The organism is Marinobacter sp. H13 (assembly GCF_059072335.1).
The window spans coordinates 459866-516939 of record NZ_JCACRU010000001.1 but is presented as its reverse complement, the minus strand read 5'-3'; the positions used below and the strand labels follow the sequence as shown (position 1 = coordinate 516939).

49 protein-coding genes and 2 tRNA genes (2 of these 51 running past the window's edge) are annotated in these 57074 nt (G+C 57.6%); 30 read left to right on the top strand and 21 right to left on the bottom strand.

Features of this window, described 5'->3' with window-relative positions; genetic code table 11:
- Positions 1 to 406, bottom strand: partial view of an AAA family ATPase gene (locus AC5JQH_RS02410; RefSeq protein ID WP_014577587.1) — the 5' portion only. 557 nt of this gene lie to the left of the window's left edge; 406 of the gene's 963 nt are visible here — the first part of the coding sequence; it begins with the start codon at positions 404 to 406; its stop codon lies beyond the left edge, outside the window.
- A gap of 163 nt (positions 407 to 569) precedes the next feature.
- Here AC5JQH_RS02410 and AC5JQH_RS02405 point away from each other — a divergent pair, with 163 nt between their 5' ends.
- From AC5JQH_RS02405 to AC5JQH_RS02385, 5 genes are all read left to right on the top strand, one after another.
- Complete coding sequence (locus AC5JQH_RS02405) at positions 570 to 5456, top strand: NAD-glutamate dehydrogenase (protein ID WP_493805242.1); 4887 nt, start codon at positions 570 to 572, stop codon at positions 5454 to 5456.
- 65 nt (positions 5457 to 5521) lie between these two features.
- Complete coding sequence (can, locus tag AC5JQH_RS02400) at positions 5522 to 6205, top strand: carbonate dehydratase (RefSeq protein WP_008173125.1); 684 nt, start codon at positions 5522 to 5524, stop codon at positions 6203 to 6205.
- Between the two features lie 120 nt (positions 6206 to 6325).
- Complete coding sequence (locus tag AC5JQH_RS02395) at positions 6326 to 6499, top strand: hypothetical protein (RefSeq protein WP_008173126.1); 174 nt, start codon at positions 6326 to 6328, stop codon at positions 6497 to 6499.
- A 124-nt stretch (positions 6500 to 6623) separates the two neighbouring features.
- A complete protein-coding gene (locus AC5JQH_RS02390; protein ID WP_008173127.1) occupies positions 6624 to 7670 on the top strand; it encodes a methyltransferase in 1047 nt (348 codons plus the stop codon).
- 165 nt (positions 7671 to 7835) lie between these two features.
- Positions 7836 to 8984 carry a class I SAM-dependent methyltransferase gene (locus AC5JQH_RS02385; RefSeq protein ID WP_273072126.1) on the top strand — a complete coding sequence of 383 codons (1149 nt, stop codon included), beginning with the start codon at positions 7836 to 7838 and terminating at the stop codon, positions 8982 to 8984.
- A 13-nt stretch (positions 8985 to 8997) separates the two neighbouring features.
- Here AC5JQH_RS02385 and AC5JQH_RS02380 read toward each other — a convergent pair whose 3' ends face one another.
- Positions 8998 to 9618 carry a riboflavin synthase gene (locus tag AC5JQH_RS02380; protein ID WP_008173129.1) on the bottom strand — a complete coding sequence of 207 codons (621 nt, stop codon included), beginning with the start codon at positions 9616 to 9618 and terminating at the stop codon, positions 8998 to 9000.
- A 174-nt stretch (positions 9619 to 9792) separates the two neighbouring features.
- Between AC5JQH_RS02380 and AC5JQH_RS02375 the strand changes: the two genes are divergently transcribed.
- The 5 genes from AC5JQH_RS02375 to AC5JQH_RS02355 all read left to right on the top strand — a co-directional run bounded on the left by AC5JQH_RS02375 (position 9793) and on the right by AC5JQH_RS02355 (position 14008).
- Positions 9793 to 10686: a hypothetical protein gene (locus AC5JQH_RS02375; protein WP_273017784.1), complete on the top strand. Its 894-nt coding sequence runs from the start codon at positions 9793 to 9795 to the stop codon at positions 10684 to 10686.
- Positions 10687 to 10746: 60 nt separating this feature from the next.
- On the top strand, positions 10747 to 11424 hold the full coding sequence (locus tag AC5JQH_RS02370; RefSeq protein WP_273017752.1) for a TetR/AcrR family transcriptional regulator: 678 nt from the start codon (positions 10747 to 10749) through the stop codon (positions 11422 to 11424).
- 86 nt (positions 11425 to 11510) lie between these two features.
- Positions 11511 to 11975, top strand: coding sequence for a L,D-transpeptidase family protein (locus tag AC5JQH_RS02365; RefSeq protein ID WP_405421017.1), 465 nt, complete (start codon positions 11511 to 11513; stop codon positions 11973 to 11975).
- Positions 11976 to 11999: 24 nt separating this feature from the next.
- Positions 12000 to 13223 carry a mechanosensitive ion channel family protein gene (locus AC5JQH_RS02360; RefSeq protein WP_273017754.1) on the top strand — a complete coding sequence of 408 codons (1224 nt, stop codon included), beginning with the start codon at positions 12000 to 12002 and terminating at the stop codon, positions 13221 to 13223.
- Entirely contained in the window at positions 13220 to 14008 is a 789-nt protein-coding gene (locus tag AC5JQH_RS02355; protein ID WP_493805241.1) for an S-methyl-5'-thioinosine phosphorylase, read from the top strand. The genes AC5JQH_RS02360 and AC5JQH_RS02355 overlap by 4 nt, the downstream gene beginning before the upstream one ends.
- Here the strand turns inward: AC5JQH_RS02355 and AC5JQH_RS02350 are convergent.
- On the bottom strand, positions 13983 to 14810 hold the full coding sequence (locus AC5JQH_RS02350) for a CsiV family protein (protein WP_008175078.1): 828 nt from the start codon (positions 14808 to 14810) through the stop codon (positions 13983 to 13985). The genes AC5JQH_RS02355 and AC5JQH_RS02350 overlap by 26 nt on opposite strands.
- Before the next feature lie 29 nt (positions 14811 to 14839).
- Positions 14840 to 18373 carry a transcription-repair coupling factor gene (mfd, locus tag AC5JQH_RS02345; RefSeq protein ID WP_493805240.1) on the bottom strand — a complete coding sequence of 1178 codons (3534 nt, stop codon included), beginning with the start codon at positions 18371 to 18373 and terminating at the stop codon, positions 14840 to 14842.
- A 235-nt stretch (positions 18374 to 18608) separates the two neighbouring features.
- Between mfd and AC5JQH_RS02340 the strand changes: the two genes are divergently transcribed.
- The 10 genes from AC5JQH_RS02340 to sthA all read left to right on the top strand — a co-directional run bounded on the left by AC5JQH_RS02340 (position 18609) and on the right by sthA (position 28998).
- Positions 18609 to 20063 (top strand): glyceraldehyde-3-phosphate dehydrogenase, encoded by a 1455-nt coding sequence (locus AC5JQH_RS02340; protein ID WP_413540232.1) that lies wholly within the window; start codon positions 18609 to 18611, stop codon positions 20061 to 20063.
- 269 nt (positions 20064 to 20332) lie between these two features.
- Positions 20333 to 21679, top strand: coding sequence for a Na(+)-translocating NADH-quinone reductase subunit A (locus tag AC5JQH_RS02335; protein WP_008175071.1), 1347 nt, complete (start codon positions 20333 to 20335; stop codon positions 21677 to 21679).
- Between the two features lie 4 nt (positions 21680 to 21683).
- Positions 21684 to 22892, top strand: a complete 1209-nt coding sequence (locus AC5JQH_RS02330; protein ID WP_008175069.1) for an NADH:ubiquinone reductase (Na(+)-transporting) subunit B — start codon at positions 21684 to 21686, stop codon at positions 22890 to 22892.
- A complete protein-coding gene (locus AC5JQH_RS02325; protein ID WP_053112423.1) occupies positions 22885 to 23688 on the top strand; it encodes a Na(+)-translocating NADH-quinone reductase subunit C in 804 nt (267 codons plus the stop codon). The genes AC5JQH_RS02330 and AC5JQH_RS02325 overlap by 8 nt, the downstream gene beginning before the upstream one ends.
- A 2-nt stretch (positions 23689 to 23690) precedes the next feature.
- Positions 23691 to 24356: an NADH:ubiquinone reductase (Na(+)-transporting) subunit D gene (locus AC5JQH_RS02320; protein WP_008175066.1), complete on the top strand. Its 666-nt coding sequence runs from the start codon at positions 23691 to 23693 to the stop codon at positions 24354 to 24356.
- Positions 24356 to 24964 carry an NADH:ubiquinone reductase (Na(+)-transporting) subunit E gene (gene nqrE, locus AC5JQH_RS02315; protein ID WP_008175064.1) on the top strand — a complete coding sequence of 203 codons (609 nt, stop codon included), beginning with the start codon at positions 24356 to 24358 and terminating at the stop codon, positions 24962 to 24964. Before AC5JQH_RS02320 ends, nqrE begins: the two co-directional genes overlap by 1 nt.
- 37 nt (positions 24965 to 25001) lie before the next feature.
- Positions 25002 to 26228, top strand: a complete 1227-nt coding sequence (gene nqrF / locus AC5JQH_RS02310; protein ID WP_493805239.1) for an NADH:ubiquinone reductase (Na(+)-transporting) subunit F — start codon at positions 25002 to 25004, stop codon at positions 26226 to 26228.
- Positions 26229 to 26237: 9 nt separating this feature from the next.
- Positions 26238 to 27287 carry an FAD:protein FMN transferase gene (locus AC5JQH_RS02305; RefSeq protein WP_008175059.1) on the top strand — a complete coding sequence of 350 codons (1050 nt, stop codon included), beginning with the start codon at positions 26238 to 26240 and terminating at the stop codon, positions 27285 to 27287.
- Between the two features lie 12 nt (positions 27288 to 27299).
- Complete coding sequence (nqrM, locus tag AC5JQH_RS02300) at positions 27300 to 27548, top strand: (Na+)-NQR maturation NqrM (RefSeq protein ID WP_008175057.1); 249 nt, start codon at positions 27300 to 27302, stop codon at positions 27546 to 27548.
- Positions 27549 to 27606: 58 nt separating this feature from the next.
- The gene (gene sthA, locus AC5JQH_RS02295) at positions 27607 to 28998 is read left to right on the top strand and encodes a Si-specific NAD(P)(+) transhydrogenase (protein WP_405420434.1); all 1392 of its coding nucleotides are present in this window, start codon (positions 27607 to 27609) and stop codon (positions 28996 to 28998) included.
- 69 nt (positions 28999 to 29067) lie between these two features.
- Here sthA and AC5JQH_RS02290 read toward each other — a convergent pair whose 3' ends face one another.
- The 6 genes from AC5JQH_RS02290 to AC5JQH_RS02265 all read right to left on the bottom strand — a co-directional run bounded on the left by AC5JQH_RS02290 (position 29068) and on the right by AC5JQH_RS02265 (position 34170).
- Positions 29068 to 29862 (bottom strand): glycerophosphodiester phosphodiesterase, encoded by a 795-nt coding sequence (locus AC5JQH_RS02290; protein WP_405420431.1) that lies wholly within the window; start codon positions 29860 to 29862, stop codon positions 29068 to 29070.
- Positions 29859 to 30986, bottom strand: coding sequence for a 3-deoxy-7-phosphoheptulonate synthase (locus tag AC5JQH_RS02285; protein ID WP_493805238.1), 1128 nt, complete (start codon positions 30984 to 30986; stop codon positions 29859 to 29861). Before AC5JQH_RS02285 ends, AC5JQH_RS02290 begins: the two co-directional genes overlap by 4 nt.
- Before the next feature lie 11 nt (positions 30987 to 30997).
- Positions 30998 to 31447: a tellurite resistance TerB family protein gene (locus tag AC5JQH_RS02280; protein WP_008175048.1), complete on the bottom strand. Its 450-nt coding sequence runs from the start codon at positions 31445 to 31447 to the stop codon at positions 30998 to 31000.
- Between the two features lie 42 nt (positions 31448 to 31489).
- Positions 31490 to 32455: a transaldolase gene (gene tal / locus AC5JQH_RS02275; RefSeq protein WP_008175047.1), complete on the bottom strand. Its 966-nt coding sequence runs from the start codon at positions 32453 to 32455 to the stop codon at positions 31490 to 31492.
- A 127-nt stretch (positions 32456 to 32582) separates the two neighbouring features.
- Positions 32583 to 33617: a tRNA dihydrouridine(20/20a) synthase DusA gene (dusA, locus tag AC5JQH_RS02270; protein WP_008175046.1), complete on the bottom strand. Its 1035-nt coding sequence runs from the start codon at positions 33615 to 33617 to the stop codon at positions 32583 to 32585.
- A 121-nt stretch (positions 33618 to 33738) separates the two neighbouring features.
- A complete protein-coding gene (locus AC5JQH_RS02265) occupies positions 33739 to 34170 on the bottom strand; it encodes a BLUF domain-containing protein (RefSeq protein ID WP_008175045.1) in 432 nt (143 codons plus the stop codon).
- 110 nt (positions 34171 to 34280) lie between these two features.
- On the opposite strand from AC5JQH_RS02265, the gene AC5JQH_RS02260 reads away from it, so the two are divergent.
- Positions 34281 to 35195: an AEC family transporter gene (locus AC5JQH_RS02260; protein WP_008175044.1), complete on the top strand. Its 915-nt coding sequence runs from the start codon at positions 34281 to 34283 to the stop codon at positions 35193 to 35195.
- Here AC5JQH_RS02260 and AC5JQH_RS02255 read toward each other — a convergent pair.
- Positions 35172 to 36170 (bottom strand): zinc ABC transporter substrate-binding protein, encoded by a 999-nt coding sequence (locus tag AC5JQH_RS02255; protein WP_053112417.1) that lies wholly within the window; start codon positions 36168 to 36170, stop codon positions 35172 to 35174. The genes AC5JQH_RS02260 and AC5JQH_RS02255 overlap by 24 nt on opposite strands.
- Positions 36171 to 36357: 187 nt before the next feature.
- On the opposite strand from AC5JQH_RS02255, the gene gltX reads away from it, so the two are divergent.
- From gltX to AC5JQH_RS02240, 3 genes are all read left to right on the top strand, one after another.
- The gene (gene gltX, locus AC5JQH_RS02250; protein ID WP_008175038.1) at positions 36358 to 37842 is read left to right on the top strand and encodes a glutamate--tRNA ligase; all 1485 of its coding nucleotides are present in this window, start codon (positions 36358 to 36360) and stop codon (positions 37840 to 37842) included.
- Between the two features lie 113 nt (positions 37843 to 37955).
- Positions 37956 to 38031: transfer RNA gene (locus tag AC5JQH_RS02245), tRNA-Ala, on the top strand.
- Positions 38032 to 38038: 7 nt separating this feature from the next.
- Positions 38039 to 38114: transfer RNA gene (locus AC5JQH_RS02240), tRNA-Glu, on the top strand.
- Between the two features lie 129 nt (positions 38115 to 38243).
- On the opposite strand, the gene AC5JQH_RS02235 is transcribed toward AC5JQH_RS02240, so the two are convergent.
- Positions 38244 to 39095 carry a 6-carboxytetrahydropterin synthase gene (locus tag AC5JQH_RS02235; protein WP_092029916.1) on the bottom strand — a complete coding sequence of 284 codons (852 nt, stop codon included), beginning with the start codon at positions 39093 to 39095 and terminating at the stop codon, positions 38244 to 38246.
- 73 nt (positions 39096 to 39168) lie between these two features.
- Here AC5JQH_RS02235 and AC5JQH_RS02230 point away from each other — a divergent pair, with 73 nt between their 5' ends.
- Positions 39169 to 39873, top strand: coding sequence for a nucleotidyltransferase family protein (locus AC5JQH_RS02230; protein ID WP_008175034.1), 705 nt, complete (start codon positions 39169 to 39171; stop codon positions 39871 to 39873).
- Here AC5JQH_RS02230 and AC5JQH_RS02225 read toward each other — a convergent pair.
- From AC5JQH_RS02225 to AC5JQH_RS02215, 3 genes are all read right to left on the bottom strand, one after another.
- Positions 39833 to 40927: a response regulator gene (locus AC5JQH_RS02225; RefSeq protein WP_008175032.1), complete on the bottom strand. Its 1095-nt coding sequence runs from the start codon at positions 40925 to 40927 to the stop codon at positions 39833 to 39835. The two genes, AC5JQH_RS02230 and AC5JQH_RS02225, sit on opposite strands and share 41 nt — an antisense overlap.
- A 52-nt stretch (positions 40928 to 40979) precedes the next feature.
- The gene (locus AC5JQH_RS02220; RefSeq protein WP_008175029.1) at positions 40980 to 42293 is read right to left on the bottom strand and encodes an MORN repeat-containing protein; all 1314 of its coding nucleotides are present in this window, start codon (positions 42291 to 42293) and stop codon (positions 40980 to 40982) included.
- Between the two features lie 115 nt (positions 42294 to 42408).
- Positions 42409 to 42870, bottom strand: a complete 462-nt coding sequence (locus AC5JQH_RS02215) for a hypothetical protein (protein ID WP_493805237.1) — start codon at positions 42868 to 42870, stop codon at positions 42409 to 42411.
- A gap of 99 nt (positions 42871 to 42969) precedes the next feature.
- Here AC5JQH_RS02215 and AC5JQH_RS02210 point away from each other — a divergent pair, with 99 nt between their 5' ends.
- Entirely contained in the window at positions 42970 to 45894 is a 2925-nt protein-coding gene (locus tag AC5JQH_RS02210; protein WP_008175025.1) for an insulinase family protein, read from the top strand.
- 101 nt (positions 45895 to 45995) lie between these two features.
- Here AC5JQH_RS02210 and ppsR read toward each other — a convergent pair whose 3' ends face one another.
- Positions 45996 to 46811: a posphoenolpyruvate synthetase regulatory kinase/phosphorylase PpsR gene (ppsR, locus tag AC5JQH_RS02205; RefSeq protein ID WP_008174940.1), complete on the bottom strand. Its 816-nt coding sequence runs from the start codon at positions 46809 to 46811 to the stop codon at positions 45996 to 45998.
- A 215-nt stretch (positions 46812 to 47026) separates the two neighbouring features.
- Here ppsR and ppsA point away from each other — a divergent pair, with 215 nt between their 5' ends.
- Positions 47027 to 49363: a phosphoenolpyruvate synthase gene (gene ppsA / locus AC5JQH_RS02200; protein ID WP_410796000.1), complete on the top strand. Its 2337-nt coding sequence runs from the start codon at positions 47027 to 47029 to the stop codon at positions 49361 to 49363.
- A gap of 30 nt (positions 49364 to 49393) precedes the next feature.
- The gene (gene rraA, locus AC5JQH_RS02195) at positions 49394 to 49873 is read left to right on the top strand and encodes a ribonuclease E activity regulator RraA (protein ID WP_008174943.1); all 480 of its coding nucleotides are present in this window, start codon (positions 49394 to 49396) and stop codon (positions 49871 to 49873) included.
- Positions 49874 to 49924: 51 nt separating this feature from the next.
- Here the strand turns inward: rraA and AC5JQH_RS02190 are convergent, their stop codons facing one another.
- The 3 genes from AC5JQH_RS02190 to AC5JQH_RS02180 all read right to left on the bottom strand — a co-directional run bounded on the left by AC5JQH_RS02190 (position 49925) and on the right by AC5JQH_RS02180 (position 51316).
- Positions 49925 to 50215, bottom strand: a complete 291-nt coding sequence (locus tag AC5JQH_RS02190; RefSeq protein WP_008174945.1) for a PilZ domain-containing protein — start codon at positions 50213 to 50215, stop codon at positions 49925 to 49927.
- Positions 50216 to 50219: 4 nt separating this feature from the next.
- Positions 50220 to 50891 carry a TIGR04211 family SH3 domain-containing protein gene (locus AC5JQH_RS02185; RefSeq protein WP_493805236.1) on the bottom strand — a complete coding sequence of 224 codons (672 nt, stop codon included), beginning with the start codon at positions 50889 to 50891 and terminating at the stop codon, positions 50220 to 50222.
- Positions 50892 to 51016: 125 nt separating this feature from the next.
- Positions 51017 to 51316 (bottom strand): YciI family protein, encoded by a 300-nt coding sequence (locus AC5JQH_RS02180; protein WP_008174948.1) that lies wholly within the window; start codon positions 51314 to 51316, stop codon positions 51017 to 51019.
- 131 nt (positions 51317 to 51447) lie between these two features.
- On the opposite strand from AC5JQH_RS02180, the gene AC5JQH_RS02175 reads away from it, so the two are divergent.
- Positions 51448 to 52326, top strand: a complete 879-nt coding sequence (locus AC5JQH_RS02175; RefSeq protein WP_039882074.1) for a PHP domain-containing protein — start codon at positions 51448 to 51450, stop codon at positions 52324 to 52326.
- On the opposite strand, the gene AC5JQH_RS02170 is transcribed toward AC5JQH_RS02175, so the two are convergent.
- Positions 52323 to 52865: a YecA/YgfB family protein gene (locus AC5JQH_RS02170; protein ID WP_008174953.1), complete on the bottom strand. Its 543-nt coding sequence runs from the start codon at positions 52863 to 52865 to the stop codon at positions 52323 to 52325. The two genes, AC5JQH_RS02175 and AC5JQH_RS02170, sit on opposite strands and share 4 nt — an antisense overlap.
- Before the next feature lie 3 nt (positions 52866 to 52868).
- A complete protein-coding gene (gene rne / locus AC5JQH_RS02165) occupies positions 52869 to 56102 on the bottom strand; it encodes a ribonuclease E (protein ID WP_493791034.1) in 3234 nt (1077 codons plus the stop codon).
- Positions 56103 to 56697: 595 nt separating this feature from the next.
- On the opposite strand from rne, the gene rluC reads away from it, so the two are divergent.
- Positions 56698 to 57074, top strand: the 5' end (the start) of a protein-coding gene (gene rluC / locus AC5JQH_RS02160; RefSeq protein WP_493791033.1) for a 23S rRNA pseudouridine(955/2504/2580) synthase RluC. 682 nt of this gene lie beyond the right edge of the window; the window shows 377 of its 1059 coding nt (coding positions 1-377); it begins with the start codon at positions 56698 to 56700; its stop codon lies beyond the right edge, outside the window.

The following is a 57074-nucleotide window of genomic DNA, read 5'->3' as shown; positions in this document are numbered from 1 at the left end:
GCGGAAACGTGCGCATCCCGACGCTGATCTGGCGTTCACCCATGGCCTCGAGAAGGGCAGACTGCACCTTGGCAGGCGCACGGTTGATTTCATCCGCAAGCACCAGGTTGTGGAAGATGGGGCCGCGCTGGAATTCGAACTGCCCGGTTTCCGGGCGGTAGATTTCACTGCCCGTGACGTCTGAGGGCAGCAGGTCTGGCGTAAACTGGATTCTGTGAAAGTCGCCTTCCAGATGGTCGGCAAGCGCCTTGATGGCCGTGGTTTTTGCCAGCCCCGGGGCGCCTTCTACAAGCAGGTGGCCGTCGGCAAGAAGCGCGATCAGCAGACGATCCACCAGTTTTTCCTGCCCGATTATCCGTTTGGCTAACTGTTCCCGTAACTCACCGAACGTATGCTGTAGCGACATTGGAAATGACTGCTCTCTGTATCTGAGGATTTTCCGGAGAAACCCGTATCGTGCGTAGGTAGTTGCCGAAGTTTTGGCGTCTGGCCGGCAAAAATCAAGGGTTTGACTATGCTTATGTGACGATACGCCGATTACGTTTATTTCACACTAACTGAGGTCGACCATGAATGCGCTGACAGTGGCCAGCAAGGATCAATTCTTTGAACAGTTGGCTGACGCTTTCGCTAAGAAGATTTCCAAAACCGAAGCCAAGAAAATCAGCGAATTTGCCAAGCAGCATTATGCTCATATTCCCCTTGAAGAGCTGGTCAGTCGACGATTTGCGGATACCTATGGCGCCGTTCTGGCCGCCTGGCAGTTTCTGCAGAAACGGTCTGCCGAGGAAACTCCGGTTGCTGTTTTCAACCCCGACCTGGAGAGTGACGGTTGGCAATCGACCCACACCGTTGTTTTTATCCTGCATCCGAACATTCCGTTTCTGATCGATTCCCTGCGCATTGCGATCAACCACCGGGAGATCGGTACCCATTCTATCCAGCACTCGATCCTGCAGGTGAACCGCGACCAGAATGGCAAACTCGAGAAGCTGCACACGTCTAAAAAGAAAGCCTCCGGTTCGGACTACGAGGCGTTCATTGTCCTCGAGATTGATCGGCACAGTAATCCCGAGGATCTCCGTGATCTGGAAGATACCCTGCAGAACGTGCTTCATGAGGTGCGGATCGCTGTCAGCGACTTCCCGGTAGTTACCGAGAAAGTGAACGAGATTCTCGGTGAGCTGGACAACACCACGGCGGGCATTAACGAGGAGCAGAAAGAAGAGGCCAGGGCGTTTCTGGAATGGCTCGCCCGGGACCATTTTACGTTCCTTGGCTACGATGAGTACGACTTTGCCAAGGACAAGAGTGGCATGGTGGTGCGTCGGGTAGAGAATTCCGAACTGGGTATCCTCCGGGTCAATAACGAGCGCCCGGACCGGGTTCGCCTGAACGAACTGCCGCAGCGCACGCGCCACGAGATGACCCGAAGCGATGATATTTTCATCTTCGCCAAATCGGCCCAGCGCTCGCGGGTGCATCGGCCCGCCTACCCGGACTACATCGCAGTCAAGAAATTCAACAGCAAAGGCGAGGTGGTCGGTGAACGGCGGTTCCTGGGCCTTTACACCGCCCGTGTCTATAACGAACGGCCGGACGAGATTCCCCTGCTGCGCCGTAAATTTCAGAGCGTGATGAAACGGTCCGGTTTTCTGCGTGACGACTACGCCGGTAAAGAACTCGAGCAGATCCTGACAGTGTATCCCCGGGACGAACTGTTCCAGATCGAGCAGGACGAGCTGCTCAAGGTGGCCAAAAGTATCCTGTACATCCAGGAGCGTCGCCGGATCGAATTGTTCCTGAGGGAAGACGTTTATGGCCAGTTCGTGACCTGCCTGGCGTTTTTTCCGAGGGACATCTACAACACCGAACTACGGCTGAAAGTCGAGCAGGTGCTGGTTGACCGGTTGGGAGCGGAAGACGTCGAGTTTGTCACCCACTTTTCCGAGTCGGTCCTTGCGCGGGTCCAGTTCACCATTCGGGTACCCCAGGTCGAGAACCGCCAACTGCCCACGGAGGAGATCCGGGAAAAGGTTATCGAGCTTGCCCAGTCCTGGCGTGATGGGTTGTCTGAAGCCCTGAGTGAGGCCTGGGGCGAAGAGCAGGGCAATGAGCTCTATCGCTTGTGGGCGGGCGGTTTTCCGGCCAGCTACACCGATATGTTCTCGCCAAGGCGAGCGGCGATCGATCTGGAGCATATCGCTTCATCGGCGAACAATCATGACCTTGCCATGAGCTTCTACCGGGCTCTGGAAGAAGACGAGAGCACGCTGCATTTCAAGCTTTTCTACCCGGACGAACCGTTGCCGCTTTCCGATGTGATGCCGATCTTCGACAACCTCGGCTTCCGGGTTATCGGCGAACACCCCTTCGAGGTCATCGACCGGCACAACAAAACGGTGTGGATTCACGACTTCACGCTCCAGGCTCACCAGGGGACTGTTGTCGATATTCATCGTATCCGTCCGATCTTTGAGGAGCTGTTCCGCCGGGTGTGGTACGGAGAAGCGGAAAACGACGCCTTCAACCGGATGCTGCTCTCTTCCTACATGAGCTGGCGGGAAATCGCGCTGTTGCGGACCTACGCCCGGTATATGCGCCAGATACGCTTTTCCAACAGTCAGACCTTTATCTCCAACACGCTGGTGAACCACGTTGAACTGACCCGCCTGTTGCTGGAATTTTTCGAAATACGTTTCAATCCGGAGCGTTACCAGAGCCCCGGGAAGAGCCAGGCGGCCCAGCAGAAACTGGAAATCGAATTCAATGCCGGCCTCGAAAATGTGGAGAACCTCAGTGAGGACCGGGTGCTTCGGCTCTACCTGGAATTGATCCAGGCGACCCTGCGTACCAACTACTACCAGCATTGCGAGTCCGGTGGTCCCAAGCCCTACATCAGCGTGAAGTTTGATCCATCCCGGATTCCGGACATGCCATTGCCCATGCCGATGTTCGAGATTTTCGTGTACTCGCCGCGCGTCGAAGGCGTACACCTGCGGGGTGGCAAGGTCGCCCGCGGCGGCTTGCGCTGGTCAGATCGGTTTGAGGATTACCGCACCGAGATTCTGGGGCTGGTCAAGGCCCAGCAGGTCAAGAATGCGGTTATCGTGCCGGTCGGCGCCAAAGGTGGCTTTGTGGCCAAGCGCCTGCCGGATCCGTCGGACAGGGAAGCTTTCCAGGCCGAGGGCATCGAAGCCTATAAGACATTTATCCGGGGGTTGCTGGATATCACCGACAATCTGGTGGATGCCGGCATTGCGCCGCCGGAACGGGTGATCCGTCATGACGACGACGATCATTACCTGGTTGTGGCGGCTGACAAGGGTACGGCAACCTTCTCGGACATCGCCAATGGTCTGGCCGCGGAATACGGTTTCTGGATGGGCGATGCCTTCGCCTCCGGCGGAAGCAATGGTTACGACCACAAGAAAATGGGCATCACGGCCCGGGGTGCCTGGGTCTCTGTAGAGCGGCATTTCCGGGAAATGGGCATCAACCCCGGGCTGGACGAGTTCACCGCCATCGGCATTGGCGACATGGGTGGTGATGTCTTCGGCAATGGCATGTTGTGCTCAGAGAAGACCAAGCTGGTCGCTGCTTTCAACCACGTGCATATCTTTGTCGACCCTTCACCGGATCCGGAGAAGAGCTACAAGGAACGGATGCGTCTGTTCGGACTTCCGCGATCCGCCTGGACCGATTACGACAGCAAGCTGATTTCCAAGGGAGGCGGGGTTTTCAGCCGGAATTCAAAATCTATCCCGGTCAGCCCGGAAATGAAGAAACTGCTGGGTATCAAATCGGATCGGGTGCCACCAAACATGCTGATCTCGCACATCCTCAAGGCCCAGGTCGACCTGCTCTGGGTCGGTGGCATTGGCACCTATGTGAAGGCCGCCAGTGAATCCCACAGTGATGTGGGCGACAAGGCCAACGACGGTCTGCGGATCAACGGTTCGGATCTTCGCTGCAAGGTGGTCGGTGAGGGCGGCAACCTTGGGCTTACCCAGCTCGGTCGCATTGAATTTGCGCTCAAGGGCGGACGCCTGAACACGGACTTTATCGACAACTCCGGCGGTGTGGATTGTTCTGACCACGAGGTCAACATGAAGATCCTGCTCAACCGGGCCGTTGCCATGGGTGATCTCACTAACAAGCAGCGCAACATCATGCTTGAGGAGATGACCGATGACGTCGCGGAGTTGGTGCTCAAGAACAACTACCGGCAGACCCAGGCCATCAGTATTGCCAGCGAGGATGCAGCGACCCGGCTGGAAGAGTATCGCCGGCTGATGAATACCTTTGAGAGCGAGGGCAAGCTCAACCGTGCCCTGGAGTTCCTGCCCGATGACGAGACCCTGTCCGAGCGCAAGCTGGACAAGAAAGGGCTGACCCGGCCGGAACTGTCGGTTCTCATTTCCTATGTGAAGGGCGACCTGAAGCAGACCTTGATCGACAGCACCCTGCCTGACGATCCCCTGCTGGCCGGTGAAATGTACAAGGTGTTTCCCAGGGATCTGACCCAGAAATTCTCGAAGGAGCTGGGAGAGCATCAGCTGCGGCGTGAAATCATCGCGACACAGATTGCCAATGACATGGTCAACCACATGGGGATTACCTTTGTGGAGCGTTTGAACCAGTCTACTGGGGCCGATGCCGCCTCTATTGCTCTGGCCTGGATTATCGCCCGTGACGTGTTCCGCATTGATAACTGGTGGGACAGGATTGAAGCCCTGGATTTCCATGTCTCAGCCCAGCTACAGATGGAGCTGATGCAGGACCTGATGCGCCTGATGCGCCGTTCGGTGCGCTGGCTGTTACGCAACCGTCGGGCGGAGCTGAGCATTCAGCACCACATGGAGCGCTTTGCCGACAGCGTCTGGGCGATTACAGCGGGGCTGCCCGAGTATCTTGGTGATCAGGCGAAAACCACCTGGGAGAAACGGCATCAGGCTCTGGTGGATGCCGGGCTGCCATCAGAGCTGGCGTCCGTGGTTTCGGGTACCGGCCACCTGTACTCGTCTCTGGGTATCATCGAGGCCCACGAAGCCTCTGGCATGCCACTGAAGACGGTGGCCAATCTCTACTATGAGCTGGGTGACCGCCTGGATCTGAACTGGTTCGCGAGCGCCATTGCATCGCTGCAGCCCGGCTCACACTGGCAGGCCCTGGCCCGGGAAAGTTTCCGGGAAGATCTCGACTGGCAGCAGCGGGCGCTAACCACCGGTGTCTTGAAGCTGGCAGACAAGCCGGAAGACGTGCCGGCATGCGTGGAGGCGTGGCTGTCCCGCCATCAGCAGATGATCGACCGCTGGAAATCCATGCTTTCCGAGCTCAAGGGTGTGCGGGAGCCGGAGTACGCCATGTTCTCTGTGGCCCTGCGTGAGTTGCTGGATCTGGCCCAGAGCACCATGCATCAGCCTCATGCGGAGGTGGAAGTGCAGACCAACTGAGTATTGCTTTGGGATGCGTATTCCCGTTCAATCGCCGGACGGGAATCATCAAACGGAGAGGGATAATGGGTCAGCTTGACCATCTTCTGGAAAAAAACCGGGCCTGGGCAGACGGTATCAAGGCCCAGGATCCGCAGTTTTTTACCCGCCTGTCGAATCAGCAGGCACCGGAATACCTGTGGATTGGTTGCGCAGACAGCCGCGTGCCCGCCAACCAGATCGTCGATCTTCTGCCGGGGGAGCTTTTTGTTCACCGGAACGTGGCCAACGTGGTTGTCCACACGGATTTTAACTGTCTGTCGGTACTGCAGTTCGCCATCGAAGTATTGAAGGTCAAACATGTCCTGGTGGTTGGCCACTATGGCTGTGGCGGCGTCAGGGCGGCATTGCTCAATGAAGGATTTGGACTGATCAGCAACTGGCTTCGACACGTTCAGGATGTCCGTGACCGGCATCAGCAAGTACTCGATGCCCTGCCGGGCGTTCAGGATCGGGTCGACCGTCTGTGCGAACTCAACGTGGTTGAGCAGGTGGGGCATGTTTGCCAGAACAGCATTGTTCAGGAAGCCTGGCGGCGGGGTCAGCCGCTCACGGTTCATGGCTTTGTCTACGATGTCTCGGATGGGGTTCTGCGGGATATGGGGTTGTCGGTAGCCTGCGAGGAAGATCGTGAGCGGGTACGGCAGAACAGCATCGATGAGCTGGTTCAGAGGCCGGTACGCTCTGGACGCCAGAAAATCATGCAGTGAAGAATGTAAAATTGCGTCAAAAATTCGTGAAGGGCGTCACTTCCTGACCCTCGGCGTCATCACAGTTGGTCACCTCCTGCTTTGCTAGAGTAGATACTGCAGTAAGCGAGGAGTGTGACCATGAAAGAATTGATGCAAAAAGCCCTGACAGTTCTGAACCAGAGGAAAGATGCCACGGCCAGCGCGGAGTCACGGGGTCGGGGGCGGAAATCGTCTGATGCCGGTCAGGCTGAGGACTGGGGTATGTCACCGGAGGACGCCCTGAGGGTTGGAACGGTTGCCCGTTACAAGTGATTGAAGATTTGATGGTATTTCCTCTCTGAAGGCCCTCCGGTCTCCGTCTTTCAAGGGAGACGCGAGGGCTCATTCCGGTTAGCATATCCCGTCTTTGAACTACCCACTCGGGATAAGCCCATCAATGTCATTGCCCAATTCCCATGAAGTCCTGTTGCGAAACCGCCACCTTGTGCAGGGGAGGCTGGCCCTTTTGGGCGTATCCGCTGGTGAGCTGCTGACGGATTTGCCCGCTGGCGGTATGGCAATGAGTGAGCATGCCGGTGTGTGTGCCTCACTCAGCGGGCGCGACGGCTGGCAGATCTGTTTTGGCTACGACGATCCTGCTCTGGCTGCCGATACCTTTGACACACTCGTGGTTTTTCTTCCCAAGGCCCGGGCGGAGCTTGACCTGCGTCTTGCCCTGGCACGCTGGCTGGCAGCACCCCGCGCTCGACTGGTGCTGGTAGGTGAGAAGAAAGAAGGCATTGCCGGGGCCGTGAAACAACTCAAGGCCGTGGCGCCGCAGGCTACCAAGACCGATAGCGCCCGGCATTGCCAGGTCTGGTGTGCTGAGAATATCGAACCTCTTCCAGAATTCTCGCTTCGGGAGTGGATGACCTGGACCGGGATTGACTGCCAGTCGGTTCACCTGGATGTTGCCGGACTGCCCGGTATTTTCAGTCTTGGTGAGCTGGACGACGGTACCCGCTTGCTGATGGAAACGCTGGACAGGGCGCCTCTGCGGTCTGGCCCGGTTCTGGATTTTGCCTGTGGTGCGGGTGTCCTCGGTGCCTGGCTCCATCGCTGGCAAGAGCGGCAGGACCTTCCCCGGCTGACGATCGACGGGATTGATGTTCAGTCCCAGGCCGTTATCTGTGCAAGGGCCACCTATGAGCGCAATGGCGTTTCCGGGCGGATCATGGCTTCGGACGGCCTTCCGGGCATCGAGGGTTCATGGCCCGTTATTCTCAGTAATCCACCCTTTCACTCTGGTGTCAGAACAGACCTGTCGATGACTGAGCGTTTTCTTCGGGAGGTAGTGCGCCATCTGGCGCCGGGTGGTGAGGTGCGCCTGGTGGCGAACAGTTTTCTGCCCTACGAGCCATTGATGAAGCGCTGTATCGGCCCGGTTGAACGATTGCGGGAGAATCAGCGTTTTACCGTTTATCGCGCTTTTCGACGTTCCTGAACGAAAAAAGCCCCTGGGGTGAGGGGCAAGAGGTTCGCGTCCAGAACAACGGAGCCAACCGGAAAAGGGATGTTCAGCGTGAACACCTTCCACGTTAGGGTTAATTTCTAGAATAAACAGCCTAGAATGGCGCTTTTGTGACAAAAGGCCTCCAGCATGCCCGAAATGACAACCGCCCAACTTGATTTCTCCGGAGGCTCACTGATTCTTGCCCGGCCAGGCACTGGTGATCCGACGCTGAGGGCATGGGATGCGGCGGACGAGCTTCTGCTTGAGGAAGCCATTTGCGCGGCGGCAGCCCTGGGTGAGCCCCGTGTTCTGGTGGTGGATGATCAGTTCGGGGCTCTTTCACTGGGGCTGGCAGCGCTCTCTCCGACCGTGGTGGCCGACAGTGCTGTGTTGCCCGCTGCCCTGGCACATAATGCTTCTTTGAATCCGGAAGTCACGCCACCTGAATCTGTTTTCAGCTGGATTAATGCGCCCGAGGGCCCGTTTGACCTGGTGGTATTGAGAATACCCCGCCAGGCCGACTATCTGGCCTGGTTGCTGCGCTGGCTCAATCGCGTGATGGCGGATTCCGGCGTGTTGCTGGCAGGCGGCATGATCAAGCATCTACCGGCAAGAAGCGTTGATGTGTTCGCCGAAGCTGTACGGACAGAGCAGGTGCTGCCGGCGCGAAAGAAAGCGCGGGTGATTCGATGTAACAGGGGCGCTGCGACTCTCGCGGATTGGTCAGCGACCTGGAAAGGTTACCGATTGGGCGACCGAAAAGGTGATGTGGGCATAGAGGCATTGCCGGCGGTGTTTGCCCGGGAAAAGCTGGATATCGGCACCCGCCTGATGTTGCCACATGTGGTCAACGAGGTGTCGACGGCCAGGGCTGGCGATTCGGTGCTTGATCTGGCCTGCGGTAACGGCGTATTGGGCCTGGCGGCGCTGTCGGAGCGACGGGATCTGCAGTTGGTTTTCAGCGATGTTTCAAGCCAGGCCGTGCTCAGTGCCCGTCGTAATGTTGAAAAAGCCTTTCCGGATGCCAAAGCCGCTTTCTCCCATCGCGATGGTATTGAGTCCGATCCGGGAGCCTTTGATCTGATACTACTGAACCCGCCGTTCCACGAGGGTGGTGTGGTCGGTGATCACATCGCACTTCGGTTATTCGAGCAGGCGTCGCAACACCTGAGGCCGGGCGGTCGCCTGCTCCTGGTAGGAAATCGACACCTTGGCTATCACCGAAGCCTGCGCCGGTACTTTTCGTCAGTGGAGCAGCTGGACGCCAGCCCCAAGTTCGTGGTGTTTCGGGCTGGCAACCGCTGAATAACCTGTCAGATTACAATGTTGGCGCCGGGCGGTCATACCCGAGCCGGGCCAGGGTATCCACGATGGTCTGGGTCTGGCTGTCTATTTCAATATTCACCCGCTGGCCCTCTTCACAGGACCCAAAGGTTGTGGCCCGCAGCGTCTCCGGGATCAGATGGATGTTGAACCGGTTGCCCCGTACCTCGCCAATAGTCAGGCTGGCGCCATTGATGGCGATGTAGCCTTTGGGGAAGATGTAGCGGGCCCATTCCTCGGGCACCTCAAACCATAGCGTGACGTTGTTTTCCGTACGCCGTATTTCGACAATGTTGGCCGCCGTATGTATATGGCCAGAAAGCAGGTGGCCACCAATTTCATCCCCAATGCGGGCGGCGCGCTCGAAATTCACCTGGTCCCCGGTAGTCAGCTCACCCAGCGTGGTAAGTCTCAGGGTTTCCTGCATGGCATCGAAATAGAGCACGCTGTCTTCCTGGCGTGTGACGGTCAGGCAGGTTCCGTTGATTGCCACCGAGGCGCCGATGGAAACGCCATCTGCCTTTTCTGCGGGGAGGCGAATGGCAAAAGTGCTGAGCCCGGGCTCTGCGGTGACGTCTTCAATGGTTGCAATGCCCTGGACAATGCCTGTGAACATAAGCCTGACCTCATTCAATGTGGTATGGGGCGCCTTTCCGGCAGGTGCGCCAAGGATAGCGAGCGGGCTGACTGATGCCAAGGCCCGACTGATGTCGGTATACCGGGGTAAACATTCAAGTATCCTGCATCATGGTCGATACCCTTCATAACCCCTGAATTCGGACAATCTGCCATGGCTGAAAATCAGAGTAAGGCCGCCACCCGGGCAAACAGTCCGGCGCAGGCCCCCGTGCTGCGCCCTGGTCGGGCGGCCGATCCTGTGCCCGTCCCCGTGGCCCCTGGCGACCAGACTCCGGCGACGGTTCCAGCCAATCCGGCGGCGGAATCGGCACCGACCGGTCAGGCGCCAGAGACCAGTTCCGAATCCGAACCATCGGCTGATAGGGGAGAGTCCCGGGACACCGACAGTGGCAAGCCGGAAAGGGTGCTGGCGGAATCCCGCCAGCGCAAGCTCAGGCTGATGCTGCGCCAGTGCGACCGGGTCCTGTTAATGGATTTCGACTTGCTGGCGATGAACGGCTGGCCGGACAACTACACGATGGCCGAGGCGCGCCGGAGTCGGGACCTGTGGCTGTTCAGTGCGTTGATTGCGGCGGCTGTCTTTCTGAGCGGATTAACCGGGTTTGTGCCAGCCTGGATAGCTGGTGGTGGCTTCGGCGCCTTTGTCATCATTCTGTTGTTGGGAGTGCCTGCCGTACGCAGAATCTACACCACCAAACCCTCCTACCTTGATCTGATAATAACTCGCCAGCGGATGCTCCGTGAGGCAAGGCAACACGTCGCCCACCTGGAGGGGTCGGATGGCCTTATCTGGCAATGTGCGCGGATGGCGGATTTTAACCCGGCGCTGAAAAATACCCGGTTCAGTCACCTTCTGAGGTTGTCAGAGAGTCGCAGTCTGTCCCGGCAATTGACCCGCCGAGAGCACGTGCGTCTTTATCTGATTTGTCTGCTGGAAGCAGAGAAGGCGTACAGCCGCGTCCAGAAAGCATTTTTCGAGGGTAACCAGGAAGCCCTTGACCGGGGCTGGGAGGAAGTAGCGGCAGAGCCTGAGCCCAGAACTTGACACAAGTGCACTTCAAACGTATGTTTCAAACAGACGTTTGCTAGAGGCATTGATAACAAAATGGCGCAGTCTGATACCGTTGACCGGATTCTCGATGCAGCCGAAGAGCTGTTCGCCGACCGGGGTTTCTCGGAAACCTCGCTCAGGATGATTACCAGTAAGGCTAAAGTAAATCTGGCCGCTGTCAATTACCACTTTGGCTCAAAGAACGCCCTGATCCATGCCGTATTTGCGCGCTTTCTGACGCCGTTTTCCGCGACACTGGAAAACGCCTTCGACGAGCTCGAAGAGCGGTGTGACGGCAAACCGCCAACGCTGAATCAAACGCTATGGGCACTTACGGAAAGCGCGGTGCGCATGCCCCAGCGTAACGAGAAGGGTATCTCCATCTTCATGCGCCTGCTCGGGCTTGCCTACACCCAGTCCCAGGGGCATTTGCGCAAGTTCCTGGAACAGGAATACAGCGAGCCTTTCAGCCGTTTCATGCGGCTGCTCAAGGAGGCGACCCCGCAGCTATCCTCTGTTGACCGTTACTGGCGCATCCAGTTCATGCTCGGGGCAACGGCGTTCACCATGTCCAGCAGCGATGCCCTGAGGGACATCCTGCAGAACAAGCTGGGTGTGGAAACCACGATCCAAGAAATTGCTGCCCGCCTGGTTCCCTTCCTGGCTGCCGGGATGCAGGCGGAAGACGCCATGCTGATTCCGCCGGTCGGCAGCAAGGTCTCGGTTGCCTGAGTTCCTCTCTCTCGGTTAGGCTTCCCCTCTGAACCTCCGAGGGAGCCTGGCCGGTTTTGACGCATCCCGCATCCGTCCGCATCGACATTGATCTGCCCCTTCAGCGCCTCCGGCTTGAAACCGGAGGCGGTGAGCTTATTGCATCCTATCCGGTTTCCACTGCGCTGAATGGCGCGGGTGAGAGCGATGGCAGTGGCTGTACGCCCCGGGGAGAGCATTATATCCGGGCCTGTATTGGCGCCGGACTTCCGGCCGGAACTGTCTTCCGGGCCCGGCGCCCCACCGGCGAAATCTACAGCGCCGAACTTGCCCGGCGGCACCCTGACCGCGACTGGATCCTGAGTCGGATTCTCTGGTTGTGTGGCCGCGAATGGGGCAAAAACAGGGGGCCGGGTGTCGATACTTTCCGCCGCTTCATATACATTCACGGCACGCCGGACAGCGAGCCTATGGGAATACCGCTGTCCCACGGCTGTGTGCGGATGCGCAATGAAGACATTGTTGATCTTTTTGATCGCGTTGTGCCGGGAACGGTCGTTTCCATTCGATAAACCTTTCGAGACCAGAGGGATCCGATGATCGGGGATGTTATGGCCATGGTGAGTGGCTGGATCGAGAATTTCGGGCTGCTGTCTGAAGCCTGGCGTGTCGGGATTGTCGTATTTGCGCTGGTGTTCGCAACGGCCGCGGTGGCGTACATCGCAAGCCACATTATCGTTGCTATCGAGCGCAAGTTCAGCCAGACCAAAAACCTGTGGGACGATGCCTTGTTGCACGCCGCCCGCAAACCGGTCGTGGCCTTTGTCTGGTTGCAAGGCGTCTACTGGGCTGCAGAAGTGGCTCATCGCTACTCGGAAGCGGAGATCTTCAAGGTCAACGATTCGCTTCTGCAGCTCGGGTTTGTCTTCGTTCTGGTATGGGCGGTCCTGAGGCTGATCAAGGAAGCCGAGGGGATTCTGGTATCGCCGCTGAAAATGAAACAGCCCATGGACTACACCACCGTCAACGCGGTGAGCAAGTTGTCCCGGGCGGTGGTTATCATTACCGCGGTGCTGATTGCGATGCAGTCCATGGGCTACAGCATTTCCGGGGTCCTGGCCTTCGGCGGCGTGGGTGGTATTGCAGTCGGCTTCGCCGCGAAGGACCTGTTGGCCAACTTTTTCGGCGGTTTTATTATCCATCTCGACCGACCGTTCAAGGTTGGGGACTGGGTGCGGTCCCCGGACCGAAACATTGAGGGTACGGTTGAGCACATCGGCTGGCGTCTGACCACCATCCGTACCTTCGACAAACGTCCGCTTTATGTGCCCAATGCTGCGTTTACCACCATCGCAGTGGAAAACCCCTCACGCATGACCAACCGCAGGATCTACGAGACGATTGGCATCCGGTATGCCGATGTCGGGCAGATGGCAACCATCGTCGACGACATCAAGGCCATGCTGCAGCAGCATGAGGACATCGACAGCGATCAGACCCTGATTGTGAACTTCCTGGCGTTCAACGCGTCGTCTCTGGATATCATGGTGTACACCTTCACCAAGACCACCCAGTGGGTGCAGTTCCACGAGGTGAAGCAGGATGTATTGCTGAAAATCAGCGACATTATCGAGGGTTACGGTGCCGAAGTGGCCTTCCCGACCCGAACTCTGCATCTTCCGGACGGCGTCCGGCTATCCGGATCGCAGTCCGCGGGAGCCTCGGACAAGAGCGAGGCGGATTCTTCCGGCAAGAGCGCCGAGACATTGCAGAACCGTCAGACAACCGGAGATTTGGAAGACTCAGGAGATTCAGAATGACGTCACCGGAGAAAATGCACCCTGTTGGCATCATTGGCGGCACCGGCCTCACCACTCTGTCAGGCCTTGAGATTACCGGTGAGAAGCCGGTCAGGACATCCTGGGGCGTTCCATCCGCGGCCCTCGTTGAGGGCCACTTGGGGGATCAGCCGGTCATCTTCCTGTCGCGCCATGGTAACCCCCATCGTATTCCACCCCACCAGGTGAACTATCGGGCCAATTTGCGGGCCCTCTACGAAGCCGGGGTCCGAACGGTGATCGGGGTTAACGCTGTGGGTGGGATTCACCCGGATATGGGGCCTGCCCATGTGGTTATTCCCGATCAGATTATTGACTACACCTGGGGGCGTGCCAGCACCTTTTACGAGGGCGATCTGGACTCGGTAACCCACATTGATTTCACCTGGCCCTACGATGAGAGTGCGCGTCAGATTCTCATTGATGCCGCCGGCGCTGAAAATGTGCCGTTCTCCGGTTTCGGGGTGTACGGGGCAACCCAGGGCCCGAGGCTGGAAACCGCGGCTGAAATCATCCGGATGGAGCGGGACGGCTGCGACCTGGTAGGAATGACCGGTATGCCGGAAGCCGCGCTGGCGGCGGAACTTGGAATGCGTTACGTCTGTCTGGGTTTGGTGGTGAACTGGGCGGCTGGAAAATCCGACCATATCATCACCATGGAAGAAATTGAGGCGGCCATCGAGCAGGGAATGTCCGGGGTCAAGCGGATCCTCGAAGTCTCGATGGCTGGCCTTGGGGTGCTTACTCCGTTGCCTCAATCTTCTTGAAAAACACCAGCACGCCGATCGTGGGGGAATCGAGGAAGTGGATTTCCTCACTGCGCATCCGGCGGGTTTCCCGAATCCAGGTCAACAATTCCAGGGGCGCGGGTTCAGCCAGAACAGGTAGTTGCTGACCGGCTGTTTCTCCGGTTGCTGCTGACATTGGGGCGGAGTCACTTGCTCCGGATGCGTCCGGAGCGGGGGGTGTTTCTTCAGAGAGCTCGGTCGCAGCCTCTACAGGCGGCTCCGATGTCTCTTCTGCCAGTTGCCAGTGGTTCAGATGCACATTGACGTGCAAATAGCGTTGCCGGTCGATGGTGATGTGTCCCTCAACCTCCCGGGTGCGAGCCTCATTCAGCCAGTCACCTGCTTCAACCCGCAAGGGTGTCCCCTCGTAATCTGGTGGAAACGCCTCGTACCAACCGGCAGCCACAAGCACACGGTAACGGCCACTGCGTTCGAGTCTGGCGGCGGCACTGGCAAGATGGAGATCCTTTCGGGGCGCCAATTCCAGTGTGGTTTCCGTGGTGCCATTCTCCAGCGATGACCAGAGAACCTCTTCGGTCTCAAGGGGCGGCTCTACCGAGCGATCAGACATCCGTTCGTTCACAGCTTCCGGCTCTACGATCCGCTCAAGAATGACAAACTCCGCCCGGTAGTAGTCATCCGGAACCGGCGTGCCGGGCTCAAGAGGCAAGGTTGCCCTGTCAAGCTGCTGTGCGGCGCCTGTTAGAGAAAAGCTCAGAAGCAGAGCTGCCAGGATGGCCCGGGTCGGGTATCGGCACCAGCGAATTCCATCAATTTGCAAGGGTCGTACTCCACTTGTTGGTCGGCCGTTCATGAGCCGGACGCGTCATTTTTTGCTGGCTCCAGCTCGCCAAGCATCCGGGAAATGCCGTCGAGTTTACCACCGGTTGTGGCATCCTTCAGCCGAAAACGGAAGCTGTTGGCGCCTTCGAGCCGGTACTGGTCAGGTGCGGATTGCACTTTTTTAACCAGAACCAGCGGATCCACCGGTGTCGAGCTGCCAAACTCGATCCGCGCCCACTCCTTGCCGGCATCGACTTTCACGATGCCCAGGGCTTCTGCACGCAATCGAAGCTCGGTCTGGCGGATCAGGTTTTTGGCCGGATCCGGTAATAATCCGAACCGATCGATCATTTCAACCTGAAGTTCTTTTAATGCTTCCGGGCTGTCCACGCTGGCAATCCGTTTGTAGAGCATCAGGCGGTTATGGACATCCGGCAGATAATCCTCGGGGATCAGAGCCGGGATTCTCAGGTTCATTTCGGTGCCGTGGCTAAGTGGCAGGTCGGCATTCGGGGTTCGGCCCTCGCGAATGGCCTTGACGGCCTCGTCCAGCAGCTGCATGTAAAGGGTGAAGCCGATGCTTTCGATCTGCCCGCTCTGTTCTTCCCCCAATAACTCCCCGGCACCGCGGATTTCCAGGTCGTGAGTGGCCAGCATGAAGCCGGCACCCAGGTCCTGCGCCTCCGAAATCGCATCCAGACGCTTTTTGGCGTCCGCCGTGATGGATTTCGGCGGTGGCGTGAGCAGGTAGGCATAGGCCTGGTGGTGCGAACGGCCGACCCGGCCCCGAAGCTGATGCAGTTGCGCCAGGCCGAACTTGTCTGCCCGCTCGATAATAATGGTGTTGGCGCTGGGAACGTCGATGCCGGTCTCAATGATGGTTGTGCACACCAGCACGTTGAAGCGTTTGTGGTAGAAGTCGGACATGATCTTTTCCAGATCACGCTCTCTCATCTGCCCGTGGGCGACGCCCACCCGCGCTTCCGGAATCAGCGAACGTAGATCCTCTGCCGTCTTCTCGATGGTGGCCACGTCGTTGTGGAGGAAGTAGACCTGACCGCCCCGGAGAATCTCCCGCAGTATGGCTTCCTTGACCATGGCGTTGTCTTTCTGGCGCACAAAAGTTTTCACCGAGAGCCGCCGGGCCGGAGGAGTGGCGATAATCGAGAGATCCCGCAGATGCCCCATGGCCATGTTCAGCGTCCGCGGAATCGGGGTGGCGGTCAGGTTGAGCATGTCCACTTCGGCCCGCAGTGCTTTTAGTCTTTCCTTCTGCTGAACGCCAAAGCGATGCTCTTCGTCGATGATAACCAGGCCAAGATTCTTGAATTTGATGTCGCCCTGTAGCAGTTTGTGGGTGCCGATGACGATGTCGGCCCGGCCGTTCTCCACCGCCTCCAACGCCTTGCTGGTCTGGCCAGCCGTGCGGAACCGGCTGAGCAGCTCGACCTGCACAGGGGTATCCGAGAAACGGTCCCGGAAGGATTCATAATGCTGCTGGGCGAGCAGGGTAGTGGGGACCAGAACCGCCACCTGCTTGCCCGACCAAGTAGCCAGGAACGCCGCGCGCATGGCAACCTCGGTTTTCCCGAAACCGACATCGCCACACACCAGGCGATCCATGGGCTGCTCGCTGGTCATGTCCTCGAACACCGACTGGATAGCAACCTGCTGGTCTGGTGTCTCCTCGAACGGAAAGCCGGCAGCAAAGGCACGATAGGCTTCCTTGGGATCCTCGAAGCTGAAGCCTTTGCGCGCCTCCCGGCGGGCGTACACATCCAGCAGCTCGGCGGCAGTGTCCCGGATCTTCTCAAGGGCTTTCTGTTTCGCTGTGCTCCAGCGGTCCGTCCCGAGTTTGTGCAGCGGCGCGTGTTCGGTGTCATTGCCGGCATAGCGGGAAATCAGGTGCAGGCTGGAGACCGGAACATACAGCTTTGAGCCCCCGGCGTACTCAAGCATCAGGAATTCGCTCGCTTCGCCCTCTACGGTGATGGTCTCCAGGCCCAGGTAACGGCCAACACCGTGGTCGATATGAACCACCGGCGCACCAATCCGCAATTCGGACAGATCCCGGAAGCCGGCATCGTCCGTTTCCGTAGGCTTCTCGCGGCGCCGCCGCTGTAGTACCCGCTCGCCGAACAGGGCGGTCTCGGTGATCAGGGCAACGGAATGCTCGGGCAGAACCAGGCCTTGCTCCATCGGGGCAATGGTGATGGCGACCGAGCTTTCCTTATCGTCGAGAAAAGCCTGCCAGCCGGACAGGGTTTTCAATTCAACACCCTGTTCGCCAAGATTCTCCATCAGCGCCTCGCGCCGACCGGACGATTCGGCGCATATCAGCACGTGGCCGTCGAACTCTCCCAGAAACCGCTTGAGGCGACCGGCAGGGTCTGCGGCCCGACCGTCCATGGCGATATCCGGCAAGGTTGTCGTGGGGCAGTTAACTGATCCCGCGGCATCCTTTGTCTCCGCGGAGACGGTTACCCTCGGGAAGGCCTTCAGTTGTCCGAACAGCTCTTCCTGCTGCAGGAAGAGGAGCTTGGGCGGCAGAATCGGCCGCAGGCGATCGTGACGACGATCTTCGTACCGGTTGCGGGTTTCACTGTCAAAGTGGCTGACCGCATCGTTCAGTCCGTCCGCAGTAAAAACGTGAGTGGCGCCTGGCAGATAGTCAAACAGGGTTGCCGTCTCGTCGAAGAACAGCGGCAGGTAGTACTCAATGCCCGGCGGGGTAATGCCGTGAGTCACGTCCTGGTAGATGGGGGTGTCTTTGTCGGCATCCGGGAACTGCTCGAACCAGCGGCTGCGGAATCCGGAGCGCGCCTCTTTGTGCCAGGGGAATTCAAAGGCGGGCAGCAGTTCGATGCGTTCGATCCGGTCGATTGAGCGCTGAGTCTCGGGGTCGAAAGTCCGGAGCGTTTCGATCTCATCATCGAATAGGTCAATCCGATAGGGCTGGCTGGCGCCCATGGGGAAAATGTCCAGTATGGCGCCCCGGACCGCGTATTCGCCGTGCTCGTAGACGTTCTCGGCATGCCGGTAGCCTGCCGCCTCAAGCTGCATTCGCCAGCTCTTGATATCCAGGGACTGTCCCACTTCCAGAAGCAGGGTGTTGCCCTGGAGGTAATTTACTGGCGGCAGCCTGTGCATCAGCGTGCGTGCAGGAACCACGAGAACCCCATGGCTGGTTGCGGGCAGGCGGTGCAGGGTCCGGATTCGCCGGGAAATAATGTCCTGGTGGGGCGAAAACAGATCGTAGGGCAGGGTTTCCCAGTCGGGCAGCGACAGCAGTTCCAGCCCGTCGTCGCTGACCGCCGGGCCGTCTTCTTCCGGGGGTAGCCCCAGGAAGAAGCGCATGGCCTGCTCAAGCCGGATGGTATCGGCGGTGCTGCGGGTAATGACCAGGGTCAGACCCTTGTGCGCGCGCGCACTTTCGCAGATGGCCAGCGCCTCACTGCTGCCGTGCAGTTGACCCCATGTTCGGTGATCGGCCGGCCGAGACGGAAATTCGGGGGCAATCAGGGGGAGGGGTGACGGGCGTGTGCTGGCACCTTGGCTCATGGGCGGTCAGGTTCTCCTGCTGTGGATGTCCGGGAGCGGTGAGGCGCGTATTCTAACGCTCGCGCCCCTCACTGTCATGGCGCCGGCGCCATGGTCGGCGTTTGCGTTATTAGCCGGCGCGACCTATACGAAGGTCATGGCCCGCCGTATTTGCGGTCGACCGGATTAAATTGGATAATGTGCGCCCCAATTTCCAAGTGCCAATTGCAGAGGTCCAAGCGTGAGTCACGAACAGATCAATCAGCACCTGTCCAACTGGACAGAAAGAGAATCCACCGCGGAAGCCATGATTCCGCTGATCGGCCGCCTCTACCGCAAAAACAATGTGGTTACTTCTGTATACGGCCGCGCCATCATCAACCAGTCGGTTATCGATATCATCCGTGCCCACCGATTTGTGCGCCAGGTTGAAGACAGCGAGCTTTCTGTTCACGACACCCTGCCGATCCTCCAGGCCATGGACAAACTTGAACTCGGTCGTGCCCACGTGGATATCGGCAAGCTGGCGGTCAAGTTCAAAGAGGAAGGCGGCGACCTGACCGAATTCCTGAAGCGTGAAATCGGCCCGGTTGTGGGGCAGTACGCTGCCCAGTCCGAGGAAGATGCCAACAATGACACCAAAGACGTCGTTCTGTACGGTTTTGGCCGGATTGGTCGTCTGCTGGCTCGTATCCTGATCGAGAAGGCCGGGGGTGGCAACAACCTGCGTCTGCGTGCGATTGTGGTTCGCCAGGGCGGTGCGGAAAATGATCTCGAGAAGCGCGCCAGTCTGCTTCGCCGTGATTCCGTGCACGGTCCGTTCGATGGCACCATTACCGTTGATGAGAAGGAATCCGCCCTGATTGCCAACGGCAACTATATCAAGGTTATCTACTCTGATGGGCCGGACAAGGTGGATTACACGGATTACGGCATCAACAACGCCATCGTGATCGACAACACCGGTAAGTGGCGTGATGAAGCCGGTCTTGGCCTGCACCTGAAATCAAAAGGCGTCAGCCGCGTTATCCTGACGGCGCCGGGTAAGGGCGATATCAAGAACATCGTTTATGGTATCAACAACGACTGGATTACTGACGAAGACAGGATCCTGTCAGCCGCCTCCTGTACCACCAATGCCATCACACCGGTATTGAAGGCGATTGAAGACGAATACGGCATCGAAGATGGTCACGTGGAGACGGTGCACTCCTACACCAACGACCAGAACCTGATCGATAACTACCACAAGGGCAGCCGCCGCGGGCGCAGCGCCGCCCTGAACATGGTAATTACCGAGACGGGGGCCGCCAAGGCTGTCTCCAAGGCGCTGCCGGTTCTGAAGGGCAAGCTGACCGGTAATGCGATCCGGGTGCCAACGCCGAACGTGTCCATGGCGATCCTGAATCTCAACCTCAAGAAAGACGTTGATGTGGAAGGTGTTAACGAATACCTGCGGGATATGGCGCTGCACTCGGAGCTGCAGAAGCAGATCGACTTCGTGAACTCTCCGGAAGTGGTTTCCACCGACTTTGTCGGTTCCCGCCATGCCGGCATCGTTGATGCCCAGGCAACCATCACCAGTGGCAAGCGTCTGATCCTGTATGTTTGGTACGACAACGAGTTCGGCTACAGCGCGCAGGTGATTCGTGTGGTCAACCAGATGGCCGGCGTAAATTACCCGATCTTCCCCAAACGTGCGAGAGACTGAGCGAATCGCGCCGATCTGGTGAAGTAATGGTGTTCAGAACCCCGATAGCGATTGCTGTCGGGGTTTTTTGTTTTTACGGTCAGCTAAACGACTGGTTTGGCTGTCGACGCACAACCGGTTCCGGTTTCTGGTGGAAATAGGATTCCTTAATCTCTATAATTGGCGCGATTTTGGGTACGTCTGGCACTCCGTTTCTCATGGTTTTTCTGGGCCGCAGGTGTCGGGCGTTACGAATCCATTGAAAAGTTTCTGATGATTGGATGAGGCTAATGATCAAGATCAAAAAAGGCCTGGATCTTCCCATCAGCGGCGCTCCCGAACAGACCATTACAGACGGCAAACCCGTTCGCCACGTTGCGTTGATCGGTTTTGACTATATCGGCATGAAGCCGACGATGGCTGTGAAAGAGGGGGACCGTGTCAAGCGCGGTACGCTGCTGTTCACGGACAAGAAGACCGAGGGCGTTCGTTATACTTCACCCGCCGCGGGCGTTGTGAAAGAGATCAACCGTGGTGAGCGTCGGGTATTCCAGTCGATCGTTATCGAAGTCGATGGCGATGAGGCTGAGACCTTTGCGCGCTACAGCGAAGCGGATCTTGCCGGCCTGGAACGCCAGCAGGTAGTCGATAATCTGGTGGAATCCGGGCTCTGGACTGCGTTCAAGACGCGTCCGTACAGCAAGGTTCCGGAGATTGATTCCGCTCCCCACTCAATTTTCGTGTCGGTCATGGATACCAACCCGCTGGCAGCGGACCCGACGGTCATCATTGGCGAAAACAGCCAGGCGTTCGAGAAAGGCCTTGAGATCCTTACCAAACTGACCACCGGCAAGGTGTTTGTCACTGGCAAGCCAGGATCCAACGTCGCTGTTCCCAGGTCCGACGCCGTTGAGGTGCACCAGTTCGATGGCAAGCATCCGGCCGGCAACGTGGGAACCCATATCCATCACCTGGATCCGGTTTCTGGCAGCAAGACGGTCTGGAGTATCAATTATCAGGACGTTATCGACATTGCCAAGCTGTTTGAATCCGGTGAAGTCCCTGTTGAGCGTGTCGTGGCGATCGGTGGCCCCAAGGCCCTGAAACCCCGTCTCGTGCGTACTCGTCTGGGTGCTAGTCTTGAGGAGCTTCTCGACGGTGAAGTTGCCACAGATTGCGAGATCCGGGCGATTTCCGGCTCCGTGTTCGGCGGTCGCCGTGGCGATGGTCCCTGCGCCTATCTTGGCCGGTTTGCCAATCAGGTGTCCGTGCTTGAGGAAGGTAACAAGCGCGAGTTCATGGGCTGGCTGTCGCCGGGTGCGAACAAGTTCTCCGTCATGAATATTTACCTGTCCAAGCTGGTCGGTGGCAAACGGTTCGATATGACCACCACCACCAATGGCAGCGAGCGGGCGATGGTGCCGGTGGGTGTTTACGAAAAGATCATGCCGCTGGACATTCTGCCCACGCAGTTGCTGCGTTCCCTGATTGTCGGCGACACAGAGATGGCACAGAAGCTTGGCGCACTGGAGTTGGATGAAGAAGATCTGGCGCTGTGCACCTTTGTGTGCCCCGGCAAATATGAATATGGTCCGATTCTCCGCGAGAACCTGACCCGAATCGAGATCGAGGGCTAATACGATGGCTATCAGACAGTTTCTCGATGGAATCGAGCATCACTTTGAAAAGGGTGGCAAGTACGAGCGCTGGTATGCGCTTTACGAGGCGGTGGATACTATTTTCTACTCGCCGGCGAGTGTCACCTCCACCACCGCCCATGTGCGTGACGGGATTGACCTCAAGCGCATCATGATCACGGTTTGGTTGTGCACCTTCCCGGCAATGTTCTTCGGAATGTGGAACATCGGCTACCAGGCCAACAGTTTCCTGGCGTCCAACCCGGATGCCATGATTGCTGACGGCGGCCTGCGGACTGCCTTTATCCAGGCACTTGCCATCACCGGTTCCGGTGCGGGCGTATGGGACAACTTCGTTTACGGCATGGCGTACTTCGTGCCCATTTACTTCGTGACCTTCGTGGTCGGTGGTTTCTGGGAAGTGCTGTTTGCCACCGTGCGCCGTCACGAAGTGAACGAGGGTTTCTTTGTCACATCGGTCCTGTTTGCACTGATCTGCCCGCCCACCATTCCTCTCTGGCAGGTGGCCCTGGGCATCACCTTCGGCGTCGTGATCGGCAAGGAAGTGTTCGGCGGTACCGGCAAGAACTTCCTGAACCCGGCCCTGACCGGTCGTGCCTTCCTGTACTTCGCCTATCCGGCGCAGATTTCCGGCGACACCGTCTGGACTGCGGTTGACGGCTTCAGTGGCGCCACGGCGCTGAGCTGGGCCGCCAGTGGTGGTCTGGAAGCTCTGGAAGCTCAAATTGGCTGGATGAGCGCCTTCATGGGCACCATTCAGGGCTCGATGGGTGAGACCTCGACACTGGCCATTCTGATTGGTGGCCTGATCCTGTTGGGGATGAAGATTGCCTCCTATCGCATCGTCGGAGGTGTGTTGATCGGTATGATCGGCATGTCGCTGCTGCTAAACATCATAGGTTCCGAGACCAATCCGATGTTCGCGGTTCCGGCGCATTGGCATCTGGTCATGGGCGGGTTTGCCTTTGGCATGATGTTCATGGCGACGGATCCGGTGTCCGCCGCGATGACTGACACGGGTCGCTGGTGTTTCGGTATTCTGGTAGGCGTGATGACTGTGCTGATCCGCGTGATCAATCCGGCGTTCCCGGAAGGCATCATGCTTGCCATCCTGTTCGCAAACCTGTTCGCGCCATTGATGGACCATTACGTGGTTCAGGCCAACATCAAACGGAGGCTTGCTCGTGGCTAAAGCTAAAGAAACCGTCTCCCGCACGCTGATCGTTGCGCTGGTGCTGAGTATCGTGTTCTCTGTCGTGGTATCCACCGCGGCGGTCATGCTCAGACCTGCCCAGGTCAAGAATCAGCATCTTGATATGACAACGAACATTCTCTCTGCCGCAGGTATGCTGGATCAAGGCGATACTGCAGAGCAGATTTTGCAGAAATTCGAGAGTTTCGATGTTCGCCTGGTGGATTTGGATACTGGTAAATTTGTAAAGCCTTCCGCCGTTGGTGTTGCTGAGCCCATGAAATATGATATGTACAAGGCTGCCTCGGACCCTCAGTTGTCTACGGATATTCCTTCCTCGGAAGACAAGGCTGGCATCAAGCGCCGGCCGAATGTTGCCAGGGTGTATACGCTGAGCGAGAACGGAGAGCTAGTGCGTGTGGTACTGCCAATTCATGGTTATGGCCTCTGGTCTACATTGTATGGCTTCATTTCGCTGGAAGGTGATTTGAACACCATTGAAGGGCTTGGCTTTTACTCCCACGCCGAAACTCCGGGCCTCGGTGGGGAGGTAGACAATCCACGCTGGAAGTCGCAGTGGGTGGGGAAGAAAGTTTATGATGGTGATCGCACTGAACCGCAGATCAAACTGGTTAAAGGTGGCGTAAACGTTGATGCAAAAAAAAGGCAGCATAAAGTGGATGCTCTGTCCGGGGCAACGTTGACCAGTCGCGGCGTTGAGCAACTGGTTAACTACTGGATGGGCGACCGCGGATACGCGCCGTTCCTGCAAAAACTTCGTGAAGGGGAGGTCTGATCATGGCAGATGCATCAGCCAAACAGGTTCTCTTCGAACCGATCTTCAGCAATAACCCGATTGCCCTGCAGATCCTGGGCATCTGTTCAGCGCTGGCGGTTACCACCAGCATGAACGTTACACTTGTTATGTGCGCGGCGGTTATTGCCGTTACCGCATTTTCCAACCTGGCCGTGTCCCTGGTACGCACCCAGATTCCGGGCAGTATCCGGATCATCGTGCAGATGACCATTATCGCCTCCCTGGTAATCGTGGTTGACCAGGTGCTCAAGGCCTATGCCTACGAGATTTCCAAGCAGCTCTCAGTGTTCGTTGGTCTGATTATCACCAACTGCATCGTTATGGGCCGCGCGGAAGGCTTTGCCATGAAGAACGGCCCCTGGCTGAGCTTCCTGGACGGCGTTGGTAACGGTCTGGGCTACTCGGTACTCCTGATCTTCGTTGCCTTCTTCCGTGAATTGCTGGGCGCCGGCTCACTGTTCGGTGTCTCCCTGATGCCGGTGGTGAACGAAGGTGGCTGGTACATTCCTAACGGCTTGTTGCTGCTGCCGCCGAGTGCGTTCTTTATTATCGGCCTGGCGATCTGGGGTCTGCGGACCTGGAAGCCGGAGCAGGTTGAAGAGCCGGACTATAAAATGTCTCGCCATGTCGCCAAGGAGGCCTTCTGATGGAGCATTATATCAGCTTGATTCTGAAGGCTGTTTTTGTTGAAAACATGGCGCTGGCCTTCTTCCTGGGGATGTGTACCTTCCTGGCCATCTCCAAGAAGATCGAGGCCGCAACCGGTCTTGGCATTGCCGTGGTGGTCGTGCTGACGGTCACCGTTCCGGTGAACAACCTGCTGTACAACAGCGTTCTGCGCGAAGGCGCCCTGGATTGGGCTGGCCTGCCGAACGTAGACCTGAGCTTTCTCGGATTGCTGACGTATATCGGGGTAATCGCGGCGATTGTTCAGATCATGGAAATGGTACTGGACAAGTATATCCCGGCACTCTACGCCGCTCTGGGTGTGTTCCTGCCACTGATTACAGTGAACTGCGCCATTCTGGGTGCCTCGCTGTTCATGGTGGAGCGTGACTACACCTTCGGCGAGAGTGTGGTGTATGGCTTCGGCGCCGGCCTTGGCTGGGCCCTGGCGATCATTGCCCTGGCGGGTATCCGCGAGAAGCTGAAGTACAGTGACGTTCCGGAAGGCCTGCGTGGCCTGGGTATCACCTTCATTACTGTTGGTCTGATGTCCCTGGGCTTCATGTCCTTCTCCGGTATCTCACTGTAATTCACCCGGTGATTCGGTTTAACGAAAAGGCGAGACCATGAATACAGAAATTATTCTCGGCGTGGTCATGTTCACCGTTATCGTTCTGGCCCTGGTCGCAGTGATTCTTGCGGCCCGGTCCAGGCTGGTAAGCACCGGTGATGTGACCATTGAGATCAACGATGATCCAGAACACACGCTGAAGACCGAAGCCGGCGGCAAGCTGCTCGGTACTCTGGCAAACAGTGGTATTTTCCTCTCCTCTGCCTGCGGTGGCGGCGGTACCTGCGCCCAGTGCAAGTGCAAGGTTCTGGAAGGCGGCGGTGCCATGCTGCCAACAGAGAAGACCCACTTCACCAACCGTGAAGAGAAAGAAGGCTGGCGCCTGTCCTGTCAGGTTCCTGTCAAACAGGATATGAAGGTGGAAGTGCCGGAGGAGTTCTTCGGCGTGAAGAAGTGGGAATGTGAGGTTGTCTCCAACCACAACGTGGCTACCTTCATCAAAGAACTCGTACTCAAGCTGCCTGAAGGTGAGGAAGTGGACTTCCGTGCCGGCGGCTATGTTCAGCTTGAGTGCCCTCCCTACGAAATCGACTTCAAGGATTTCGACATCGAGGAAGAGTTCCACGAGGACTGGGACAAGCACAACATCTGGCGCTACAAGGCGGTCAACAAGGAAGAGACCATCCGGGCCTATTCAATGGCGAACTATCCGGAAGAAAAGGGTGTTCTCAAGTTCAATATTCGTATCGCTACGCCGCCTCCGGGCACGAACCATAACCCGGGCATCATGTCGAGCTATGTGTTCAACCTGAAGCCAGGAGACAAGGTGACAGTGATGGGACCGTTCGGTGAGTTCTTCGCCAAGAAGACTGACGCGGAAATGGTCTTCATCGGTGGCGGTGCCGGCATGGCGCCCATGCGTTCCCATATCTTCGATCAGCTCAAGCGCCTGAACTCCAAGCGCAAGATCAGCTTCTGGTATGGTGCGCGTAGTGTTCGCGAGATGTTCTACGTGGAGGATTTCGACGGGCTGCAGGAAGAGAACGACAACTTCGAGTGGCACGTAGCTCTTTCCGATGCACTGCCGGAAGATAACTGGGAAGGCCCCACAGGGTTTATCCACAACGTATTGTACGAGAACTATCTGAAGGACCATCCGGCTCCGGAAGACTGTGAGTACTACATGTGTGGGCCCCCAATCATGAACGCGTCCTGCATCAAGATGCTGAAAGATCTGGGTGTAGAGGATGAAAACATCATGCTGGATGACTTTGGAGGCTAAGCAGTTCTGATGACATTCAGCATTGTACGACCCGCCAGGGTGGCCCTGGCCAGCGCTTTTACAGCGCTGGCCTTTGCCGTTCTGGCGGGTTGTTCGTTTGAGCCAGAGGAAAAAATCTGGGAAATCTCCGGACCTGTCTTCGGCACCAGCTACCACATCAATGTCGTATTGACCGAGGATCAGGAGAGGCTTGAAACTCTGGCCAGCGGTATCGATGAGGTGCTCGAAGGGGTTGATGCGTCAATGTCGACCTGGCGCGAGGATTCGGAGCTGTCCCGTTTCAATCAACGATCCGATCAATCCGAGTGGGTTCCGGTGTCAGCGGACTTGCTCCGTGTTCTTCAGAAGGCTGAAGAGATCTCAACGATGACCGCTGGTGCCTTTGATGTGACCATCGGCCCGGTGGTAAATCTTTGGGGGTTCGGCCCCGAGGCGCGCCCGGAGCAGATTCCGTCAGAAGAATCTCTCTCCAGGGCTCTTGCCGCCACTGGCTTCGAGAAGCTCGAGCTGCGGGTCGATCCGCCCGCCGTGCGTGCGACACCACCGCAATATGTGGATCTGTCGGCTATCGCCAAGGGATACGGTGTAGATGCGGTTGCCCGTTTTCTTGAGAGCGAAGGCGTGGAGGCGTACCTGGTGGAGATTGGCGGAGAGGTTAGCGTCAATGGCCGTAAACCTGATGGCAGCACCTGGCGACTGGCCATAGAACAGCCGATGGCGGAAGGGCGCGCGGTAAACCGCGTGGTGGCGCTGGAATCACGTGCTATGGCAACATCAGGTGATTATCGTAATTATTACGAATCGGAAGGGCGTCGGTATTCCCATACAATAGATCCTGAAACGGGTGAGCCAATTGCTCACAAACTGGCATCAGTAACCGTTATCGCGGACGATTGTATGACGGCAGATGCTCTGGCAACCGGTTTTAATGTGATGGGCTACGAGCGGGCAAATGAGCTCGCGGTAAGGGAAAATATCCCGGCCTATTTTATTGTCAGGACGGATGAAGGCTTCGAGACGCACCAGACGCCGGCCTTTTCGTCCTACGTGACTCAATGAGGGGAGGGCAACATGGGTACCTTTCTTTTGGTTCTTTTCATCGTGGTTTTGCTGGTTGCAGCCATGTCTATTGGCGTGATCCTCGGGCGCAAGCCCATCAGCGGAACCTGCGGCGGTATTGGCGCGCTTGGTATCAGCCAGTCCTGTGATATCTGCGGTGGTAATACCCAGAAGTGCGAAGAAGAAAACGAACGGTTGGCCAACGAGGGTAAAGAGCCCGAGGCTCTGGCTTACGACGCCAGCAAGGCCAGCAAGCACTGATCTGTTTTTGACAATTACAACCATCTTTTCACGACGTAGATAAGGAGTCACTGCGCGCATGGCAGAACATCATTACGACGTCGTCGTTATCGGCGCCGGTCCGTCCGGCGAAGGCGCGGCGATGAATGCGACGAAACACGGCAAACGTGTCGCGATCATCGAAGACAAGCCTACCGTTGGCGGGAACTGCACCCACTGGGGCACCATTCCTTCCAAGGCGCTGCGCCACTCCGTCAAACAGATCATTACGTTCAACACCAACCAGATGTTCCGGGATATCGGGGAGCCTCGCTGGTTCTCTTTCCCGCGAGTGCTTCAGAATGCCCAGAAGGTCATCGGCAAGCAGGTCAAGCTCCGGACGCAGTTCTACTCTCGCAATCGCGTGGATTTGATAAACGGCCGGGCCTTTTTTGTCGACCAGAACCGCATAGAAGTCCGGGGTAGCAAGTCCTCCGAGACGCTGCACTTCAAGCAGGCGATCATCGCCACCGGTTCCAGGCCCTACCTGCCACCCGATGTGGACTTCCGTCATCACCGTATCTATAACTCCGACACCATCCTGAATCTGTCTCATACCCCCAGAACCCTGATTATCTATGGCGCTGGCGTTATCGGTTCTGAATATGCCTCGATTTTTGCAGGGTTGGGCGTGAAAGTGGATTTGATCAACCCGGGTAGCCGTCTGTTGTCCTTCCTGGATGACGAGATCTCCGACGCCCTGAGTTACCACCTGCGGAATAATGGCGTTCTGGTTCGCCACAACGAGCAGTACGAGTCGGTTGTGGGCGACGACCACGGTGTGGTGTTGTCGCTTCAATCGGGCAAGAAAATCCGTGCGGATGCATTCCTGTGGTGCAATGGTCGCAGCGGGAACACCGAGAAGCTGGGCCTCGAAAATATCGGTCTGGAACCCAATGGCCGTGGGCAACTGGCCGTTGACGAGCACTATCGCACCGAAGTGGACAACATCTACGCGGCGGGCGACGTGATCGGCTGGCCAAGTCTGGCAAGCGCCGCTTATGACCAGGGCCGCTCTGCATCCTCGGATATTGTGGATGACGCATACTTCCGCTTTGTGTCGGATGTGCCGACCGGGATTTACACCATTCCGGAAATCAGTTCCGTCGGCAAAACCGAGCGTGAATTGACCGAAGCCAAGGTGCCCTACGAGGTTGGGCAGGCGTTCTTCAAGGATCTGGCCCGTGCGCAGATCACCGGAGAAGCGGTCGGCATGCTGAAAATCCTGTTTCACCGGGAGACCCGCGAGATTCTGGGTATCCACTGTTTCGGTGACCAGGCAGCAGAAATCGTCCACATCGGCCAGGCGATCATGAACCAGAAAGGAGAGGCCAACTCTCTGAACTACTTCATTAATACCACGTTCAACTACCCGACCATGGCGGAAGCCTACCGGGTTGCGGCATTGAATGGCCTGAACAGAATTTTCTAGGCTGCCTACGAAAAAGGGGCCAGATGAAATCGCTCATCTGACCCCTTTTCGTTTTTCAATCTCCTGGTTTCAGCCTGCTGACACGGCCTCCTGGTTGGCCGACACGCCCTCGTGACTCTGTGGTAACGACAGCGCCGATCTGGCCCGGTTATCGAAAAACATACGGGTGCTTGTCGGGTAATCGGTAATGATGCTGTCCACTCCCATCTCTTCCAGTTGCAACATGTCGTGAATCCGGTTCACCGTCCAGGTGGACACGTGCATGCCCTTTCGATGGGCTTTTTCAACCAGCGCTTTCGAGCAAAGCTTCCAGTTGATGCAGAGATACTCACAGCCGAGTTGGCCCGCAATGCTCAAGGGGCGCGGGAATTTGCGCTCTGCGACCAGGCCGATGCGGATGTTCTTGTTCCGCCGCCGGATCTGTTTCAGAAACCAGGTGTCGGAAGAGGTTATGGCCACCGTCTGATACAGATTGCGTCGCTGTATAACCTCTGTCAGGCGATTGCTGAGAATGTTCAGGCGCTGACGCGTGTCTTTTTTGACTTCCAGTTGCAGGTGTTCGAGGTCGTCGAACCGGTCCAGAAGGTCTTCCAGCGCGGGAATTCCCGTGGGTGTGGGCCAGGAGCTGGTGTTTCTTCGCGCATCCATGGCAGCCAGTTCGGCGGCCGTGTACTGACTGATACTGCCTTTCTGGCTGGTCGTGCGGTCAACCGAAAGATCGTGCACCAATACCGGCTTGCCGTCCTTTGACAATACGAGATCCAGTTCAAAATGCCGGATACCGTGCCGGTAAGCATGCGTAAATCCCGGAAGGGTGTTTTCGGGAGCTTCTCCCTTGGCGCCTCTGTGTCCGTAGACAATCATTCCGCTGCATCATCCTTCAGGCGTTGGTAAATGGCCTGGCGCTTCTTCCAGGTGTCGTGGCAAAGGCGTATGTCTTCGAGGTACGCCGGCAGCTCGTTCATCAGCAGGGCCTGGGGGCCGTCCACCAGGGCTCTTTCCGGCTTGGGGTGGAAATCCACGAGCACCATGTTGGCACCGGCGACGACGCCCTGGGCGGTCGCGTGCATGACATCAAGGATGCCGTCCGGAGACTGCTCGCGGCTGCCCACCGAATGGGAAGGATCCGCACAGACTGGCATACGGGTAAGGCGCTTGACCGCCGGCACATGGGCGAAATCCACCATGTTCCGATGGGGCTGGCCGGCTTCGGTTTTCATGCCCCTCAGGCAGAAGATGACATTAGCGTTGCCTTCGCTGGCCAGATACTCGGCAGCGTTGAGGGATTCATTCAGGGTAATCCCGAACCCGCGTTTGAGCAGTACCGGATAGGTACTCTGGCGGCCAATGGCCTTGAGCAGCTCGAAGTTCTGGGTATTGCGGGTGCCCACCTGCAGCATTACACCGGTGGGACGGCCAAGCTTTTCGAGGCAGTTGTCGATTTCCTCAATGTGGCTCTCATGAGTGATCTCCATGGCGATAACCTTGATGCCGTGTTTCCCCGCCTTTTCAAACACCCAGGGGAGGCAGCCCTTGCCGTGGCCCTGGAATGAATAGGGGTTGGTGCGCGGCTTGTAGGCGCCCATTCGTGTGCAGACTTCCCCATGGTCTTCCAGGGCCTGCATCATCATGTCGACGTGTTCGGGCACATCAACCGCGCATAGCCCGGCAAAGATGTTCAGATTGGATTGACTGAACTCGACGCCGTTGTAGTTGAAGCCGCTTTGCCGTCGATCGTCCCGGTGGCGTCCAAGAATACGGTAGTCGTCCGAAATGCGTATGGCCCGTTCGACCGCAGGCAGGGCTTCGATCTCTTCCTTGTTCAGGGGCTTGGTGTCCCCGAGAAGATAGATTTCGGTCAGCCTCTGGGTGGCGCCCTGAACCTCATGAACCCGAACCGACACGTTCGGGAGATTCTCGAGGTAGTGCATGGTCTGTCGGTATTCTTCGCTGTCCAGAGCGGTATTCGGATGAAGAATCGCTAGCATGCTGTCTCCTTTTAAGAACCGGCGTCTTGCGCCCGGTGCCGCGCCTGCATGAACTCCCGATGATTAAGATGCAGCAGGTCTGCCATGCGGCGAATAAGGTGTTCTTCGTACTTGTCGATGCGGCCATCCGCAAAGGCCACGCGCCAGATGCTTTCGAGCAGGGCCTGTTTTCCTTCCTGGTCCAGGTACTCGTTGATCTGGCCGGTAAATTCATAGAGCGACGTGGCATCGTCTGCGTGGCTAAGGGCGTCTTCCAGAATTTCCTCGGCTTCGGCCTGGGTTACCTGATGTGCTTTTACTGCGCCATCAACAATGGCCTGCAGTTCGCGCTCGTCTTCATCCTGGTCGACACGGGAAAGCTGAACCATCAATGCCGTGGCAGCCACTGCGAGCTGATGGTTATCGGGCTTCTCGCGTTCAGCTTCCGGTGCCGCAAACAATTTTTTCAGGCGCTCGATCATGATCGGACAGTCCCACTTCTGTGTTTGGTTTGAGGCGCCGCGTCAGGCCGCCCTGGCCAGCTGCCGGACCCGGTTCTCCAGTTCAATCTGGTCGGCTGTGAACCGGCGGATACCATCGGCCAGCTTCTCGGTAGCCATAGCGTCCTCGTTGGATTCCCAGCGGAACAGTTTCTCGTCGATGGTGCCAAACTGATCCGGTGAGCTGGCGGTGTCGGCGACCAGTCGACGCGGCAGATCGCCCAGGTCGTCCTGCAACTCCTGCAGCAGGGTAGGGCTTATGGTCAGGCGGTCACAGCCAGCCAGCATTTCAATTTCGCCGGTGTTCCGGAAACTGGCGCCCATCACCACCGTTTTAAAGCCGTTGGCCTTGTAGTAATTGTAGATACGGGATACCGAAAGCACCCCCGGATCCTCTGCAGCCGGGTAGCTGTCCCGGCCAGTGCTGGCCAGGTGCCAGTCCAGAATTCGACCAACAAAGGGCGAGATCAGGAATGCACCGGCCTGGGCACAGGCGGCGGCCTGAATGAAAGAAAACAGCAACGTCAGGTTGCAGTGAATGCCTTCTTTCTCCAGTTGCTCGGCCGCCCGGATGCCTTCCCAGGTAGAAGCAATCTTGATCAGTACGCGACTGGTGTCGACGCCCTGCTTGTCGTACAGCTCAACCAGGCGGCGGGCGCGCTCAAGCGTACCGGCGGTATCAAAGGACAAACGGGCATCCACCTCCGTCGAAACCACACCGGGAATCAGGTTCAGGATTTCTCGGCCGGCGAGTACGGCCAGCATATCAGTGGCCATGGTCAGCTGCTCGGCGTCTGAGCCGCCATGCCGCCGGGCTTCTGCCACAGCCTTGTCCAGCATCGGCCGGTAAGCGTCAGAAGCGGCAGCTTTGAGTAGCAGGGATGGATTAGTGGTGGCATCTTCCGGCCGCCACTTCGCAATGGCTTCGATATCGCCGGTATCCGCTACCACCGTGGTCATGGTCTTCAGTTGGTCGAGCTTGCTGGTCATTCGTCCTGTCGTCCCGGTTGATCTGTTATTGGTGCGCCCGAATCCCGGGCGCTGGCTATATGCCTACAATAACGGGCCGCTCTGACAGGAACAAGACAACAAAAGGTATGGTGGCAATTGCCTGCGATTAAGCTTCGGCAATCTCCGGCGCCGCCGGTTCACGAACCTTTTCCAGAGCGGTTTCGATCACTTCCAGGCCAGCACCGGATTTATGGGCGTTCTCGCTGATATAGCGACGGAACTGCCGACCGCCAGGTTGGCCGTGGAACAGGCCGAGAAGGTGCCTGGACATGTGAGTCAGGAATACGCCGCGCTCAAGTTCGCTCCCTATGAACGGAAGCATGGCCCGAAGTGCCTGATGCCGGGTTTCTACCGGCGCTGCCTCCCCGAAGAACTCCGGATCGACGCCTGCCAGCAGCCAGGGATTGTGGTACGCCTCCCGACCCAGCATCACGCCGTCGGTATGCCGGAGATGCTCGTGGCACTCATCGAAGGTCTTGATGCCGCCGTTGATGATGATTTCCAGGTGCGGGTATTTCGCTTTCAGCCGGTAGACCCAGTCGTATTTAAGCGGAGGGACTTCCCGGTTTTCCTTGGGGCTCAGGCCTTCAAGAATCGCGATCCGGGCGTGTACGATAAAGGTCCGGCAGCCAGCTTCCGACACTTTTTCCACGAATTCGCAGAGATCGTCCCAGGACTCCCGCCCATCAATACCGATTCGATGCTTCACGGTGACTGGCAGCTCGGTTGCTTCAATCATGGCGCGCACGCCCTCTGCCACCTTGTCCGGATGGCCCATCAGGCAGGCACCGATCATGTTGTTCTGAACACGATCGCTGGGGCAACCGACGTTCAGGTTAACCTCATCGAAGCCGTATTGCTGTGCCAGCCTGGCACAGTGGGCAAGTTCGCCGGCATCGCTGCCACCCAGCTGAAGGGCCAGTGGGTACTCGGCCTCATCGTGGCGCAGAAAGCGCGCGGTGTCGCCATGAATCAGTGCGCCGGTGGTGACCATCTCGGTGTAGAGCAGGGTATGCCGGCTAAGCTGGCGCGCCAGATAACGGTAGTGACTGGTGGTCCAGTCCATCATCGGGGCCACGCAGAAGCGGCGGGAGGGGCCGGAGTTGTGCAGCAGGGTGTCCTCAGATGGTATTCCAGACATTGCGTACCTGTTGTCGACGAAAAACGGGTGACGAAAAGAACTACGTTGAAACCAAGAGTCGTAGTTTAACAGGCATTGGTTTCCGATTTCCGTAAGGCTTTGGCGAAATCCATAACAGGCTTCAGGCTGCTCGTTTCAAATAGTTGCGGAGAAAATTGAAGTAGATTAGAGCGTCTCGAGTGGAGAACAGCTGGGGCTTGAATCCACCATAGAGTTTGTTGATGTAATTGCCCGGAACCTCGGGAAGCTTCGCCAGAGCCATTGCCCAATCGTCAAACTGGCGATGATCGATTTGCTCGTACTGAATCAGGCGAACATCCTGGTGGCGAGGATCGGCAGTGATGCCAAGGTAAAGTCTGTTGACAGCCTCTTCCTCACCTTCCAAAACCTGCATGAAATTGAACTGATCATAAGCCAGCAGGCCGGTGATGCCGTCCCGCTCGTTTCTTTTGATGGATTCCGCGAGGATGTCGTCTAAATCGGATTCCTGCAGATGCGAAGAAACGCTGCTGAAATAGATAAGCCTGCAAAGTCTGGGCTTCGATGCGTCCATAGCAAAAAACCTCCCTGAAGGAGAAGCACTCCTTCTGCTATGATCTCATGCTTGTTTAACTGTACTCCCATAAAACCCAAGTAAACAACCTTGCCCTGGAGTTTGAACGTATGCCCCTGATGGTGCAGGCTCTGCTGCCGGTATTTGTCCTGATCATGCTGGGGCATGTGTTCCGCCGCATTGACTTTCCGGGCGGCGATTTCTGGCCCCAGGCGGAGCGGTTTACCTACTACGTGCTGTTTCCGGCCATGTTGGTCTTCAAGCTGGGGCAGGCCAGGTTGCCGGCTTCCGCTTATGGTGACATTGCATTGCTCATTGGCGCCATGCTGATCGCGATGACGCTGATCCTGGCGATTGCCCAATGGTTCTGGCGCTGGTCCGGCCCGGTTTTTTCTTCGGTTTACCAGGGGGCTATCCGGTTCAATTCCTACGTGGGCCTGGCGGCTGGCGGCATGCTGCTCGGCGATCAGGGCCTGTCCCTCTCGGCGATCGCAGTTGCCATCATGGTGCCGTTGCTGAATCTGCTGTGCATACTGATGTTTTCACTGGTGGCCACGGAAGGGCCGGTGAGGCTGGTGCCAGTATTCAAGGCGATTGTGACCAATCCTCTTATAGTGGGCTCGGTGATTGGCGTGGTCTGGAGTTTCTTCGAAATCGGATTTCATCCGCTGATCGGCGGCATTCTCGAGCCGCTAAGCAATCTGGCGTTGCCGATGGGTTTGATGACGGTTGGCGCCGGGCTTCAGCTCAAGGCCCTCAGAGGCGCTTCACTGCCGTTTATTGTGTCATCGGCGCTGAAGTTGGTCGGATTTCCGCTGATGACTGCGGGGCTGGCCTCGTTGCTGGGTCTTGAGGGAATGATGGTTCAGGTGGTCGTGCTGTTGTCGGCGCTCCCCACGGCCACCTCTGCCTACATTCTGGCTCGACAGCTTGGTGGCGATGCCCCCCTGATGGCGGGCATCATCAGTGGTCAGACCTTGCTGGCCATCGTCACCATACCTTTAATGCTCAGTATTCTCTGGTAGGCACTTGAGCACCGCGTCGACAATGCTGTGCTGGAAGTTGTTGTAACCTTCTGGCGTTGCCGCGATGTCAGTGGCCAGAGGGTCCCAGGTGCTGAAGGTCACGTCCAGGCTCTCGGTGATCGAGCGCCACCACTGCCGGTTGAACTGCGGTTCGGTCAGGAGGCAGGGATGGTTTGCGTTGCGCAGTTTTTCCTGCACTTCCGCGATATGCCGGGCCCCTGGCGACAGCTCCGGGTTCAGTGTCAGAACGCCCTCGAGTTTCAGTTCATAGTGTTCGGCAAATCGGGTAAAGGCGTCGTGATAGGCGAACAGGCTGATTTCGTGCGCCGGTGCAAGGCGGTCCCGGATAGTGGCATCGGTTTCTCGAACGCTGGCTTTGAACTGCTCGAAATTCTCGTTTAACGCGCCAGCGTCAACACCTTTCAGTCCTGAGAGAGCATCCCGGATCGTCCCGGCCATTTCGATGGCCAGTTCGGGATCCAGCCAGATGTGCGGGTCTTCGCCGTCTCCGTGATCATGGCCGTGTCCGTGCCCCTCGTTGTGGTGTTCTTCCTCCTTGGCCTCCTCTTCGTGGGCATGGCCATGGTGATCGTCCGCGTGGTCGTCGTGCGCGTGTTCATCGTGGTTAACTTCCCCGGGTTCGTGCTCGGCATCCATGAGCGCGACCGTTCGACCGCTGAATTCCTGCCCTGCCAGAAGGCGATTAAGGAAGGTTTCCATGTCGGGCCCGACCCAGAAAATCACGTCGGCGTTTTCCAGGGCCCGGCGCTGGGATGGCTTCATGGTGTAATTGTGGGGGCTGGAGCCGGGCGGGACGAGACTCGTTGTCTGCATGTCTTCCGTGGCGATCGCACTGACGATCAGCTCAACCGGTTTGATGGAAGTAACAATGCGGGTCTCGGCCTGCAGGGCACTGTGAAACAAAAGGGTGCCGGCTCCGAGTGCAATAGAAAGTGCTTTTCCGGTAACGCGCATGATAAAAGAGATCCTGCGATGCTGATGTGTAATGTTATAATATAACAAACTCGGCCGGGGCCGGCAAAAGAAACTTCTTACTTAGTATTTCTGGTGTGCTCGTTAACTTCCTGATCATGCGAAACCTGCCGTTGGCCGGTATAATGCCCGCTTTATCAAACGGCCACCGATTTTTCAGGAAGGTTTCATGACTGTACGTACCCGAATTGCTCCGTCACCCACGGGAGACCCTCACGTTGGTACCGCCTACGTGGCCCTGTTCAACCTGTGCTTTGCCCGTCAGCACGGCGGCCAGTTTATCCTGCGTATCGAAGACACCGACCAGGCCCGCAGTACCGCAGAATCCGAGCAGGACATTCTCAAGGCGCTGCGCTGGCTCGGTCTGAACTGGGACGAAGGCCCCGACGTGGGTGGTCCTCACGGCCCCTATCGCCAGTCCGAGCGCAAGCACTCGTACCGGCAGTATGCCGAGGATCTGGTGACGGCCGGCCACGCATTTTATTGCTTCCGCACACCGGATGAGCTGGAAGCCATTCGGGAAGAACGCAAGGCCCAGGGCCTGAACCCGGGTATCAAGGGCGATCTGGAGCTGCCCGAGGACGAAGTGAAGCGCCGCCTCGATGCAGGTGAACCATACGTGATTCGTATGAAAGTGCCCGATGAGGGCGTCTGCGAGATCGACGACATGCTTCGGGGCACCATTGAGATCGACTGGGCTCAGGTGGACTGCCAGATTCTGCTCAAGTCCGATGGCATGCCCACTTATCACCTGGCGAATGTGGTTGATGATCACCTTATGGAAATCACCCACGTTCTGCGTGGTGAGGAGTGGATCAACTCGGCGCCCAAGCACAAGCTGCTGTATCAGTATTTTGGCTGGGATATGCCGGTGCTGTGTCACCTTCCGCTGCTGCGCAACCCGGACAAGAGCAAACTGTCCAAGCGCAAGAACCCGACCAGCATCAATTTCTATGAGCGCATGGGCTTTCTGCCGGAGGCCGTCACCAACTATCTGGGGCGCATGGGCTGGTCCATGCCGGACGAGCGGGAAAAGTTCACCCTGGATGAGATGATCGAGAACTTCGACATCCAGCGAGTTTCCCTTGGTGGTCCGGTGTTTGACGTGGAGAAGCTCCGATGGCTGAACGGCCAGTGGCTGCGCGAAGAGCTGACTGAAGAGCAGTTCATGGAGCGCATGCGCCAGTGGTGGTTCAATGAGGATGCCCTGCGTGCTCTGGTGCCCCACATCAAGGGCAGGGCAGAGGTGTTTTCGGATGTGGCGCCCATGGCCCAGTTCATGTTCTCCGGCATGCTCAACCTGAGGCCGGAAGACTTTGCCCACAACAAGCTGGAGGAAGCCCAGATCAAGCGGGTTCTTCAGTTCACGCTCTGGAAGCTTGAAGCGCAGCGACACTGGAGCAAGGAGACCATCTTCGCGGATATCAAGGCGTTGGCCAAAGCCATGGACCTGAAGATGGGTGACTTCATGTTCTCCATTTTTGTGGCGGTTGCTGGCACCCCGAATTCCTGGTCTGTCATGGATTCCATGGCGCTGCTGGGCCCGGACATGACCCGTTCAAGGCTTCGGCATGCCCTGGAAGTGATGGGTGGATTCTCCAAGAAGGAAACCAAGAAGGTGGAAAAGGAATACGCGGCTCTGGGTATTCATTAACCGCTTTGGTGAATTAATAAACGGCTTGAACAGGGATGTTCAGAAAACTGAAAAAAAGTGTGTTTCAGAGGTTGACGCCCATAGGGCGGATCCTTAATATACGCAGCCGTTGAGGGGCCATAGCTCAGCTGGGAGAGCGCAACACTGGCAGTGTTGAGGTCGGCGGTTCGATCCCGCCTGGCTCCACCAATTTCTAGTCCCCTTCGTCTAGTGGCCTAGGACTCCGCCCTTTCACGGCGGCAACAGGGGTTCGAACCCCCTAGGGGACGCCAATACGGCTTGACGGTTTAGTCCACCGGGAAGCCATCAAAAAAACCGCCTTCTGGCGGTTTTTTTGTGTCTGAATGTCGGGTCAGACAACAATGGGGTCAAATGAAATTTCCATCTGACCCCGGATTTATTCAGCGCTCGGCAATGGCACCCTTCCCAACACCCTCATAAGCCTTCACCCGGATGGTGTCTGTCGCGAACTCCACCTTGAGCTTGTCGGCCATGTGGGCGGCAATCAGCTCCACCGTGGTGTCGGTATCCAGCATGTACACGCGATCCTCTGGCAGGGTCAGTGCAAACTCGCCCTGGTTGGCCTCGTATTCGAAGGTCACATAGCGAACGCCGTCTTCGCCAACATGGCGACGCACCACATCCTCCTCGGACCCCACGTAGATATCCCGCCAGAGCTTGGCCCAGCGGCGCTCCAGATCGTAATCGCGGTGGCCGTTCCGGTCGATACGAATCGGTGATCGATGGCCGTGGGCGATGCGCTGGCAGTTGCCCAGGTGTTTCTTAAGGCCGTGGACATAGTGGTAGTAAGCACCATCGATTTCCTCTTCCCGGAGATTGATCTCCACGGAAATCACGTTGGCCGGAAGCACGGCCTTTATTTCCTGTTCCAGCAAAGAGGCCACGGCCGAGGGCACAACCCGGTCGGCGGACAACCAGACAATGGCCTCGTCCGGTGAGCGGTGAATGATCTGGCTGCCGTCCGTGAGAGCCCAGGTAAAAGTGTCTGGCTGCTCCTCACTCCAGGACAGCCCCTGGTAGCCGCGGGGAATCACCAGACGATGGTCAACACGCTCATCGATCACCCGCTTGATGGTGCGTTTTACGTTACTGAAGTCGAACACCATGCCCTGTTCGTCCAGCTCCCCGCCAAGCACCACATCCGCAATCCAGCTTTCACCCACCAGCCCACGGGTCGGGTCCAGGTAGGCAAAATCGATAACGGTCAGGTTGTCTACAAACAGATGGTTCATCAAATTTCCAGGCGGGTGTGGTTGATTGATGGCCGAATTCTAGCAAAAATCACCGAATACAGCAGTCTGGCGGTTGGCCACTGCTTCATTTCTTTTTGCTATCGGACTCATCATTTTAAACCTCGACTCGCACATTGATCAGCAATTTCCGGTACTGATACTGGCGGCCGGTGCCTCGAGCCGCCTCGGTCGGCCGAAAGCCCTCCTGCCGCTGGCTTCTGGTGACGGGACAGACACGGACTGCCGTAACCGCACATTGTTGGACGCCGCCATTGCCCAAGGCCGAATCCTCAGCCCGGAAGTTCGAGTGGTGTGTGGGGCCTGGTACCCGCTCATACGCTTTCGTTGTCGGAGGCAACCTTCTTCCTGGTTGCGGGCGCCGGATTGGCAGGAGGGCATCTCGGCATCTCTGTCAGCGGGACTTCGCAGCCTGGGGCCAGCGGTAAAGGGCGTATTTGTTCTGGTGGCGGACCAGCCGTTACTGGATCTGAACGCCCTCGAGGCCTTTGGCAAGGCGGCCCGCTGTGTACCGGAACAGCCCATCGCTGCAGATTACGGTGGCCGGCCGGGTGTGCCCGCCTATTTACCCAGATGGCTCTGGCCGCTGGTGTTGGATCTGGAGGGGGATAGGGGCGCCGGGCGACTGCTCGCAGAGGTGCGTGCAACCCGGGTAGATATTCCGGGGATCCACGATGATGTGGACACCCCGGCAGACTGGCACAGGATCAGGACCCTGCTCAACCGAACAGGCCAGACAGCCAGGCAATCCCGACGCTGAAGATGCCGAGACTTATGGCAAGACCAATGGTGTAGACCCGGGACGATGCCGAGCGCTGCTGCGCAACAAAAAGGTCGATTGTGCGCTGGGCTATGTCTTCAGCGGTTTCCCTCGAGATCTCGTGGGCTTGCTGAATAGCCTCGGACTGAAGGGTTTGCCAGAACTCGGTATCAATCGTCTGCACACTCGTGATGTGATCTTTCAGCTCGGCCATATGCTCGCTCGTGAAGCCGGAATTCTTTTTCAGCTCCTTCTTGAGCACGGCAAGTTCGCTGCCAAGGTTCAGGTTGACCTCCGCGGCAACTTCGTCCCGCAGATTTTTGGTCCGTTCGTCGACCATTTCGGTGACGGCGTTCAGGCGTTCCTCAATCACCGCGTCCTGTTTGCTTCGGGATTCATCCAGAGCCCGCTTCAGGTGATCGAACTGCTCGTCAAAGAGGGAACTGAGCAGTTCGTGGAGGCGGTTGTTGATGTGAGTTTTGACTGCGGAACGGGCGATCTGCTCAATCAACTCGCTGGTCAAGGGCACCACATTGGCTTGCGGGTTGCTCCGGCTGGCTGAATCGCCCGTCTTGGGCGACAGTTCCACCGACGCATCTGCAGGTACGTTCAGCAGTTCGTCCTCTTCCGCGGCAGCCGGCTCAGATTGCAGCGGTGGCTCCGGCAAGTTTCCGCCTGTGACGTCACTGGCCAGCTGGTCCAAAACCTCTTTGAGGCCCTCCGTTTGCGGCGGTTTAGTGAGGATGTTGTAAACACCGAAGTTCCTGGCCTCCTCCATGAATGATGACGATTTTTTGGATGTGCACATGATGATGGGGATGCCGGCGGTCTCCGGGTTGCCCTTGATGGCTTTGGTCGCCTCTACGCCATTCATCCCCGGCATTAGATGGTCCATGAAGATGACATCCGGACGCCCCTGGCTGTTCAGGAAATCGAGGGCCTCCTCGGCCGAGCCAGCCATATTGACTTCCATATCGCGACTTTCCAGCAGTTTGCTCAGGGCAAATCGGGCCACCTTGGAGTCATCTACCAGCAGAGCGTTCTTGATCGCCATGTCACTACCTCAATCGTTTACTGCAAACGCGTTTGTTATCGGGCCGTTATGATTACCAGCCTTCCAGTTTCGGGCACTCTGTGGCCCGGTAGCTCTTGTCCCGATAACAGACACCGGGTTCAGTGGTTCGGGCAGTGAAAATTTCCCCTGCCGCTGTGGTCAGGCGTACCTGTCCGTAGGGCTCGCCATGACGGAATGTCGCTTCGATCGAGCTGCCGTTGGGATTCTTCAGCAAGCCCTTACCGTGGAACTTTCCTTCAATGTATTCGCCCTCGTATTTCTTGCCGCTGGCGAAGACCTCTGCCCCGGTGCCATGGAAGGCGCCGTTGGAAAATTCGCCTTCGTAATGGCGACCGTCGGGGTAGGTGAGTGTGCCGGTGCCATGAAATTCGTCGTTCCGGAAGCCGCCGACGTAGAGCATGCCATCCGCGGTGGTCAGGGAACCGTGGCCATTAAGCTGTCCGTCCTTCCAGTGGCCGGTCAGTATGTCGCCGTTTGCCAGTGTAAGCGTGCCTTTGCCGTTAAACTGGTTGTCCCGGAATTCGCCGGAATAGCGCGAGCCGTCGGCACTGCGCCATTCACCGTCGCCCTCGCGGTTGCCTGCAGACCAGCCTCCCTCGTAACGGCCACCGTCGGGATACCACGCGGTGCCCTGGCCGTGGAATTCACCATCCACGAAATGCCCCTCGTAGCGCAGTCCATCGTTGTCCTGGTAGGTGCCATCACCGGTCTTCACGCCACCGATCCAGATCCCGTCACGGAAATTCACCGTGGTCAGAGCCTCCAGTTCGCCCACCAGAGTCACCTCATTGCCGGCTTTCAGGGCAATGGAGCGGTTCCAGGGTTTGAAACCTGGCTTGGTGATGGTGACCTCGTAGCGGCCCGGGTCCAGCTCAAGATCCAGGCGGGTCGCGCCATATTCCTTGCCGTTGATGGTGACCTGATCGCCGACAACGTTTGAGCGTAGTACCAGCAGCGCCTGCGTCGGTGGCTGGGGTTCCTGCTGTTTTTCCGGTTGTTGCGGATTTGCCGGGGCGGTGTCTGTTCTCGTTGCCAATACCGATGGCGGTTCAGCTACCGCCAGAACCTCCGGGTTCTCCGGCATGGATGGCACGGTAAACGGAGTGGCTTCCACCACGGGTGGGCGCGACTCCCGGGCAGCCTGTTTGGTTCTGGCGGATGCCTCCGGAACAGGCTCTGGGGCCGGCTCGGGCTCGGTAGTAATAGAGGCAACAGCTTGATCCGTCGAGGGTGGTTCGAAGGCTTCTGTTATCTGAAGGTCATCCCGAACCGAGGCAAACCCGGCGGTTACCAGCAGCATGAGCGCCAGGGCATTGACGAACAGAAGCGGTCTGAAATCGACCATGACGGAACCTCTTGATCCTGCATTCTTGGAATTCTGTCTACCGGTTCATCTTACCCAGTGAGTGCAACGCTATGTAACAGAAAGTGACGGGGAGTTACCGAGAATGCAGGCCAAATCACACTTTATCCGGAAGCTGATCATGGTTGAGCTGCTCCCATGATCTCATGTACACGTCGGCTTCGTATTGATAAGGCGATTTGAAAGGGGTTAGCACGAAATCGAAGACGAGAAAGAAAAACCCGATAGAAGCCCACGCGATGGCCAGGGTGCTAATGGTCGTTGCCTGTACCTCCGGGTTCGAGTCGACGAAATTCTGTAACACCGGAATCAGATCCGATGCCATCCCAACCGGGTTGAAGCTGGCCATCACCAGTGGCACCCAGAAGGCGATGAAGATCGGGAAGAATCCGAATGACCAGAGCAATCGGCGGAGCAGATAAAGGGCAACTTCCCGCCAGAAGCGCTGTCTGACTTCCGGTACTTTCCGGATCCGCTCGAGGTACCGCCGACGTTCTGCCCAGTAGGCGGCTACTTCCGGGGCCTCAACGGCCTTTGATTGAGGTGCAGGTGTTGTCATGTACGGCGCGGTACCCTATAGCTTCTGGAGTGATGCATGATAAGCGATACTACGTGTTACCCTACAATTCTCCAATTGTTTAAAGACAGGATAGTTTGAATGGCTGCAGTGATCGACAACGCAACTCATCCGGCCTTTGAGAAACTTCGCAGTCACCGGATCGATACACTCAATCTCGAGGTCGAGGAGTATCGTCACAAGAAGACTGGCGCCCGCCATCTGCATCTGGCAGCCGACAACGACGAAAACGTGTTTTTCGTTGCCCTGCGTACCTTCCCGATGGATTCCACCGGGGTGGCGCATATTCTGGAACACACGGCATTGTGTGGCAGCGAGCGTTTCCCGGTTCGTGATCCGTTCTTCATGATGATTCGGCGGTCACTGAACACGTTCATGAACGCTTTCACCAGCAGCGACTGGACGGCCTATCCCTTCGCCAGCATAAACCGAAAGGATTTCGACAACCTTCTGTCGGTTTACCTGGATTGTGTATTTTTCTCCAAGCTCGATCCGCTGGATTTTGCGCAGGAAGGTCATCGCCTTGAGTTCGATAAGCCGGAAGATCCGTCCACCGACCTGGTTTATCGGGGTGTTGTCTACAACGAGATGAAAGGCGCCATGAGTTCGCCCACGTCCCAGCTGTGGCAGAACCTCAGCAGCCACCTTTTCCCGACCACGACCTATCACTACAACAGCGGTGGCGAGCCCGACCACATCGTGGATCTGAGCTACGACGACCTGCTGCAGTTCTACCGCCACCACTATCACCCCAGCAACGCGATATTTGCCACCTACGGCGATATCCCGGCTCATGAGCATCATGAGAAGTTTGAAGAGCTGGCGCTGAAACGGTTCGACCGGCTGGACATCGATCTTCCGGTTCGCGACGAGAAGCGCATGTTCGCCCCGGTCAGGGTAGAGCAGGGCTATGCGGTCAACGAAGGCGAGGGGACCGACAACAAGACTCACATCGTTGTGGGCTGGTTGCTGGGCCACAGTTTTGATTTGCAGGAGAACCTGGAGGGTCAACTGCTCTCTGCGGTACTGCTGGAAAACAGTGCCTCACCACTGATGCGAGCCCTGGAAACCACGGATCTTGGTCATGCACCTTCGCCCATGTGTGGTCTGGAAGACTCCAACCGTGAAATGACCTTTGTTTGCGGCATCGAAGGCAGCGAGCCGGACAAGCACAAGGATCTGGAAGCCCTGCTCGAGTCCACGCTGCTCAAGGTCGTGGAGGAGGGCGTCAGCCAGGAACGTCTGGAAGCCATCCTGCATCAGCTCGAACTGCACCAGCGGGAAATTGCTGGTGACCAGTTCCCGTACGGCCTGCAGCTGATCATGAGTGCCATTGCACCCATGGTGCACGGCGGTGATCCGGTTGAATTGCTGGATCTGGAGCCGGTCCTGGCAACGCTCCGGGAGAAAATCCGGGACCCGCAATACGTGCCGGATCTGATCCGCCGCAAGCTTCTTGAGAACCCGCACCGGGTCACCCTGACCCTGCGGCCGGATGAAAAGCTCGAGTCCCGCCGGCAGGAAGCCATCCGTGAAGCGCTGGCCCGTCGCAAGGCCGAGCTTACCGATGACGAGGTCCGGATGATTGTCGACCGGGCCAGGGCGCTGGAAGAACGCCAGATGCAGAAGGACGATGACTCCATTCTGCCAAAGGTGGATCTGTCAGACGTGCCTCTGCAGATGCCAGAGCCGGAAGGGCGTTATGACGGCGACATTTCGGCAACCGTTTATGCCCGTGGTACCAACGGTCTGGTTTACGAGCAGATTGTTGTCCCGGTGCCGGCGCTGACCGAAGAGGAGCTGCTTCTGGTGCCTTACTACACCACGCTGATTTCCGAAGTGGGTTGTGGTGATCTGGACTACCTGCAAATGCAGGATCGTATCTCTGCGGAGTCTGGTGGTATCGGCGCAGCGTTCAGCGCCAAAGGCCGGATTGATGACGTTCAGGCGCTGTCCGGTTACATCATCTTCAACGGCAAGGCTCTGGCCCGTAATCGCAGTGAGTTGACCCGTCTTCTACGGGATGTCTACACCAGTGCCCGCTTCGATGAGAAAGAGCGAATCCGGGAGATCATTGCGCAGATCCGGGCCCGTCGCGAGCAGGCCGTAACCGGCAGTGGCCATGCACTGGCCATGGGCGCGGCTTCACAGGGTATGAGTCCGGGTGCCTGGCTTTCTTTCCGGCTGGGTGGTCTTGCCGGTATTCGCGGCACCAAGCAGCTCGATCAGGCCCTGAAGGATCCAGAGGAATTGACGGCGCTCTGTGACAAGCTTTCTGCATTGCACGAGAAAATCGGCAAGCAGGGTCGGGAGTTCCTGGTGATTGGTGAAGAGGATCAGCTCCCGGCGATGGTTGATGATCTGAAATCCTGCTGGCGTGATGCCTCTGGAGCGGGCATTGCAGGCTGGAAAATGGAACCGGTCAATTACACTACCCGTGAGGCGTGGCTGACTTCTACCCAGGTTAACTTCTGCTCCAAGGCCTACAGCACTGTCGCTGTGGATCATCCCGATGCGGCGGCACTGACCGTGCTGGGTGGTTTCTTGCGTAACGGTTATCTGCACCGAGCCATTCGGGAGAAGGGTGGCGCTTACGGTGGCGGCGCCGGGCAGGACAGCGTGAATGGCACGTTCCGGTTCTTCTCCTACCGTGATCCGCGCCTGGAGGAAACGCTGGACGATTTCGACGCGGCCCTTGCGTGGCTTCAGGACAATGACCACGACTATCAGGAGCTTGAAGAGTCGATTCTTGGTGTAATTGGTCAACTCGACAGGCCCAGATCGCCTGCGGGCGCTGCTCGCCATGCTTTTCACAACAAGCTGTTTGGGCGAAGTCCGGAGCAGCGTGCCAGGTTCCGGGAGCGGGTGCTGTCCGTCACCCTGGATGACCTGAAGCGTGTGGCCAGAACCTGGCTGGTGCCGGAGAAAGCCAGTACGGCCGTGGTAACCAGTCCGGAAAACCGGGCCAGGGCCGAGAAGCTTGGCCTGAACATTCAGGAACTGTAAAGCCAAAACAAAAGAGGCCAGATGAAGTGTTCATCTGGCCTCTTTTTGGTCTGGCCCCTTTCTTATTCTGCCCCGATGACGCCCTCCAGCCGTCTGTACCCCTAGCGTTGGCGCTTCAGACCGGTTGTCACCATGATTCGGGTGGAGATCTCCTCAACCGAATAGGCGGTGGTATTCAGGTACGGAATCCGCTCACGCCGATACATCAACTCGATTTCCTCGATCTCGTGCATGCACTGCTTGATGGATGAGTAGCGAGAGTTTGGCTTGCGTTCGTTGCGGATGGTTGCCAGCCGCTCCGGCTCGATAGTCAGCCCGAAAATTTTCTCTTTATAGGGTTTCAGGGCTTTCGGGATCTGCTGGTCTGCCAGGTCTTCTTCGGTAATCGGATAGTTTGCCGCTTTCACGCCATACTGCAGCGCCAGATAGAGACAGGTGGGGGTTTTCCCGCTTCGGGAGGCGCCAACGAGGATCAGGTCTGCTTCGTCGTAATGCCGGGTGCGTGCGCCATCGTCATTATCCAGCGCGAAATTGACGGCATTGATCCGGCGTTCATAGCTGCCTTCATTGTTGATGGCATGGGATTTACCGACGGTATAGGAAGAGGAAGACTGGAGTTCCTGTTCCAGGGGGCTGAGAAACGTACCGAAGATGTCCACCATGAAACCCTCGGCGGTGGCGATGATTTCCCGGATATCGCTGTTTACAATGGTGTCGAACACCAGCGGCCGTGCGCCGTCTGTCTCGGCCGCCTTGTTGATCCGTTTGACCATTTCCCGGGCTTTTTCTTCGTCCGCAATGTAGGGAACAGTAACCCGTTCAAACTCGATCTTTTCGAACTGGGCCAGAAGGCTGTGCCCGAGAGCCTCGGCTGTCAGGCCGGTGCCATCAGAAATGAAAAAAGCAGTGCGTTTCATGCTGTATTGTCCGGTTCCTTGGTTCTTGATTCCTGGCTCGGTGGCCTAGGTAATTTCCGCAGGTTACAGTATCATACACGCCAAGTTCGAGACTCCGCAGTGGATATTGTCTGCTTTTACCGCTTGATACCGCTGGCCCGATTTTGCTCTTAGCTTCACAGACTCAAGGGAGACATGCTTTGGAAGATTACATTATCTGGTTTGATCACCTGGGAATGTCCGATGTCGATCGGGTAGGCGGCAAGAACGCCTCACTCGGCGAAATGATCAGTAATCTCGCCAACGCAGGTGTTACCGTTCCAGGTGGCTTTGCCACAACAGCGCACGCCTATCGCGAATTCCTCGCTACTGACGGACTGAAAGAGCGTATCGACAACGCTCTCGATGCTCTGGACATCAACGACGTCAACGAACTGGCCCGGGTTGGTGCCCAGATCCGTCAATGGATCATTGAAACGCCATTTCCGGATGTCCTGGAGAACGCCTTGAAGGAATCGTTCGCCACCCTGCAGGATGGCAACGAACACATGGCGGTTGCGGTACGTTCCTCTGCAACGGCGGAAGATCTCCCGGATGCCTCCTTTGCAGGCCAGCAGGAAACCTTCCTGAACGTGGTGGGGCTGCAACAGGTGCGCACCTCGGTCAAGGAAGTGTTTGCGTCGCTGTTCAATGACCGCGCTATTTCCTACCGCGTCCACCACGGCTTTGACCACAAGATGGTCGCGCTCTCAGCTGGTATCCAGAAAATGGTGCGCAGTGAGACGGCGGCCAGTGGCGTTATGTTCACCCTCGACACAGAATCCGGCTTCCGTGACGTGGTATTTGTAACTGCCTCTTACGGTCTGGGTGAGACCGTCGTTCAGGGTGCTGTAAACCCTGATGAATTCTACGTACACAAGCCTACTCTCGAAGCCAGTCGGCCGGCCGTCCTGCGTCGCAATCTGGGCAGCAAGGCCATCAAGATGGTCTACCACACCAAGCCCGGTGAAGGTGAATTCGTTGAAACAGTGAAGGTGGAGCAGGAAGACCGCAACCGCTTCTGCATCACTGACGCCGAGGTGGAAGACCTGGCACGTCAGGCGATGATTATCGAGAAGCACTACCAGCGACCGATGGACATCGAGTGGGCGAAGGACGGCGACGACGGCAAGATCTACATCGTTCAGGCGCGCCCTGAGACGGTGAAAAGCCGTGCGTCTGCCAATGTGATGGAGCGCTACCTGCTTAAAGAAACCGGCAAGGTGCTGGTGGAAGGCCGGAGCATCGGCCACAAGATCGGCAGTGGCCCGGTGAAGATCATCACCAGCATCAAGGAAATGGACCGGGTGCAGGCCGGCGATGTGTTGGTTACCGACATGACCGACCCGGATTGGGAGCCGGTGATGAAAAGGGCTTCCGCCATTGTTACCGACCGCGGTGGTCGTACCTGCCACGCGGCCATTATTGCCCGCGAGCTGGGCATTCCGGCCGTGGTCGGATGCGGCGATGCCACGGAGTTGCTGACCGACGCACAGGAAGTGACCGTCTCCTGCGCCGAGGGCGATACCGGCATGATCTACGAGGGCTCCCTGGATTTCGAGCTGCGGGAAAATACCGTGGACTCCATGCCGAACATCCCGTTCAAGATCATGATGAACGTCGGCAACCCAGACCGGGCTTTTGATTTCCAGGCGTTGCCGAATGAAGGTGTTGGTTTGGCACGGCTTGAGTTCATTATTAACCGGATGATCGGTGTTCATCCCAAGGCACTGCTGAACTTTGATGGACTGCCCCGGGATATCAAGCAGACCGTTGAGAAACGCATCTCCGGTTACAGCTCGCCGGTGGATTTCTATGTCGACAAGCTGGTTGAGGGCATCTCTACCCTGGCAGCGGCGTTCGCGCCCAAGAAAGTGATCGTGCGGTTGTCGGACTTCAAATCCAACGAATACGCCAACCTGATCGGCGGCACTCTGTACGAGCCGGATGAAGAAAACCCGATGCTCGGTTTCCGGGGTGCATCGCGCTATATCTCCGATACCTTCCGGGACTGCTTCGAGCTGGAATGCCGTGCCCTGAAAAAGGTGCGTAACGAGATGGGGCTGACCAATGTGGAAGTGATGGTCCCGTTCGTGCGTACCGTGGGTGAAGCGGAACAGGTAGTGAACCTGCTGGCGGAGAACGGGCTCAAGCGTGGTGACAACGGTCTTCGGGTCATCATGATGTGTGAGTTGCCGGCCAATGCCCTGCTGGCGGATCAGTTCCTGGAGCACTTTGACGGCTTCTCCATCGGCTCCAACGATCTGACTCAGCTGACCCTGGGTCTGGACCGGGATTCGGGCATCATCGCGCACCTCTTCGATGAGCGGAACGATGCGGTCAAGGCGCTGCTTTCCAACGCCATTCAGGCGTGCAAGAAGGCCGGCAAATACATCGGTATCTGCGGGCAGGGGCCATCGGATCATCCGGATCTCGCCAAGTGGCTGATGGATCAGGGCATTGATACGGTGTCACTGAACCCCGATTCGGTACTGGACACCTGGTTCTTCCTGGCCGACGAAAAAATCGACTGAGTTTATTTCCAGGATAAGGAGAGCGACAACGTGACGACGATAATTACCCCGGACCTGTGTGACGAATTTCCGGAAGTGCTGGTTGTAGAGCCCGGCTTCAATAACTACGGTGGCAACAAGGCATTTGGCGGTGAGATTGTGACCGTGAAGTGTTTTGAAGATAACTCCGTGGTGAAAGAGCAGGTTGGCCAGCCCGGGAACGGTCGCGTGATGGTCGTGGATGGTGGCGCTTCAAAGCGCCATGCGCTATTGGGCGACATGCTCGCGGAGAAGGCTGCGAGCAACGGCTGGGCGGGCCTGATCATCTATGGTTGCGTGCGCGACGTGGATGAGATTGGCAACACCGCCCTGGGTGTGCAGGCCCTTGGCACCCATCCGAGAAAGAGTGAAAAGCGTGGCCTGGGCGACCTGAATGTGCCGGTCACCTTCCACGGCGTTACCTTCCATCCCGGACACTACGTCTACGCCGACAACAACGGCATCATTGTTTCTGAGAAGCCTCTGGTTTGAGGCTTTTCGAGGCAGAGACAAAAACGGCGGCCAATGGCCGCCGTTTTTCGTTCAGCGAGTGACTTCGCTGATATTCGTTCCAAGGAGGAACCCGTCTCCTTCCGGTTCGCAGCGAATGACTTCGCAGACAGTCTCCAGCGGCGGAAACTGATCACTGCTGGAGTGAAGAACCGTGTGAAGTTCCTCGCCAACGTTCACGGCCTGCTCAACGTAGAGTTGCATGCCGGTCGCGCTCAGATCACGGCAGATCCCTTTGAAGCGGTTGCCCTGGCTGTCGCTGATCTCAATCTCCGAGTTCACCTGCATACGGTGGAAATCGCGTTTCTCCGAATAATCCTTCATGGCATCAGGCCCAGTTGTCGGTTTTTCTTGTTGGTTTGAGCATTGGAATGATCAGTGCCAGCAAAACGCCACCGAGAACGAGGCCCGCGCCCAGCAACATGAAATCGTATTCCTTGCTGGCTTCCAGACGTTCGTTTTCAGCCGTGAGCACTTCAAGGTCGTTGCGAATCTTCTGGTTCTCTTCCCGCAGCTCGCGGTTTCGACGTTCCAGATTGATGGAATCGGCGGCGATACTCTTGATCCGCTGAAGCTCTTCCTGGAGCTCCTGTGAACGGTCAGAAAGCGAGGCTTCGGAGCTTTCCAGCGCGTTGCGCTCAGTGACGACGTTAGACAGCTGCTCTTTTACCTGGGCGAGTTCAGCGCGCGTTTCTTCCAACTGACGGTTGGCCGTACGCAGGCGATCTGCAGCAATGGGTGTCTCGCTCAGGTATTGACTGGAAACCCAGCCCTCGGTGCCCTTGGGAGTGCGAACGAGGGTGTATCCGGAATCGGAGGCCTCGATGACTTCCAGCGGCGTGCCACTGGGAACCGCGTTTTCAATGATGCGGAACTGGGAACCTGCGCCTGACCTCACTGGCAGGTACAACTGGTCGTCAACCCAGACAGTCTTTGCCTGGGAAACAGCAATGGAGGACACTGCGAACAACACACTGATTGCTAGACGAAAAAGCGTCACTGGTTACGTTCCCTGAAATTCTGCGGTTGAAATCTGAGCCTGATTAAAAGCGCAATTTTGTCACAGATGCCCCGCCGTGCAAGCGTGCCATCATTACAATAAACTCATGGGCCCCCAAGGCCCGCTCACGGGAGGACGGCTTTGAAAGGCTTTACCACAACCTTGTCATAAACGCCTGCCTCCACATAAGGGTCGGCATCCGCCCAGGCCTGGGCCGCTTCCAGAGAGTCAAATTCCGCGATTACCAGACTACCGGTAAAGCCGGCATCGCCGGGCTCTGGAGTATCCAGCGCCGGATGAGGGCCAGCGACAAGTAATCGGCCCTCGGCTTTCAGGGCCTGAAGCCGGTCGATGTGAGCCGGACGCGCAGACTGGCGCAACGGCAGGCTGTTCTCGACATCTTCACTGATAATGGCGTAGTACATTCAGCTCTCCGAACAGGTTTTCAAAGACAGGATAGTTGATCAGACAATCAGCGGTCGTGTCGTGCAAGGGTTGGCTGGTACACTGTTAAACCCTGGCAAGCCGCCAGTTATCTGAAGATTCAGGATATTTTGTGACTATACCGCAAGACCCGCATTTGTGCATTGATCTGCATTGCCACAGCACGGCTTCCGATGGCGCGCTATCACCGGCGGCACTGGTCGAGCGCGCTGCCGGTCGGGGGGTTACCCACCTGGCCCTTACTGACCACGACACGATCGCTGGCCTTGCCGAAGCCGAGGCGGCTGCGCAGGCGCAGGGTATCATCCTGATTCCCGGGGTTGAGCTTTCCTGCCTCTGGAAAAGCCGGACCATCCACATCGTCGGTCTGGATTTTGATCCCGGGCAGGCCGGTTTCAGGCAGGCGCTGGAGCAGCAGAACGAGAATCGTTGGGCTCGTGCCCGCATGATCGCGGACCGCCTGGGTAAGCTTGGTGTTGATGGCCTTCTCGATAAGGCCTCCGAGGCTGCCGGTGGCGACGTGCCTGGACGGCCACATTTTGCACAGGTTCTGACAGAGGCTGGCGTTGTTCGCAATGCTGCCCAGGCATTCAAGCGATATCTGGGTAACGGTAAGCCCGGTGATGTAAAAGCTTTCTGGCCGGAGCTTCCAGAAGTCGTGCGCTGGATCACCGAGGCAGGTGGCGTTGCGGTTCTTGCCCATCCCCGAAAATACCAGCTTACGGCAACCAAACTCAGGGAGCTGACCGCGGATTTCCGAAGGGCAGGGGGGCAGGCAATTGAAGTGTCCACTTCAGGTCAATCCAGTGGTGATCTGGGGTTTCTTGCAGAGCTTTGTCGGAAAGAGAAATTGCTGGCATCCCAGGGCAGTGATTTTCACTTTCCCGGCGCTCCCTGGTGTGAGCTTGGCCGCATCATGAAAATGCCAGACGGGCTTGAGCCGGTCTGGCATTCGTTCAGACAACCTGTTCCGGGTGCGGCGCCGCCTTAATCCGGCGCATGGAACAGCAGGTACAGATCCGTCAGTGAGTCCGGGATGGCGTCGGCCATCTGCCGGGATAGCTTTTCACTGTTGCGAACCTTCTGGAAGTCCTCGTCATCGAACAGTCCTGAGAGTGTCAGCATAGGCACCATCAGGTCCGCCGCTTCTTCTTCGCTGGCTGCTTCGAGCCACTCTTCTTCGTGTTCCAGAAAGGTGTCCACGAACCCGGCGCACCAGTTTTCCAGCGCGTTCATGGGGTCGCCATCCTCCGGCTCCGGCAGTTCCAGAGACTGCCCCATGTCCAGGGAGTGGGCCATGTCATTGGCCAGCTGGGTCGAGCAGCGCCTGAACACCTCGGGAATCCCGGTGTCGGGCACCTGATCGGTGCCCGTGGCGAGGCGGAAGATTTCTTCCGCGCTCAGTTCAGCCGGGCCGACGACGCTGGCGCAGACCACCCCATGGAAACCGAAGAAATCCAGGGCTTCATCGCCCCAGGGCTCGGCAAAGAGGATGTCTTCCAGCGCTTCTATGTCGGAGTTCGATAGCATCAGTTAGTTACTCCCGGCCTTTTTGGCCTCTTCCGCGGCCTTCTGGCGCTTGCGGACTTCTCTTGGATCATTGTAAGCGCGGCCCGGTGTTACAGGAACGTCGACTGCCGGGGCATCGGCAGGCGTGTCCTTGGCTGTTGCCTCCGGAGCGGAAGGCGTCTCTTCCTTCACTGGCTCTGCGGTTTTGGGCTCAACTTTTTCGGGCTCGGCTTTCTTGGGCTCGGCCTTTTCGGGGCTGGCCTGCGCTGCTTCAGGCTGCTTTGGCTCCGGTTGAGCCTCGGGAGCCTTACGCTCTGGTGCTACCTTCTCCTCCGCTGGCTTTTCAGCCTTCTCGGGTTGTGGTGCCTCCTCCGGTTCTGCCTTGGCGGCTGGCGCTTCCTTGGGCTTCGCCGGCTGCTTCTTCGCCCGCGGCGCTTGTTCGCCGTCGGCTGTGGCCCTGGACTCCGGCTTTGGCCTCGGAGCTGCCTCTTTTTTCTCGGGAGCCTGGTCAGTCACCGGCGTTGGCTCATCAGTGGCCGCGGTGCTCTTGGCAGGCTCTTTGTCTGTGGCTGCGCCTTGCGCCTGCCCGGTAACGTTTTCGCTCTTTTCCTCAGGCTTCTCAAGGGGTTCGGAGCTTTGTTCAGCCTTGGCGGGCTCGGCTTTTTCAGGTTTCGCTTGAACAGCTTCCTGCTTTTCAACCGGGCTCTCTGCAACGGGTTTTGTTTCCGCTGCCGGTTTCGCTTCCGGCTTGCTCTCCGACGGCGCTTTGTCTGCGGATGCCTTCTCGGGCTTCTGCTCTTTCACTGGCTCTTTCTGAGCAGCTTCCGGTTTCGGTGTTTCGCTGGCCGCCGGCGCAGTCTCGGCCCTTGTTTCAGGCTTGTCAGACGCTTTGTTGACGGTTTCCTTTACCTGCTCGGTTTTCACCTCGGGCTTGGCATCGTCACGACCGTTTTCCGGCTGCGTGTCCTTCTGATGCTTCTCGCTACGAGCGGCTTTTCGATCAGCCGGAGCGGACGCCGGTGCATCAGACGGAGAGCCGTCGCGGTTGCGCTGGCGACGTGGCTTTCTGCGTTTCTCTTCTGAACCGGTCTTGTCCGCTGGACCGGACTTGGCTGCATTATCCTGCTGGCCCTGATCCTTCTGGTCCTTCTGCTCGCGATTATCCTTCGGGTCGCGCTGGGGCCTGTTGCGGCCGCGGCCCTGGTTGTCGCGACGGTTGTCACGACGATTTTCAGAGCCTTTGTTATCGGCGCTCTTCTTGTCGCCTCCGCGATTATCCTGGCCTTTGTTTTCGGATGCCTGGCGATTCTGGTTGCCACGGTTCTGGTCGTCGTTGCGGTTGCGGCCGCGGCCACGGTTGTCGTCACCACGGCCCTGCTGGCCGCCCTGGCGACGTTCGTTGCCACTGCGGTTGCCACCTGCACGCTGGTCATCACCGCGGGCTACCCGGGATTTGCGACGGTCCTGACGGCCCTGGTTGCGACGATCTTCGCGCTGGCTCTGGCTCTGCTCGCGATTCTCGACTTTCTGTTCTTCCTCGCCACTAAAGAAGCCAGCGATCTTGCGTCCCAGCCGGCGGAAGAGGCCTTCTTCCTGTTCAGTGGTTTCATCAGCCTTCGGTGCGGCCGGGGCAGGCGCGGGTGCGGGTGCGCTCGGCCGGATCGCTTTTACCGCAGCCTGCTCGCGTACCGGCTTCTCAGGGGTGGGCGCCTCGAAGATTTCTTCTTCACGCTCGCTGTACTCCTGGGCCACCTGATGGCTGGAAATGTGCTCGGGCGTTGTTTCATCCTGACGCATCCGGATGATTTCGAAATGCGGTGTCTCCATATGCGGAACCGGCACCACGACAACGCTCACTTCCTGGCGGGCTTCAATGTCGGCCAGCTGCTTGCGCTTCTCGTTGAGCAGGAAAGTGGCGACGGAAACCGGCACAACGGCTCGTACTTCGCCGGTCTTGTCCTTTGACGATTCCTCGTAGATCAGGCGCATGATGCTCAGGGCGAGGGACTCGATGCCACGAATAGTGCCCTGACCTTCACATCGGGGGCACACTTCGCTGCGTGTCTCTCCCAGGGAGGGGCGCAGGCGCTGACGGGACATTTCCAGCAGGCCGAAGCGGGAGATTTTGCCCACCTGAACCCGGGCCCGGTCGATTTCCAGGGCCTCACGAATCTTCTGTTCAACTTCCCGCTGATGCTTCGCAGGCGTCATGTCGATAAAGTCGATGACAATCAGACCGCCCATGTCACGCAGGCGCAGCTGGCGGGCGATTTCCTCTGCCGCTTCCAGGTTGGTCTGGAGCGCGGTTTCCTCGATATCCTGGCCTTTCGTGGCGCGGGAAGAGTTGATGTCGATGGAAACCAGGGCCTCGGTCGGATCAATCACGATGGAGCCGCCGGAGGGCAGTTTCACTTCCCGCTGGAAGGCGGTCTCGATTTGGCCTTCGATCTGGTACCGGCTGAACAGCGGGATTTCATCCTTGTACAGCTTGATCTTGTTTTCGAAGGTGGGCATGACCGCACGAACGAAATTCAGGACGTCCTCATAGACGCCATTGGCGTCAATCAGAACCTCGCCGATGTCCTGGCGAAGGTAGTCACGAACCGCACGGATGATAACGTTGCTTTCCTGGTGAATCAGGAAGGGGGCCTTGCGCTCGCCGGCGGCCTGAGTGATGGCCTCCCAGAATTGCACCAGATAGTCCAGATCCCACTGGAGTTCTTCAGTGGTACGGCCGATGCCGGCGGTACGAACGATGATGCCCATGGATTTCGGCACCTGAACATCGTTCATCGCTTCTTTGAGCTGCGCCCGCTCATCGCCCTCTATGCGACGGGAGATGCCGCCGGCACGGGGGTTGTTGGGCATGAGTACCAGATAGCGACCTGCCAGGGAGATAAACGTGGTCAGGGCTGCGCCCTTATTGCCACGCTCTTCCTTGTCGACCTGCACGATGACTTCCTGGCCTTCGGAAACAACGTCCTTGATGTTGATTTTGCCTTCGATCTGGCCGGGCGACTTCTTGAAGTATTCCTTGGAAATTTCCTTCAACGGCAGAAAGCCGTGGCGCTCGGCGCCGAAATCCACAAACGCGGCCTCGAGACTGGGCTCGACCCGGGTAATGCGGCCCTTGTAGATATTGGCTTTCTTCTGCTCGCGGGAGCTGGATTCGATATCAAGGTCGAATAGACGCTGGCCGTCAACCAGGGCGACGCGCAACTCTTCGGGATGAGTTGCATTGATAAGCATTCTTTTCATGGAAAGAAAGAGTTCCTGTCGTTTAATTTGACAGAAAACCGGAGGGGATCGCATCAGCGAAGCAGGATGTGCGTGCCGCGGGCCCTGTTACATCAAGGGCGGACCGGCGGCCAGACGAATCAGACCCTTCTGGGGTTTGATCCTTTCGGTCTGAGACCAACGCCGACGATCCGGCTGCCTGTGGGCAGGGAGAGGTCGTGTAAGGTTCGTGTCTGTTGACGCATGTTATCCGTTTTCAGGTTCACTCAGGTGCCTGGGTCTCACGTCGTATTCGTATGCTGGACGGCCCGGCCCTGGGTGGCAGTGATTCTTCGCGATGTCGCCCGCGGTTTTCCGCGCGGTTTCTCTCTCTCCCGGGTACAGGATGCAGCCTTTCGAAGATCTGTCCTGGTCCTCCGGGAGCATTTCTCTCGCCGTTCCCGGTAGTGATTGGGTGCACGGCGTTCAAACTCTCGAATAGTGTCGGTATACTTCTGCCGCTCCGGCTTCTGACTTGAGTTGGTCAGGCCGTAGACAAACGGCAAAGCACGCCGGAATATAACAGTATTCATGCAGCCGTTCAATCCTGCAGTCACTCCAGTAGCCAAGGAACTTCATGTCTCGAAAGTCTGCGAGCAGAAAGCCAGCCCAACCGCGGCCCGAGAGGGCAAAAAAAACCAGCAGGGCCGGCAGTGAGAGTCAGGCTGTTCGTGGAGAGGTCCGTCAGGGCGTCCAGTGGGTTACCGTGGACGAAGACAACGATGGTCAGAGGGTGGACAACTTCCTTCTTGCCCAGCTTCGCGGTGTGCCCAAGAGCATTATTTATCGTGTCATCCGCAAGGGCGAGGTTCGGGTCAATAAAGGGCGGGTCAAGCCGGATTCCCGGGTGAGAACCGGTGATCAGGTGCGTATCCCACCGATCACCCGAAAGGAAAAGCCTGATCAGGTGGCGCCCGGCTCCCGGGTGCAGGGCGTGATGGAATCCGCGGTTGT

Excerpts from the sequence above, each read along its gene's own strand:
- AC5JQH_RS02280 (WP_008175048.1), bottom strand. The coding sequence starts at position 31,447 with ATGATCGAGCGCCTGAAAAAATTGTTTGCGGCACCGGAAGCTGAACGC.
- AC5JQH_RS02235 (WP_092029916.1), bottom strand. The coding sequence starts at position 39,095 with ATGAACCATCTGTTTGTAGACAACCTGACCGTTATCGATTTTGCCTAC.
- AC5JQH_RS02360 (WP_273017754.1), top strand. The coding sequence starts at position 12,000 with ATGATCGGGGATGTTATGGCCATGGTGAGTGGCTGGATCGAGAATTTC.
- can (WP_008173125.1), top strand. The coding sequence starts at position 5,522 with ATGGGTCAGCTTGACCATCTTCTGGAAAAAAACCGGGCCTGGGCAGAC.
- AC5JQH_RS02395 (WP_008173126.1), top strand. The coding sequence starts at position 6,326 with ATGAAAGAATTGATGCAAAAAGCCCTGACAGTTCTGAACCAGAGGAAA.
- AC5JQH_RS02180 (WP_008174948.1), bottom strand. The coding sequence starts at position 51,316 with ATGTACTACGCCATTATCAGTGAAGATGTCGAGAACAGCCTGCCGTTG.
- AC5JQH_RS02390 (WP_008173127.1), top strand. The coding sequence starts at position 6,624 with ATGTCATTGCCCAATTCCCATGAAGTCCTGTTGCGAAACCGCCACCTT.
- AC5JQH_RS02405 (WP_493805242.1), top strand. The coding sequence starts at position 570 with ATGAATGCGCTGACAGTGGCCAGCAAGGATCAATTCTTTGAACAGTTG.
- dusA (WP_008175046.1), bottom strand. The coding sequence starts at position 33,617 with ATGTCTGGAATACCATCTGAGGACACCCTGCTGCACAACTCCGGCCCC.
- AC5JQH_RS02225 (WP_008175032.1), bottom strand. The coding sequence starts at position 40,927 with ATGGCGATCAAGAACGCTCTGCTGGTAGATGACTCCAAGGTGGCCCGA.
- AC5JQH_RS02210 (WP_008175025.1), top strand. The coding sequence starts at position 42,970 with ATGGCTGCAGTGATCGACAACGCAACTCATCCGGCCTTTGAGAAACTT.
- AC5JQH_RS02370 (WP_273017752.1), top strand. The coding sequence starts at position 10,747 with ATGGCGCAGTCTGATACCGTTGACCGGATTCTCGATGCAGCCGAAGAG.
- nqrM (WP_008175057.1), top strand. The coding sequence starts at position 27,300 with ATGGGTACCTTTCTTTTGGTTCTTTTCATCGTGGTTTTGCTGGTTGCA.
- AC5JQH_RS02255 (WP_053112417.1), bottom strand. The coding sequence starts at position 36,170 with ATGCGCGTTACCGGAAAAGCACTTTCTATTGCACTCGGAGCCGGCACC.
- ppsA (WP_410796000.1), top strand. The coding sequence starts at position 47,027 with ATGTCCGATGTCGATCGGGTAGGCGGCAAGAACGCCTCACTCGGCGAA.
- AC5JQH_RS02330 (WP_008175069.1), top strand. The coding sequence starts at position 21,684 with ATGGCTATCAGACAGTTTCTCGATGGAATCGAGCATCACTTTGAAAAG.
- AC5JQH_RS02385 (WP_273072126.1), top strand. The coding sequence starts at position 7,836 with ATGACAACCGCCCAACTTGATTTCTCCGGAGGCTCACTGATTCTTGCC.
- AC5JQH_RS02320 (WP_008175066.1), top strand. The coding sequence starts at position 23,691 with ATGGCAGATGCATCAGCCAAACAGGTTCTCTTCGAACCGATCTTCAGC.
- AC5JQH_RS02260 (WP_008175044.1), top strand. The coding sequence starts at position 34,281 with ATGCCCCTGATGGTGCAGGCTCTGCTGCCGGTATTTGTCCTGATCATG.
- AC5JQH_RS02380 (WP_008173129.1), bottom strand. The coding sequence starts at position 9,618 with ATGTTCACAGGCATTGTCCAGGGCATTGCAACCATTGAAGACGTCACC.
- tal (WP_008175047.1), bottom strand. The coding sequence starts at position 32,455 with ATGACCAGCAAGCTCGACCAACTGAAGACCATGACCACGGTGGTAGCG.
- nqrF (WP_493805239.1), top strand. The coding sequence starts at position 25,002 with ATGAATACAGAAATTATTCTCGGCGTGGTCATGTTCACCGTTATCGTT.
- AC5JQH_RS02335 (WP_008175071.1), top strand. The coding sequence starts at position 20,333 with ATGATCAAGATCAAAAAAGGCCTGGATCTTCCCATCAGCGGCGCTCCC.
- AC5JQH_RS02285 (WP_493805238.1), bottom strand. The coding sequence starts at position 30,986 with ATGCTAGCGATTCTTCATCCGAATACCGCTCTGGACAGCGAAGAATAC.
- mfd (WP_493805240.1), bottom strand. The coding sequence starts at position 18,373 with ATGAGCCAAGGTGCCAGCACACGCCCGTCACCCCTCCCCCTGATTGCC.
- AC5JQH_RS02375 (WP_273017784.1), top strand. The coding sequence starts at position 9,793 with ATGGCTGAAAATCAGAGTAAGGCCGCCACCCGGGCAAACAGTCCGGCG.
- AC5JQH_RS02355 (WP_493805241.1), top strand. The coding sequence starts at position 13,220 with ATGACGTCACCGGAGAAAATGCACCCTGTTGGCATCATTGGCGGCACC.
- rne (WP_493791034.1), bottom strand. The coding sequence starts at position 56,102 with ATGAAAAGAATGCTTATCAATGCAACTCATCCCGAAGAGTTGCGCGTC.
- nqrE (WP_008175064.1), top strand. The coding sequence starts at position 24,356 with ATGGAGCATTATATCAGCTTGATTCTGAAGGCTGTTTTTGTTGAAAAC.
- AC5JQH_RS02170 (WP_008174953.1), bottom strand. The coding sequence starts at position 52,865 with ATGCTATCGAACTCCGACATAGAAGCGCTGGAAGACATCCTCTTTGCC.
- AC5JQH_RS02220 (WP_008175029.1), bottom strand. The coding sequence starts at position 42,293 with ATGGTCGATTTCAGACCGCTTCTGTTCGTCAATGCCCTGGCGCTCATG.
- ppsR (WP_008174940.1), bottom strand. The coding sequence starts at position 46,811 with ATGAAACGCACTGCTTTTTTCATTTCTGATGGCACCGGCCTGACAGCC.
- AC5JQH_RS02215 (WP_493805237.1), bottom strand. The coding sequence starts at position 42,870 with ATGACAACACCTGCACCTCAATCAAAGGCCGTTGAGGCCCCGGAAGTA.
- AC5JQH_RS02305 (WP_008175059.1), top strand. The coding sequence starts at position 26,238 with ATGACATTCAGCATTGTACGACCCGCCAGGGTGGCCCTGGCCAGCGCT.
- gltX (WP_008175038.1), top strand. The coding sequence starts at position 36,358 with ATGACTGTACGTACCCGAATTGCTCCGTCACCCACGGGAGACCCTCAC.
- AC5JQH_RS02265 (WP_008175045.1), bottom strand. The coding sequence starts at position 34,170 with ATGGACGCATCGAAGCCCAGACTTTGCAGGCTTATCTATTTCAGCAGC.
- AC5JQH_RS02190 (WP_008174945.1), bottom strand. The coding sequence starts at position 50,215 with ATGAAGGATTATTCGGAGAAACGCGATTTCCACCGTATGCAGGTGAAC.
- sthA (WP_405420434.1), top strand. The coding sequence starts at position 27,607 with ATGGCAGAACATCATTACGACGTCGTCGTTATCGGCGCCGGTCCGTCC.
- AC5JQH_RS02290 (WP_405420431.1), bottom strand. The coding sequence starts at position 29,862 with ATGATTGTCTACGGACACAGAGGCGCCAAGGGAGAAGCTCCCGAAAAC.